A 57,671-nucleotide genomic window follows, 5' to 3' on the forward strand; every position below is an offset into this window, starting at 1 on the left:
ACTCAGGGTTATGACGAGTTGATACACCCTCATTACGGAATACACGGCCGATCTCATATACTTTTTCTAAACCACCCACAATAAGACGCTTTAAATGTAGCTCAATTGCGATACGCATATATAATTCCATATCTAACGCATTATGGTGTGTAGTGAAAGGACGCGCAGAAGCTCCACCTGCAATTGCATGCATCATAGGTGTTTCCACTTCAAGATAACCGTTGTCATCTAGGTATCTTCTCATCTCACGAATGATTTTACTACGAGTAACGAACGTTTCACGACTTTCCATACTTGTAATCAAGTCTAAGTAACGTTGACGGTAGCGTTGTTCAACATCTTTTAATCCATGGTATTTATCTGGTAATGGACGAAGAGATTTCGTTAATAGCGTAAAGCCTGTTGCTTTTACTGAAAGTTCTCCAACGTTTGTTTTGAACACTTTACCTTCAATACCTACTAAATCACCTAAATCTGCTGTTTTAAATAATTCGTACTCGTCATCTCCAACAGCATCTTTACGAACATAAATTTGAACTTGTCCATGTAAATCTTGAACGTGTGCAAATCCAGCTTTCCCTTTTCCGCGTTTTGTCATAATACGACCAGCGATAGAAACAGCGATTTCCTTCTCCTCTAATTCTTCCTTAGAGAACTCTCCATATAGACTCACTAAGTCAGTTGTTGAATTTGTGCGTTCAAATCTTTTACCGAACGGGTCAATTCCTTGTTCACGTAAATTATGTAGCTTTTCACGACGAACAATCAATTGGTCGTTTAATTCTTCGTGGTTCATGTTATCCATGATATTGATATCACTCCAGCTCTATTTAATTTTACAATATATACAGTATAGCATTTTCTACTCAACTAGAAAAACTGCCAGCAACTAACTGGCAGCTCTTCTTTCTTTCACGTAATTATAGGAAGTGTATAGAAGAATGTCAATCTCCTATGTCCATTATTAACCAACGTAAATTGTTTGTTGTTTCGCTTCCACTTCTTCTACAAATGTACCTAACACATTCGCAAGGTCTTCCCGTGTGTTACAAGCATTAATACCATTACGTACACTCGCATTACCACGAACACCTTTTAAATACCAAGCTGCATGCTTTCTCATCTCTCTTACAGCGACACTTTCATTCTTTAAGTCGATAAGACGATCTAGATGCAACATACATACATCAATTTTCTCGCGCACTGTTGGTTCCGGCATTAATTCACCCGTCTCCAAATACTTTACCGTACGATAAATCATCCACGGATCTCCAAGAGCAGCACGACCAATCATAACACCATCTACACCAATTTCATCAAGCATACGCTTTGCATCTTGCGGCGTTGCGACATCACCATTTCCGATAACCGGGATATTTACAGATTGTTTTACTTGTTTAATAATATCCCAATCCGCTTTTCCTTCATACATTTGCACTCGTGTACGTCCGTGAACCGCCACAGCTTGGCCACCAGCACGCTCAACAGCCCTAGCATTTTCTATTGCGAAAATATGTTCTTCATCCCAACCGATACGCATTTTAACTGTAACCGGCTTTTCAACAGCATCTACAACCGCTGCTACCATTTCATATATTTTATTCGGGTCTAAAAGCCACCTTGCCCCCGCATCACATTTAACGATTTTCGGCACTGGACAACCCATATTAATATCAATTATGTCTGCTGTCGTATATTTATCTACATATTTTGCAGCATCTACAAGAGTTTCTTTCTCTCCACCAAAAATTTGTAAACTTAATGGCTTTTCTCTCTCGTCGATATATAACATATCTAATGTTCTTTTATTATTAAGCAATATTGCCTTATCACTTACCATTTCAGCACAAACTAAGCCGGCACCAAATTCTTTTACTGTTAAACGGAATGCAGAGTTACACACTCCCGCCATCGGTGCTAGTACAACCGGATTTTTCATCTCGATATTTGCAATCTTTAACAATCAATCTACTCCTTCCTGTACAATCACTTTGGCATTAATTCCTCTATTGAAACATTTAATGCCTTGGCAACTTCTACTACAAAATCTTGAGAAGGCGATCTATTCCCTCTCTCAACCTCACCTAAAACAGATACAGATACCCCTAGTTCTTTAGCAAAACCTTCTTGTGTATAGCCTTTTAGCTTTCGAAAAGCACGAATGCGTCTTCCCCATTTTTCTGCTTCCATACCGTTACTCCCTCTCGCCTTTTCATTTCTTCTACTTGTGAACGTGAAATGTTTTGTTTTATGTCTTGATTAATCTCTAACAACGGAACGATAACAAAAGCTCTTTCAAACATCCGCGGATGCGGAACAATAAGATTCTCTGCTTCAATATTCTCTTGATTATAAAGTAAAATGTCAAGGTCGATAGTCCTCGGCCCCCACCTAATTTCCCTTTTTCTTCCTAGGTCATTTTCTACTTTTTGTGTTACTTTCAATAATTCTTGTGGTGATAAATTGGTAGAAATTTTTATAACTAAATTTAAAAAGCAACTTTGGTCAGTATAGCCAACTGGCTCAGTTTCATATACAGATGAAATATCATCAACCTGAATATAAGGATTTTTATTTAAAAACTGAATCGCTTCAGTTAGATACGTATAACGCTCTCCAATATTTGACCCTAATGCAATGTAAGCTATATTGTTCATGGACGTCCTCTCGTAATTTCTACTGCTACAGCACGATAATGACCCGGTATCGGTGGATCCGGCTTAATTACCTTAATTGTACAGCGCGAAATACTTTCATATTGTTTTAATATATCTGCAGCAATATTTTCAGCGATACTCTCCACAAGCTTATACTTTCTATCCTCAACAACTTTTCTACATAATTCGAAAAGCTCTCCATAATTGACCGAATGCTTTAAGTCATCACTTTCCCCTGCACACTTTAAATCCAACTCCACCGTTAAGTCAACTTTAAATCTCTGACCTAATTTATTCTCCTCTGGGAACACACCATGATAACCATAAAACTCCATATCATGGATATAAATTTTATCCAATTACCTTACCCCCTTACCAATCATTGCATCCATCATTTTAGCCATACGCGCCATTTCTTTCACATCATGGACACGAACAAACTCACAGCCCTTTTCAATACCAAGACAAACAGTAGCTCCCGTTCCCTCAAGGCGTTCCTCTACTGGCAAATCTAATACGTGCCCAATAAAGGACTTTCTCGAAGTACCTAAGAGAACCGGATAACCTAGCACATTTAACTGTTCTAAATTACGCATCGCCTCTAAGTTCTGCTCAGGTGTTTTAGCAAAACCGATACCTGGATCTAAAATAATATTCTCATCTCGCACACCAGCATTTTTAACAATTTTAATACTGTCATACAAATCAGCAATCATATCCGCCATTAAATTACGATAATTCATATTATCGCGGTTATGCATTAAAATGATGGGTACATCATAATGAGCTGCGACTTCAGCAATTTTTGGTTCCGCCTTCGCTCCCCAAATATCATTAATAATATGAGCACCAGCCTCAATTGCTTGCTTTGCAACTTCAGCTTTATATGTATCGATAGATATAGGCAATTTTACTTCTTTTGAAACTGCTTGAATCATCGGGACAACTCGCTTTATTTCTTCTTCTACTGATACTTTAGCAAAACCTGGGCGAGTAGATTCGCCACCAATATCAATAATATGAGCACCTTCACCTTGCATTTCTTTTGCGTGACGTACCGCAGCATCTACCTCGTTGTAACTCCCACCATCAGAAAACGAATCTGGTGTTACATTTAAAATTCCCATGATTAATGTTTTTTCATTTAAATTCAATGTATATTCGCCGCAGCGTAAATCATAATCCCACTTCAAACTACGCATCTCCTCTTCGTAATTCATTTCTGCTCCATAATTTCTCTCTTTGCATTCCATAAAGGTACATTAAACTTTTTGTAACCACTCCTACTTTACCCGGGAAATCCTGCGCTTCTATACGATAAAGCGGAACAATTTCTTGAATGGAGTTTGTTACGAAGACTTCATCCGCTGAAAGTAGCTCATCTTTTGTAAAGAAACCTTCCTTTACTTCTATATTTAATTGTTCAGCACTCTTTATAATAAACGCACGAGTGATACCATTTAAAATCCCTGTCTCTAACGAAGGCGTATATAAAACATCACCTTTCACAAAAAATAGATTCGAAACAATACCCTCTGCAACATAACCTGCTTCAGTAAGGAAAATACCTTCCTTACTCACAACATTTCCAATTTCACGCTTCCCTAAAATATTATTTAAATAGTGATGAGACTTCAGGCGAAATGTTCCTTCCGGTGTATTTCGCACTTGTTTTAGAATAACACCTTCTTTTTCCGCTACATCCCCCGGCGCTGTTAAAGGTTTTATAAAAACAATAACCGAAGGCTCTTCATACATTTCCGTTTGTAATCCTATTTCATCTATACCCGCTGATACATTAAAACGTATATATGCATGCTCCAATTCATTCTTAGCGAGTAATTTTTTTAAAATAAGCATCACATCATTTTTTGTCATTGTCCATTTAATTTGCAATGTATCCAGCGCTTCTATTAAACGATCATAATGATCATCCAATAAGAAAGGATGACCATTATAAATACGAAACGTTTCAAAAACTCCAAGACCATATAAATAACCATGATCATAAGGAGAAATTTTCGCTTCACTTGCTTCTACATACTGACCATTTACGTAAATTAACATAATGTTGCACTTGGCCTGTATTTACAAATGAAATTCTGTAACAACTCTTTCCCATGAGAAGTCATAATAGATTCCGGATGGAATTGCACACCCTCTATCGGCAATGTCTTATGACGAAGTGCCATAATTTCTCCTTCCTCTGTCCAAGATGTTATCTCTAAGCAATCGGGTAACGTTTCTTTCTTAACAATAAGGGAATGATAGCGCGTCGCAGTAAACGGATTAGGAATATCCGAAAAAATCGTCTTTCCATCATGATGCATAAGCGACGTTTTCCCATGCATTAATCGTTCTGCACGGACAACCTCTCCACCAAACACTTGTGCAATGGATTGATGCCCAAGACAAACTCCAAAAATCGGAATCTTTCCAGCAAAGTATTTAATAACTTCCATACTAATCCCCGCTTCATTAGGACTACATGGACCTGGAGAAATCATTAGAAAATCTGGTTTCATATTCTCAATATCTGAAATGGTCACTTCATCGTTACGTTTAACAACGAGCTCTTGTCCAAGTTCTCCAAGAAACTGCACTAAATTAAATGTAAAAGAATCATAATTATCAATCATTAATATCATTTCTCTCACCTAACCGTTTCTTCGCTACGTTCTTTTGCACGCCATAAAGCAATCGCCTTTTTTAACGACTCTTTATATTCATTTTCTGGATTTGAATCAATTACAATTCCCGCCCCTGCTTGTACATGAGCTTTTCCATCTTTAGCAAGAAGTGTTCTAATTACAATATTCAATTCTGTATCTCCAGAATAACCAATCCAACCGATTGAACCTGTATAAATCCCTCTTCGAACAGGTTCTAATTCCTCAATAATTTCCATCGTACGTATTTTCGGGGCACCAGTAATTGTTCCCCCAGGGAATACAGCCTTCACTAAATCAAAAGCATCTTTATCTTCTTCCACCTCACCACGCACATTAGAAACAATATGCATAACATGTGAGTATTTCTCAATTACCATAAATTCATCTACTTCTACAGTGCCATATTTACAAACACGTCCTAAATCATTTCTTTCTAAATCCACAAGCATTACATGCTCTGCTCTTTCTTTTTCGTTCTCAATTAATTCTCTTGCTAATTCTTCATCCTCTTGCTCATCCGCGCCTCTAGATCTCGTTCCAGCAATTGGTCTTGTACTTACTTCAGTTCCTTGTTTCTTAATTAACAACTCTGGCGATCCACTAACAATTTGAAAATCCCCAAGCTCCAGGTAACCCATATATGGAGATGGATTAATTTCACGAAGACTTGTATAAATTTCTAGTGGGTGTGTCTGTAACGTTCTTTCTTGTCTCGTCGACAAGTTTACTTGGAACACATCACCCGCCCCAATATATTCTTGAATACATTCAACTGCCTTCATAAAGCTGGCTTCAGTAAAAGCAACCGCTTCACTTTTCTTTTCAGGACTTTCAAAGGGCACTGTCACTTCAGGCGCTTCCGTCATCCAAAGACCCTTCCACTCATTTAGCCGTTCTTTTGCCTCTTCATATTTATCTACATAATGCGTAATAATCCATAACACTTGTTCTTTTTGATCATAGACAAATACGTCATCAAATAATAAAAAGAAGATGTCAGGTATATTAATATCATCTTCCGCGAGAGAAGGCAGCTTTTCAATATAACGGATACAGTCATAACTGAAATAGCCAATTGCACCACCTTGAAAAGGCGGATACTCTGGGTTATAGTCCGTCTTCCATTGTTCCATATATTCTTGCATTAAATCTAACGGATTCCCTCGTTTTATTGTTTCCTTACCACTTTCACTTATATGTAACGTTTCATCCTTCCCTTGGATTACCGCTACTGGGTTCAGCCCTACAATGTTATAACGACCGCCACGGCCACTTTCTAACAAAATATGTTGCGATTTACCCTGAGAAAGAAATTTATATTGCTTAAAGAAATCTAACTGATATGGAATAGAAAGCGCTAAAGATTTTCTTCGTTGCATATCAACACCCCGTCTTCTTTTATCCCACCCTCTTAGATAAACCAGCTCAAACTACATAAGTTATTTATATAGAGATTGATTATACTCGAAGGCTAGTGAAAATAATTTAATTATACTACCTCTTATTTTACATGAAGTTTTCTAGTCATTCACTCTTTTCCTATTTCCAATCCCAAAAGAAAAAGCACCCTTTTTCAAGGATGCTTTTTCAATCGCATTTAATTATGATTCAAATTGATAAAGTGGTGTACTTAAATAACGTTCACCATTACTCGGGATAATAACAAGTACCTTTTTCCCTTTACCTAACTTTTTCGCAACTTCTGTTGCTGCATAAATAACCGCGCCTGAAGAGATACCAACTAAAATACCTTCCTCTTTAGCCACTCTTCTCGCATATTCAAATGCTTGCTCTGTTTTCACTTGAATAATTTCATCATATACTTCTACATCCAACGTCTCCGGAACAAATCCCGCCCCAATTCCTTGGATTTTATGTGGACCTGGTTTCCCACCAGATAATACTGGTGAATCTGCAGGTTCTACCGCATAAATTTTAATATCCTTATACGCTTCCTTCAGTACTTCACCAGCACCAGTGATCGTTCCACCTGTACCAATACCTGCAATAAACGCATCTAATTGGTCGCCCATTTGTTCAATAATTTCTGGACCCGTTGTTAAACGGTGAATTTCTGGATTCGATTGGTTTTTGAACTGTTGTGGTATAAAGTAGCCATGCTCTTTTGCTAATTCAGTCGCTTTACGAATTGCTCCACCCATTCCTTCAGGCCCTGGAGTCAATACTAATTCCGCACCGTAAGCACGTAATAAATTACGACGCTCAATACTCATTGTTTCTGGCATTACTAAGATTGCATTATATCCTTTAGCAGCCGCTACCATCGCTAAACCAATTCCTGTGTTACCACTTGTCGGCTCAATGATTGTATCGCCTTCTTTTAATAATCCCTTTTTTTCAGCATCTTCAATCATAGCTAATGCAATACGATCTTTAACGCTACTCCCCGGATTCATAAATTCTAATTTTAAGTATATATCTGCGCTGTCTGATTCTACGATGCGGTTCAACTTAACGATCGGCGTTTTCCCGATTAATTCTGAAACTGATTGTGCCACTCGCATTCCTGTCACTCCTAACACCGAGTATTTTTATTGGTTTTATCTATATTTAGATTTTGTCAGAAAATTCCCTGTTTGTCAATTCATTTGGAGGATTGCTCCTCTTAATTCCCTTATTACAAATTCTCGATTAAATTTGTAATATCTTCTTTAGAGAACTTGTATCGTTCATTACAGAAATGACAGTGAACTTCCGTCTCTTCCTCTTCTTCACGAACTTGCTCTAACTCTGTTTTACCTAAACTAATTAATACACTCTCAATACGCTCGCGTGAGCATGTGCAATTAAATTGAACATCCATTGTTTCTAATACTTTTACTTTATCTTCTCCAAGAACTGCATATAGTAGCTCTTCCGGAGAAAGGCCTTGTTCAATCAACGTTGATACAGGCGGAATCTTTTGTAAACGGTCTTCAATAAATGAAATCGTTTCATCTTGCGCACCCGGCATAATTTGAAGGATAAATCCACCTGCCGCTAATATGCTATCATCTCCATTTACAAGAACACCAACACCTACAGAAGAAGGCGTTTGTTCAGAAACTGCAAAATAATACGTAAAGTCTTCTCCTAATTCTCCTGAAACGATTGGAGATTGACCAATAAACGGCTCACGCATTCCAATATCTTTAATTACAGTTACAAACCCCTCTGTACCTACCGCTTGATATACACGTAACTTCCCTTGTTCTGTTCCTTCAAAATCAACATGCGGATTCGTTACATAACCACGTACATCTCCATTTGCATGAGCATCTACCAAGATAGGGCCAATTGGACCGTTACCTTCTACCTTAATTGTTAACTTTTGCTCACCTTTTAACATTGCACCCATCATTGTACCCGCAGTTAAAGAACGCCCTAGTGCCGCTGAAGCTGTTCTCCATGTATCATGACGTCTTTGCGCCTCACTTACTGTATTTGTTGTACGCACACTATACGCACGCACTTCTCCATCAAACGCTAACGCTTTTACTAAATAATCTTTCATACGTATTTATTCACCTTTCTCATGCTGTAAATTTGCATTACGTTCATATAACATATACAAACCTTTTAACGTTAAAAACGGATCTACAATATCAATTACATTCGATTCTTCGGAAATTAATTTTGCCAATCCACCTGTTGCAATAACTTTAGGTTCTTGTCTAGCTTCTTCTTTCATACGCTTAACAATACCTTCCACTTGTCCAACATAACCATAAAGAATACCAGATTGCATCGCACTTACTGTATTTTTCCCAACAACACTGCTTGGTTTTGTAATTTCGATACGAGGAAGTTTTGCTGCTCTGCTATATAAAGCCTCTGCTGAAATCATAATTCCTGGTGTAATAACTCCACCCATATAATGCTTTTCTTCGTTAATATAACAATATGTAGTAGCCGTACCAAAATCAACGATAATAAGCGGACTTCCATATAAGTGGATTCCTGCTACTGCATTTACAATTCGGTCTGCGCCTACTTCACGCGGATTTTCATATTTAATATTTAGTCCTGTTTTTATCCCAGGCCCTACTACAAGCGGTTTAATTTTAAAATATTTTTCACACATGCGCTCTAAAGCAAACATAATTGGTGGTACAACTGAAGACACAATAATACCTTTCACATCTTCAAACGAAAGACCCTCATGCTCAAGCAATTGCTTTACAAGCATTCCATATTCATCTTCTGTCTTATGACGATCTGTTTCCATGCGCCAATGCTGACGAAGTTCCCCCTCTTCAAACACACCTAGTACAGCATTTGTGTTCCCTACATCCAATACAAAAATCATATTCTCACCACTTATCTTATTTAATCTATATTTGTGCAGTATGTATAAAACTTATAAAAACATCATATCACACATACTTATATAATCAGCTTTCCTATCCTCATCATTTTACAAAAAGATTGCTCTCTATTTCAATTTTTAATACTAGTTTTACTTAAATTACTTTATCCACTAAGTTCTCAATAGTAATTAACAAAGGTTTTAACAAACAAAAAAGGAGTGACGATAGTCACTCCTTCTTTTCTTACTTATCTTCTTTATCTTCATCGTCTTTCTTCATGTTGATGTTTACTTTCACATCATCTGAAGATGTTGGACGTTCTGGTAATCTGCCGTAATCACATAAATGATTGATTTGCTCTGCATCTAACGTTTCTACTTCAAGTAACGTTTGCGCGATAATATCTAGTTTATCACGGTTTTCAGTAAGAATTTGTTTTGCACGAGCATAACATTCTTTCATAATTGATTGCATTTCCATATCGATTTCATGTGCAATCGCATCACTATAGTTTTGTTCTGAGTGGAAGTCTCTTCCTAAGAACACTTGACCACCTTGCGAGCTACCAAATTGCATCGGTCCAAGTTTGTCACTCATACCAAATTCCGTAACCATGCGTCTTGCAATACCAGTCGCACGTTGGAAGTCATTATGAGCACCTGTACTCACTTCACCAAATACAATCTCCTCAGCTACTCGGCCACCAAGTAAACCAGTGATTTTATCAAGTAACTCTGGCTTTGTCATGAAGTAACGATCTTCTTTCGGAAGCATTACCGCATATCCACCAGCCTGACCACGAGGGACAATTGTTACTTTATGAACGACATCAGCTTCATCGAGAACAACACCAATTACAGTATGACCTGCTTCATGGAAAGCAACGATATTACGTTCTTTTTCAGAGATAACACGACTTTTCTTAGCTGGACCTGCAATAACACGATCCGTCGCTTCATCGATATCACTCATATCAATTTTCTTCTTATCTTGACGTGCAGCTACTAAAGCAGCTTCGTTTAATAAGTTTTCAAGATCCGCACCAGAGAATCCTGGTGTACGAGTCGCAATCGCTCTTAAATTAATATGCTCATCAAGTGGTTTATTACGCGCATGTACTTTCAATACAGCTTCACGGCCATTTACATCTGGACGATCTACTGTAATTTGACGGTCAAAACGACCTGGACGTAATAACGCTGGGTCAAGAATGTCTGGACGGTTTGTCGCAGCAACGATAATAATACCTTCGTTTGCACCGAATCCATCCATTTCAACAAGTAATTGGTTCAATGTTTGCTCACGCTCATCATGACCACCACCAAGACCTGCGCCACGTTGACGACCTACTGCATCAATTTCATCAATGAAAATGATACAAGGAGCATTTTTCTTTGCATTTTCAAATAAATCACGTACACGTGATGCACCGACACCGACAAACATCTCTACGAAGTCAGAACCACTGATAGAGAAGAATGGAACGCCAGCCTCACCTGCAACAGCACGCGCTAATAAAGTTTTACCTGTACCTGGAGGTCCAACTAATAAGACACCCTTTGGAATACGAGCACCAACTTCAGAGAACTTACGAGGGTCTTTCAAGAATTCAACTACCTCAACAAGTTCTTGTTTCTCTTCATCCGCTCCAGCAACATCTCTGAAACGAACTTTTTTCTTTTCATCATTATATAACTTCGCCTTACTTTTCCCGAAGTTCATAACACGGCTACCGCCGCCTTGAGCTTGGTTTAATAAGAAGAAGAATAAAATGAAGATGATGACAAATGGAATGATTGAAGTAAAGAATGTTACCCAAGCACTTGTTTCTTCTGCTGGTTGATACTTAACTTCGGCACCTTTCGCTTTATCATTAATTTTCTTTTGTAATTCCTCAGTATTTGGTGCATAAGTAACAAATTGTTCTCCTTGGCTAGAGTTATTAAATTGTCCTTTTACCTCAAATACACCATTTTTCGGTTGAAGTTGCACATTACGCACTTCACCGCTTTCTAGTTTAGTAATGAATTTGTCGTAGCTAACTGATGTCGTTTTTTGTGTCGAACCATTAAAATAGCTCACGATTCCAATTACTACTAAGAATATCAGTAAATAAAAGATGGTATTACGGAAGATACGATTCATTCCTAACCTCCTCTCACGGCATAAACACTATAGTAAATCGTAACATAGAAAAACTTTCCTATACAATTGTGAAGCCTATATTTAATTAATTTGAGTAAACGCTTGGTTTTAATACGCCTACATAAGGAAGATTACGGTACTGCTCTTTATAATCTAATCCATATCCTACTACAAATTCATGTGGAACAGTAAATCCAACATAATCCGCTTTCAGATCAACCTTACGGCCTGTTGGCTTATCTAATAATGTAACAATTTTTACAGACTTCGCTTTACGATATTTGAATAAGTCTACTAAGTAGCTTAGTGTAAGACCACTATCAATAATATCTTCGACGATTAAAATATCGCGACCTTCTACAGAAGTGTCAAGATCTTTTAAAATTTTCACTTCGCCTGTTGAAACTGTAGAGTGACCGTAACTAGATACAGCCATAAAATCCATTTCAAGATATGTATCTGTTCTCTTTAATAAATCTGCCATGAATGGCATTGCGCCTTTTAATACACCAATTGCAAGAGGTACTGTGTTTTTATAATCCTCTGCAACAATTGCACCTAGTTCGCGCACCTTTTCTTGTATTTGCTCTTCAGAAATTAATACTTTTTCGATATCTTGATTCATCATTTCATTATCCTCCCGGAAGACTCCTTGCTTTTGTAGTGAATAATCATATATTTATCCTTCTTTGCCATCTCTTTCGAAATTGCAAATGCAGATCGCTTCAACAAGGGTACCCAAATAATGGTCCCACTTGCATCACAAACGACCGGCCATTCTTCTCTTTTTTCTTTCGGTACTTTTGCTTCGATAAAAATAGCTTTTATCTTTTTCGTGCCATTCATACCTTGTATTGACATGCGATCTCCATTTTCCCTAGAACGAATACGAAGTGGATATGATATATCATTATACTTAGCAACAAATACTGTTTCATTCATGTTACTTGGTATATCTTCGCTCACCTCTGTTACAAATTCATCCCCGTTCAATAGCGTAATGGTCCCGGGTACTGATAAATCTTGTAAAAAAGGAGAAACAATTTCTTGTTTAAATCTAAAGCTACACTCCTCGTATGTACGAACAATTTTCAAATCACCTGGAAAATCAAGTGAACCTGAAGGTTGTGTCCGCTTAAAAAACTCAATCACCTTGTCAATATGTATGGAAGAAAGAGAAGATGGAATCTTATATTCATAAAGATAGTTTAATATTAGTTGAATCCCTCTTCTTTGTAAAGGCATAGACATGGATTCAAAGGCAGGAATTGATAAGCTAATTTGTTTATCACTTTTTTTTGTAATTACTTTATTCATTTTCTCAAAAGCTAATTCCTGCAAATAAGCCTCATCCTCTTGCATCTGCACGCTAAATTTTTGGAATTTCTCATGCACTTGTGGATTTTCTTCTTTCAAATGAGGAAGAACATATTTACGTAATCGATTTCTTGTATATACTTCCTTTTTATTACTCGGATCTATACGTGGCATTAAATTTAGCTTATTACAGTAATCAACAATTTCTTCCTTTGTTACGCCAAGTAACGGCCTAATTAAATATCCATTATGAAAAGGACGCTTCACTGCAATTCCTGCATATCCTTTCGGAGTACTCCCTCTTACGAGACGCATTAAAATTGTCTCGACTTGATCATCTCCATGATGTCCAAGAGCAACATATCTTGCATCATATTTCTTCATTATTCTTTCCAAAAATGCATATCTGCATTCTCTAGCAGCAACCTGTGCATTCATTCCGTATTGCTGTTGATATTGTGATACATTAATCCTTATCGTTTCACAAATAATTCCCAGTTCTTCACAAAGGCCCTGCACAAATTGTAAATCCTCATAAGATTCATCACCTCTAAACATATGATCCACATGAGCAACTACAATTTTCAACTGTTTTTCCGCTCTTTTTTCTAATAAATAATATAAAAGCGCTAACGAGTCAGGACCACCAGAAACTCCCACAACAATTGTTGAATCATTCTTTAATACATCATGCTGCTTTACAAAGTCATCTACTTTTTCAACAAATGTATCTTTCAACTTCGCAATCACCTTTCATTAAACAAGAACAGCAACCTTAGTCGCCTTGTCTACAATGGTACAACTTTTACAAACATTGTGCAAAAAAAGATATACAAAAATTACATTTTTATCTTACATCCTCCGTGTATATTCACAAAATTAATAACATTACCTTTTTCCACAAAAAAACCTAGGTATACTGAAGTGAACCCGAATAGTGGTACATGAAAAAAACACCTCCTGAATTCGCATACTAAGTATGCAAATTCATTGGAGGTGTTTTTCGTTTGAAGACAAGAGTTCATTACCCAGAAGAAACAAAGTGGAAAGTGATTGAAATGAAGAAAGACGGCTACTCAAATCGTACAATTATGGAGAAACTCGGAATTAAAAATGTTTCCCAAATTAAGACATGGATGAAATGGTATCGTACAGATCAAACGTATCGTTTTCAACAACCTGTAGGAAAACAATATTCTTATGGAAAAGGACCAAAAGAGCTCAGTGAATTAGAACAGATACGTTTAGAAAATAAACATCTAAAAACAAAATTACTTGTATGGGGAAAGTATCTGGAAATCGAAAGGGGCTGAAACCAGAAACTGTAGTTGCTTTATGGGAAAATGTAAAAACAAAAATAACGGTAAAAGAATTGTGTAACGTATTAGAATTACCCCGTTCCACATTTTATCGTTGGTTACAACGAACGGAAGATTTGAAAGATGGTATAGAAGAGAAAGTAAAGGACGTTTGTCTTAGGCATAAATTCCGGTATGGATATCGAAGAGTGACCGCTACTCTTCGAAAAATGGGACTGTGTGTCAATCATAAAAAAGTATTACGAATCATGAGACAAAATCACATTCTTTCAAAAGTACGTCGAAAGAAAAAGAAATATATCAATGGTACGGAGCCAATGGTATCCCCTCATCGATTGGAGCGCCAATTCGATGCATCCAGACCAAATGAAAAGTGGTTTACGGATGTGACGTATCTCTTATTTGGAGAGCGTACCTTGTATTTATCAACGATTATGGATGCCTTTAATCGTGAAATTATTAGTTGTGTCATCAGCGAATCACAAACACTGACATTAGCGATGAAGACATTAAAACAAGCAATGAGAGGGCGAAAAGTAAAAGATGTCCTTCTTCACTCAGATCAAGGAAGTATTTATACAGCAAAAGAATTTCAAGCGTATGCCAAAGAAAACGGCATGATCACCAGCATGTCCCGGAGAGGAAATTGCCATGATAATGCCGTCATGGAAAGCTTCTTTGGTCATTTAAAAAGTGAAGCCTTCTATTCACAAGAGATAACAAAAGTATCCAACACAACTGTGCAAAAGATTGTGCTAGAATACATTCATTACTACAATTGTGTGCGAATTCAAGAAAAATTAAACCACCTATCCCCTAAAGAATTTAGGGAACAAGTGGTTTAGGTGTTTTGATTGGTGTCCCCTTTTCGGGGGTCACTTCAGTTTTAGATACCAGGGCTTTTATATATTCAATCTGTTATCTTTCCTTTGCAATTCATTCCAAAACTGAATGTATCTATGCAGCGCCTCAACGCTTTTTAAGCCTAAATACGCTTTAATTTCAATGGATTTCATACCGTTTTGTAAAGAATTCAAAATGAATCGATTCCGCAACATAGTAGGGGTTACACGAATTTCAGCGCGTTTCACTTCTTTTTGTAGCATTCGTTGGACAGCGATTCTAGTCAATGCAGCGGGTTGATCTTTGTCATAGTCCCAGCGGAACGTTTGCGGAGCGAAATCGAACGCAACAAAGAAAGGATCTCCCGTTTGCTGGCGTGGTCGTATGAGTCTTGGAATCAGTTTGTAATAGGATAGGGCAAGCTTTACATCATCTTTGGATAGCGTAATAGAGCGTTTATAAGCATGTAATCCTCCTGGCGTGATGGTATTTGTTCCGAAGTGAACATCATGCATAGAGAGCGTGATAATGTCTTGTATGGATAGCCCATAATGTAACATGAAATGAATCAATAAAAGATTACGTTTCATAATGAACTTTCTTCCTGACGCCTGGTATTCCGTCAATCCGTTATAGCTGCGCATGACGCCTAATAACTTTTCTATCTCTTCATCGGATGCAAAGTGTTTAGAAGTAAGCTCAGGAGGCGCAACGTCGCTTTTTAAACGATCTGCGGCACCATGAAACTGTAAAAAATTAATTAAAATGCCTCGTACACGCTTCATATTAGAAATTGAAGCCTCACGTTCCTTTCTAAGCCATTTTAAGTAGCGCTCCAATGTATTTATATCAAAAGAGCGAAAAACATCTTCTGGGGGCAATTGAAGTCGTTTTTGAATCCATGAAACAAATAAGATCAGATCATAGCGGTATTGCTTCAAGGTGGACGGTTTACGACCACGTTTTAATAAATCAGCAAGAAAAAAATCAACAGCGGAATTCCATGTCATGGCTATATACTCCTTTATCCTAAAAATTGTGTACCGCAATTGTATCAAAAAACCACAAAAACAAGCAATAGGGGATTCTAGGTCCTGTTTTTTTGTTACAGCAGCTGTTCCTTAATTTTGTAGCAAAGTCTTAACGATTCGTTCAGGGCCAATACGAAGAAGATCGAGCCTGGCTAGAAATGACAGGAGTTCCTGTGATTATTTTGACACCAGGGGAGAGGAGATGACCGAGGGTTAAGGCTGGTTTTTTGGGGGTTAGGGATGTGTGGGGCGGCGGAGCCGAGCCACCGAGCGCCGCGCAGCAAGCGAGAGGAGTGAGCTAAAGGCGAACGAAGGAGGAGAGAACGCCGAGCTTGTTGTGTGAAGTGAACGATGCCCGCCGCACCGATTATGTAGTTTTTAAAACTTTTCCCTTGCCCTGCTATCTGATTCATTCGAATCAAGATACCAGAACAAGGAAAGCTTCAGGATTTCATCTGGTTTAGCGAAGATATAGGGAATCCCGAAACCTCCCTATATATCAACGATTTTTGACAATCGTAAGTGATGAACCAGACGATGAACGCAAGCATCACAGTTTCATACCTAATTCATCAGTAATTCATAAGGTTAATTTGTGCATATAAATCTCATATTTGTTTGAATACGTTTGAAATACGGATTTTAGTATGTTTCTAGTTTAGATGAATGATTTGCACATATTGCGTGAGTATTGTTCGTTTTTTGAGATATAAGATTTTTTAAGATGGTTGTAAATATTTTAAAAACTAAAAGGTAAATTAGAAATATAGGATACTCTTATTTATTAAATCTTGTTTTAAAAGAATTAAAAACATTAAATACATTAGGATTTATTTTGGAGCTTTTATCCTTACTCTCCCAAGGTCTTAGAGATTTTTTCTTATTCAATTCCTTATTTAATTGCTGATGAAAGTTAGCTGGCATTCTATGATAAATCTCACATGTTTTTTTGCTGAAAGCGGTGCTAACACCTCAAAGCTAAATAATGAGATTAATAGATTCTAAAAATAACAATCATGATTGCATGACAAAAAGCCTTGTCACTGTCATTTTTTTGAACAAGGCTACAGTATTCTTATTTTGTTGTTAGGCACAGGCTTTAAGAGTTTGGATCTAGACATTTCCGGAATACATCAAATGAAATCTTACTCTTATAAGGCTTTCCAAATGTCGTAGTAGCGAAATATTCGTTTGCTTCACGAGTACGGCGTTTTCTAAGTTCTTTTACACTATTCGTATACATTTTTATGAAATGTGCAGGGGTACTTACATCTGCTTGGTTATATTCAAACCATTGTACACAATCTTTGAAAATCTTTTTTGTATCTCGATCTATATCTGCTGGCATACGTAAAGCGATTGTATAAGCATCTTTTTCAGTTATATTTGTGTCTTGGGTTAGAATGTACACATAAAGTTTCTGTTGTGCTTCACTCATGTGGTCATTCATTTCTTCTAATCTTGCCACCAGTTTATCTCGTAAGCTAGCTTCTAATTTTTTATCTTTGTCAGAATTCGTTTTTTGTTCTTCAGCTTCTACTTCAACAGGTTCGACAGGAGTGAATAAATCGAATCCATGGCATGTAGAAACGGGAGTACCCTCTTTTTTATCTGTATCCTTATGTTTTTTCTTACCAATTTTCTTGGACAGAAACTCTGTAAATGTAGAAAAAATATTGATTGTTAATGCCCATTTTTGCTTAAAATATTCAATAATTTTCAAGTAATTATTATGTAGGCTTAAAATGTAGATAGATGGCGCAATTTTATTGTGACGTCTGGTTTTAATTTGATGACATACTTCCAGATCTTCTAGCCAATTCAGAATAAAGTTGATTAGTGGTACAGAAATACCCGATTTTTGGCTAATTTTCTCTTGTCTAACTTGAGAAAATCCCTCTTGAACAAGGTAGGAAAGCACGGTTTCAAGTGCTTCATATCGGCGTGGCGTTTTCTCGAAGTATTCTTTTGTAGTTTTACCTTCACATTCGAATAGAATACTATCAATATCTTTGATTACACTTTTGACTGCTTGATTGATAGCTCCCGTCTTACATTTAGGAATACGATATAATCGAGGGGATAGTTCTCGTTTTGCTGTACTTAGTAAAAAATTAGTTAATAACATAAAAAGACCTCCTATTTTTCCCCAGTACACACTCTCAGAAAAATATTGGGAAAATAGCAGTTCTTATTCACATAATTATCGCTTTGTGTTATAATTTCTATATAAAAGCGAATATTTTATATGTAATATAAAGAACCTCTACTTTCTGGGATATTTCAATTGGCGCTAGCTTGCCGGCCTGTTACCAATTGAATATAGACTGAGTGGGGTTTTTTTATTTGTTTTTTAAGTAAAATCTATTCTTCTTCTATTTTACAAGTCACAAGCATTAATATCAACACTAAAAATGTGAACTCTGTATAATGAGTGTGAAGTAATTAGTTTTATTTTAAATAATCAGAAAATTCAGTTAAAATTATTTCATAAATTCCTGAATCTCCTTATGATAAAATTAATAAACATAGTTAAATTAAAATAGAGGATTAAAAGGGTGAATTTCTATGTTTGATATACATAAAAGAATGAACTTGTATCTAGAGTCTTCTAAGTTAGAACATAAATTGGTTGCAAAAGAATTAGGCATACCAGAAACTACATTCTCAAATTGGTATACAAAAGGGCAAAATATTTCAATATACTCACTAATGAAAATTTCAGTAAAATTGTCTCCTTTAGATCGGAATATTCAAGAAGATGATCTTATTCAACATTTAAAGAAACACAGTAGACAAAACATAAATGTGAAAACAGCATTTCTAATTGCACATTTAAATGGTTTTGACAAATTATTAAATTACATAATTGATTTATGTGAAAAGCATTGTGAATTAGAAATGCAGAGATGTTTTAAGATTTTTCGTTTGTTTAAATATCGCTTAAATGAATCTAAGGGATTGGAAGAAATCTTTTTAGAAATTGAAAGTTCAAGACCGTTAAACAATAAAAAACATTTCCAAGTTGGTATGTTTTGTGACATCTTAAGTATGTTAATTTTATGTGATTCAGGAAAAGTTGATTTAATGGAAACGTATAAGCAGAGGATAGAAAAAAATTTAAAATTATTGAAAAATAAAGAATTAAAGAAGTTATATAATTTTTGGATAGAAAGTATATGGGGTTATGGAGTATTAAGAGGTAATGATATTGTTGGTTTTCAAAAGATTTATAAAGGTTTAATGGAGTTTGATGATTTGAGTTTTTTTCCAGTAATGCAAGCTGTGATAGATAGTAGAATGGGAGAGAGTAACTTATTCTCGAATGAAAAGGATGCATTTTATTATTTAGAAAAGGCCTGTAATGTTTTATCATCTCTAGGAGAAAAACATAAATATAAAATTGCATTAAATACTTTAAATTTCTTGAGAATAATAAAGTGGAAAGACATTGATAAAATCGATATGAACACCTTAGATATAGCAGAAAAAAGCTTGTATTTCATCAAGGATAATGAGGAGGCCCAAGCTAATAAATTACTAGATTATCTTGAACAAAAAAACAAGTGTTTAAGTCCTATTCAGCGTGTCTATAGGGGGATGGCTAATAATGATTTAAATGAAATTTCAAAGGCTATTGATGCAATGAAGGCAAAAAATGACTTTTTTTATGCAGGATTTGCGCAACAAATCTTTAATGAATATAAAGAGAAAAGTATTCAAAGTATTGGAAAGGGATTTTAAAAATGAAAAAAGTTATCTTTATTCTGATAATGTCGTTTTTAGTTCTAATTAGTAGCGTAAACTTAGGATTAACAAATGAATATAATAAAATAAAAAATGTACATTTTGAGTCGCAAGGATTGCAAAAAAACAATATCCTTATGATGAGGACTGATCCCGGGGGTGGAATGTAGAGTAATAACAAAATGAAAATATGTAAAATCACAAAAGACGTCGTAAATACGATGTCTTTTGTGATTTTATAAAGGATTTTATTAGTACGTAAGCAGGAATTTATGAAATTCAAAATTATAAAAGGTGGCGCTGTTTAATGATCTTAGACAAAGAGTTACTACTAAAAATTCTTGAAAATATTGATTTAGAAACATTAGGAGACTGGATAGATTTATGTGGAGATATCTCTAAAAAATAAGTTTGTATGTCACTTTTTCAGTTGTTTTCCTTTTTCTTTTTCATCAACCTCTATTAACAGAAAATTGGCGTATCTAAGTAATTCTTTTTCTATATATGGTTTATATTCTTCTGGGACACTCATGTATTTATCATAAAGCAATTGTGATAAGCGATGGACAGGGTCTTCTTCTCCTTCTACTCTTTGAAGAAGTTCATCATCGCTTATCATATGATTTAATAAATATGCTTCACTAACATTAAAATAATTAGCAATTTCATGGATTTTATTGATTCGTGGTATTTTTTCTCCTGTTTCCCAGCTGGAAATAGTTCTGTAAGTCGTATTGAGATCTGCCGCTAACTCATACCTATCTAAACCTCTTATGGTTCTGAGTTTTTTTATATTTTTTCCCAGTATATTTTTTTTCATATCAATAATCACTCCTATACTTACTATAATAAATGCAAAAAAACTTAATGTAGGAAGTTTTGATGTAAAAATTACATTTTAAGTGTTGACAGACACCTTTAAGGTGTTTATTATGTATTTAAGGAGGTGAGAGAATGAATAATTGCGAACAAAAAATTTCGATTATTAAAAATATTAGAAATGAACAAGGTATGCTTCTTAAAAAAGTTGCAGCAGATTTAAATTTAAATAAAAGTGTACTACAGGCTATTGAATCTGGAAGAAAAAGTACAATTGCTGAACGTGCACATAGTATTGCCGCTTTTTATAATCGACCAGTTGAAGAATTGTTTATACCTACTTATTATCGAGCGCGAATTGTATAAATCAAAAACCATAAGAAATTGTTTAACTGTTCTTTGAAAACTTAATGACTCTAAAGGAGCTGTAAGAAATGATATTGAAACGATCGTATCAAGCACTACTACTCATCACGAGTGTACTCTTATTGGTGATGAGTTTCTTCATTCCTCTCAACAAAGCAAGTGCCGAGATAATCAATCATGAAAAGTACAACATGGATTGGGCATATTCTCCACAGTATGGGAAAGAGGTGCGGACAGAACTACTCAAGAATGCAAGTGGTCAAATAGCTTATTGCCTGGTATACGGCCTGAAATCGCCTAATGGTCAAGACCTTCCTGAGAGCGGACGAACAAACGATATTGTGTACCGTGTCTTGTTAAATGGATACCCACAAAAGAGTCCAGAAGAATTAGGGGTTTCCACTTGGGAACAGGCGCATTATTCGACACAGCTGGCCTTATGGAATTCATTAGGGCAAATCAATACGGCAGAATTACAATTTAAAGATGCAGCTGTTGAAAAAGCAACGAAAGCAATCATTCATGCAGCGGATCAGAGTCAAGACACACAAGATGTATACATGAATGTAGTTCCAACAGATAAGAAAGAAGCACAGCTAAACGGCGAATATTTTGAAACTACAACATATACAGTACAAACAAACGCGAAAAAAGGTACTTTCAAGGTACAAATGAACAATGCGCCACAAGGTACACGTGTTGTTACAGAACAAGGTGAAGCCAAAGAAATGTTCCTGATAGGAGAAAAATTCCGTATTCAAGTACCGAAATCCTCTAAGAGTAACGAACTATCCTTAAAAGTTGTTTCAAATCTAACGAATTACAATGCGATTGCATATAAGGGAACTGAAACCATCCAGGATGCAACGGTTTTGTTAGAACGTAGTACAGAGCAAGTAAGTACAGACTTACAAGTGTACTGGAAAGCAAATGGTTCACTCAAAGTAATGAAAGTGGATGAGAACAAAAAGCCACTTCCAGGTGCAGTGTTTACAGTCTTAAATAGCGGTCAAGAAGTTATGGGAACGATTACAGCTAATGAGAACGGTGTAGCCGAACTTGGTAACTTAGAGCTAGGTACGTACACGGTTAAAGAAGTAAAAGCACCTACAGGGTATGTTTTAGATGCAAATCCTAAAACATTTGAAGTAAAAACAGGTGAAGTTGCTGTTGTTGAAATGAAGAATGAACAAATCAAAGGAAATGTACAGCTTTTGAAAGTAGATCAAGATGGTAAGAAGAAATTGGAAGGCGCAGTATTTATCCTTGCGGATGCAAAAGGGAATGCAATACATGAGTACACAACAGATAAAGATGGCCTAATCAAAGTTGATAATTTGAAGTATGGGGAGTATCAATTTATCGAAAAATCTTCTCCAGTGGGCTACATCTTAGTTAAAGAACCAATTCCTTTCAGCATTAAGGAAAATGGAAAGAAAATCGAATTAATCGCAAAAAATACAAAAGCAAAAGGAACGATTGAAATTACAAAAGTAGATGTAGCAGATGGGAATAACAAATTGCCAAGTGCAGAGTTTACAATTTACGATGAACAAGGCACTTTAGTAGTCAAAGGCAAAACAAACGAGCAAGGAATTGCGAAATTTGAGAAGCTTCCAGCAGGGGCATATACGTATAAAGAAACTCTCGCCCTAGACAGCTACCTAATTAACGAAGAGACATTCTCTTTTAATATCAAAGAAGATGGTCAAATTATCAAACATACAGTACAAGATAAGAAAAAAGAAATTCCACCAACACCAGAAAAACCACAACCAGAAAAGCCAGAATATCCTCAACCACAACCGGAGAACACACCACAGGTGATTGAAAAGCCTGTAACAACACCAGAGAAACCACACATCATTGAAAAACAACCAGAACAACTAAAACAAATCAAAGAACAACCGAAGAAAGTAGAAAGTCATTTGCCAACAACAGGCGGTAAAGCGGAAAATCCATATTGGAAATGGATCGGGGCTACACTTGTAGTTCTAGGCGGTATCGCAGCTGTTCATGCAATTAGAAAACGTAAAGAACCAAAAGCAAAAATATAAAAACACTCTCAACTGATAAGGGAGGGCGGGATATAATGTGCGTGTTTGATGTACATTATCAGATTGATGGGATCAAATACAAAAAATCGTATTTGCTAGCATTACCTGAAGATGGGTTTCAGTTGCGAAACAATATACAACATGTTCTATTTCAAGATCACCAACAAGCAGTTACAATCCTTTCTACAGATTTAGAAGATCTATTTTTAGAAGAAGAGTAAAGAGAGAAAGAATGGAAACGTAAAAAGGCATAAAAATATAGAATATTTCTATTTAACGATATAAAAAGATAAATAAATAAAAGGAGGATTTCTCATGAAATCAATTAAGCACATGCGAAGCAAACGTGGTTTTTATATCGGTAGATTGAGTCAACAAATGGCAAATCAAGCGAATCATTCAAAAAATTCATCTGAATTGGCTGGAATTACAGGAAGAGGGATGGCATTTTCAAGTTTTTTAATGACATTAGCTGGTCATCAAAAAGGGATGAAACTGATTGATCCAAAATCCAATTTCCATAAACATTTTCACAAGTGATAACAAGTTTAGTTTAGGAAGGATGCTCTTTCATAAGAGCATCCTCCATCAAAAAAAAGAGGAACAGAAACCATGTATACCAATCGGCATGAATGCTGGGAATTATTTTGGAAAGAACAACTCACGGTAGAAGATGAGTTGGATGTAGAACAAATGAAACAAGAACTCTTTGAATATAAAACATTGCTAGATCAGATGAATCAACTCCAACACGCATCCGCACAACCTCACATTTTAGTCCAATTAGCGATAGAACAACGTATACAAAAACACCAACAAAAAGTAGTAGCGCTTGCTTAGTCCATATAAGAAATGAGGTGGAAAAGTGGCACGTAGTAAGTTTGATAAAGAACTTGAAAACATGCTTGAAAAGAACTGGAAACCGCTTCTTGTTTTAGGGGGTGCGGGCTTTGTCTGGTACTCCAAAGAAAAAATATTGGCGGAAATCATGAAATATGTACCAACAGCAATTGATGTAACAGTTAGTATATGCCGCCTGATCTTGTTAGGAATCTTAATCTATACAATAATCCGCATCGTCCTACATTACTTGTATGTATATTTTGAGAAAAAGCGATATCAATACGTGATGTTTATCCCGCATATCGATGATGACGTGACAGCAGAAAAGTTGGGTCAAATGATTCGCCATGTGCATAATACAGGGCGAAAACCATTGGAACGTCTATGGAAAGGGCGAGAATGGTACCGAATGATCATGTTTCGTCCGGAAGGGACAAAAGAACGTGTGCGCTTCTATATTGGTGGTCCCAAAGATGAATTAAAGCGTGTTGTGCAAGCGATGAGAAGTGTGTATGAACATGCTGAAGTCTACGGAGTTTCTCGTAATGAAGTGCCTTTCCCATCTAAAAAAGCAGTAGGTGGACGAATGGTACTCAAACGAAAACGAGCAGCCACGTTATCACTCGCTCGTTACAAGAAAGACCTGTTACCGATGCTGGGAAACGCAATGGAAGAAAAAACATGGGTAGACATCGCCTTTTCACCAGACAATGGATATCACCTTACAAAAGGGATTCGTAAAGCGGAAAAAGCACTCAAAAAGAAACATGAATTAGACACATTCGAAAAAGAGGAAATCAGAGCATTGAATAAACGTTTCTCAAATAACGAAGTGGCATTTCAGGTATCTGTTTCCTTTGCAAGTGAACATTATCCTGGTGTACCAGTCATTAAAAATATTGGTCATATGGTAGCAAGTATCATGGCTGATGTAAATGAGTTACGGTACAGACGCCTCAAGCGTTGCATGCCCACCGTACCAAATCCGATATATGGAAAGATGGTATGGACCAGTTCAGAACTTTTGAACGTGTTTCACCTTCCAGATGTGACAGGAGATAAAGAAAAGAAGGCAGAACAACGCATTCTTTATTTAGATAAAGGGGAGGCAATGCTGCCAAACGATATGTTGGCGGAAGGAATCGCAATTGGTCACGTCATGCATCCCTATATTAAAGATCGATTAGTAAGAATTAAAGAGAAGTATTTAAGCAACCACGGCTATATCACAGGAAAAGTAGGGAAAGGGAAAAGTTCCTTAGTTATGGCTTTAATGCAGAGTCGTATTGATCGGTGGATTGAAAATCCAGATAAAGAAGGTGGGTTCTCATTATTTGATCCGGCACAAGATTTAGCACTTGTTACGATGAATCGTTTGTTAAAAGCAGAGCTTGACGGAAAAATAGTAGATTGGAGCAAGGTTCATTTTATACGCTTTCGGGATACCAAATATCCTCCAGCACTTAATTTACTCCATAGATTTCCAGATGAAGCAGGAGATGAGGTGCAGGCAGTCGTTGAATCTATTATGGAAATTATTAAAACTGTGATTCCAGGGCAAGCGCCGCAAACCGAAAGGTTGCTAGAAAACATAATAGGAACATTGTTATCCGATACCTCACGCATACACACGATTTTGAGTGTCCCACTGTTTATTACAGATGAAGCATTTCGCAGACATGTTTTGAATCATGTAAAAGGGCCACAGAAACAGTACTACATGAACTACTGGGAATTTGAGGTGGAGAACGCATTAGAAGACAGTAAACAGGCGATATTGAACCGTTTAGATATGTTTCGGAATACATCTTACCTCAAGAGAATGTTTGGTCAAACAGACTGTTTTTTAAATATTCGAAAATGGATGGATCAAGGTCATATCGTTATTTTTGATGTTCTAGGAATGGGCAAGAAAGATTTAGCTGTGACAGGTGCATATATTGCCAATCAATATCATCGTATTGCACAGAAACGGCCAATTGGATCTAAACTACATCTTATGCTTATCGACGAAGCACACGATTTTAAAATACCGATTCTTAGCAAAGTTGTAGCAAAAGACCGTAAGCATGGATTAGGACTTTGGATCTTAACGCAACGAGTAGAGGGGCAATTAGACCCGGATTTAAACGAAGCATTACGAGAAGCGGGTGGTAATTTCTTTGTATGTGGTCAAGGGATGAGATCAGCAAGAATTTTGGAAGGTGTTATGCAAAATAAGTTCAGAGCGGATTATTTGCAAGGTCTACCCAACTTAGTAGCGGCGATTCAAACACAAGAGAAGCTGGAAGGAGATACAGAAGAACGAAACGTTTGGTGTACCGTTCGAATCCCTCCACTAAATCGGTATTTACCTAACGGTAATGTAGCTGATTATCTAAAAAAAGAAGAAACACAAGCCGCAAATGATTGGACCAAATCAAAAATTACAGAATTGGAACAGCATAGTGGCAAATCGGCAGAGGAAATTGATAAAGAAATTGATGAGTTTTTATATACAAAAGCTAAATATCTTACGCCAAAAAATGAAACTACAAAAGCACCAGATCGACAAGAGAAACAGGCACCTGTCAACCTAGAAAAGGAATCAAAAGTGAAACTTGTAGTGGTGGGTTCAAATGAAGAACGTCCAGCACGTAAGAAAAGAAAAAGTATGTTCGACGACTGGTAAAAGGGGTAATTGTTATGAAGGTAGTGGCTTTATTAGAAGAAGACGAACAAGTTTTAGTAAATATATATACGCACCTTTTTGTCGATGTGGAGTACGTCACGATGCGTCATTACGATGGATATAACAAACGCTCTGTATATAATCGTCTCCGTAAGTTAGAGTTGGCGAGTTACATTAAAAGTGAATACTTGCCAGTACCAACTATAAGAGGACAAAAGCGATCAAATGTTAGACCTAAGAAGGTGTATACATTAACCAAAAAAGGAGTAGATACCGTACGTGACTTGCGAGGAGATGTGAGGTGGAAAGCCAAATGGTCTGTACGTGCACCGCATTTTGTCTATCACAGTATCATGTTGGCTCATGTAGAGTGTGCGATGACCCATGCGTCTAAGAAGCAAGATTCGAGGATATTAAGAGAGTGGATTAGTGAGGTGCTTGGCACATTTAAATATACGAACAGTAGAAAAAAATCAAAAAAGGAGGGGGCTGGCATTATTCGACCTGATGGAGTAGCGATCATTGGGAATAAAAGAAACGTTTCGGCAAATGGCATTCTCTTCTTAGAAATGGAGCGCTCTTTTAGTACAAAAGAGGTGCTCATAGAGAAAATAACTCGTTATAACGAATTTATGAGACAACAAAAGATGGATGAATACGAAAAACACGCAGGGATTTCTTACCCTGTCGGGCAGTGTTCCCTTACTTTTATCGCTGGAAGTAAAAACAGAGAAAATGAGATAATGCGCTATTTAAAAGGTGTTGAAAGTCCAGAAATTCCAGTGTTTATTACATTATACGAAGACATACTACAAAATCCATTTGGCGAGATCTTCCGCGATATTGAAGAAATGGATGAAAAAGTGGGGTTATAAGATCGTGTTTAAATTTATTATTTCGTTTGTTGCAAGCATCATCACATTAGTTGTTTTCTCAGATTGGATTTTTGCAAGAGTACCAGGATCACGTGCGGCCTGGGAAGCAATCCAAAGTAAAGTAATGGAAACTTACTATACCCAAGGATGGGAAGGGGTACTGATTTTGGGAGTCGTTGCAGTTGGTGTATATAAAATGGTGGATCGATAGAGGTGAAAATTAAGATGGATATGCATCCAATTACGCTTGTAAAGTGTTTAGGACTAGGGATATGTTTATATTCGCTTTTAGGGGTACTTATTTGTGCCAAGCGAAAACAGTGGGAAGGCTGCATGAAATTCTTAGGGTGTGGCTTTTGTCTTGAGTGAAGGAATTGTAGAGGTTGCAAAGTATATTGGTGGTCCCATCGCATTTGGTGGTGGATCTTAACGAATAAAGGGGTGAGGGATTGTGCCGATTATTGGTTTGAATCCTGATTACATGCAAGGAAATTATCTAGTGGAGAGCATTGTAATAAGTATTTTACTACTCGTTGCAATTGTCCGTTTGGTTCAGCTGAAAAAATGGGGGATGTGTACGTTAAGTTTTGGTGTATGGCTATTCCTACTCATTGTAATGTTTTTTGGGAAAGAACTAGCGAATATAGGACCAATTATAGGTGGTCCAATCAATCCAGGGTTTTAACAGCTAAGAAAAAGTTTATAGGATTTGGTCATGTTCCAAAAAATCGTAAAAAGAAAGGATGGAACGACATGTTTATCTATAAGGAAATATACGAACGAGGGAATTTGGAAGAGGCAGATTGCCGGTTTATCGATCAGGTTTGCAGTCAGCTCGATTGCGGGGAAAGTTATGATATTTGTTTATCTATGACAGATACGTATCTACAGAAAATTTTGGTGATGGGAAATGGAAAGATACTTGAAATAGAGATTGGCCTACATCTAGACGAATTGGAATGGAAATGTGATTGTAAAGAACTCACAAAAGAAAAAGCAATTTCAGAAGTGGAATATGAATTAAGTTGTTACAACAATTTTCAACAAGCACGAATGGAGAAAGGTTCGGGGTTTAAAAAAGAGGTGGAGAGCTTTCTTGAACTGTTAAAAGAAAGGGAGAGTGCATGATGGAAAGCGTCCTGGAAGTGAATTGTGAGGAAGGGAGGAACTGTTTATGTGGAAGAAGATAAGGAACTGGTTTCAAAAAACCAAAAATGGAAAAGAAGGTGAACCACGTAAGGCATTACGTGTTCCCTCTTATAGAGGTAGATTGATAGGGAAATGGCTTTTTTGGGGGTTATTAGCCTGGATGTTTTTCGTTTCCTGTACCACAGTCTTCAAAACGATGAAGGCAGACGCAAAAGTAACGCCGCAAACAGAAACAAAACAAGTGGTGCCTGAGCAAAACCTTGCGACACGCCCAGAAGCGATTGAATTTGCACGTTTATTTACAAAAGAGTACTTTACCTGGAAGAGGGGAGAGGAAGATCTTAGAAAGCGTGCAGAGCGTTTGAAAATATATCTATCCAAAGATGTAGACTCACAAGCTGGTGTAGAAACGAATGCTTTACAATGGGATTCAGAATTTCTTGCCGCAACACTTTTAAAAGTGGATGACAAGAAGCAAAAAGAAGCCAACGTGATCTTTAAAGTGAAATATAAATTACACCGCATGAAACCGGATAACAGTGGGGAAGAGGTCAAAGAAGTGATGCAACAAGTTTCCATCCCAGTTCAAACAGATGGGAAAGCATTTGTCGTAAATCGGTTACCACAGGTTGTGAAAATCAATGAGAAAGCAACGGTAAAAGAAACAGAAGATGAACGAGAAGAAGTGAAAGATGTGAAGGCAAAAACAGAGATTCGTGAGTTTTTACCAACATTTTTCAAATCGTATACAACCGCAACGCAAAAAGAACTGGCATATGTACTTGAGAATCCAGAAATTAAAGGTTTAGAAGGCAGCATGAAGTTAGATAAGATCATTTCTTCCAAAGTATATCCAGGAAAAACAAAAGGAACATATGAGGTGCAAGCAGAGGTATTGCTAATTGATGCACATTCGGAAACAAAAATGAAGGCTGCTTATACCTTGGTTGTGAAACAAACTGGAAAGCAATTTGTTGTGACAGACTTACAAAATTAAGGAAACGAGAGGGGAATGTATATGTTAGATATTATGAATTATTTCATGCTAGGAATGGGTTTAGAGGGAGTATTTGAAGAAGCGAAAACGCAAGGAACTTACGCACTATACATTGTGTTTATCGGAATTGGTGTTTACTTAGGATTTAAGCGTGCTTGGACATTATTCGCATCTTTAGTTGTAGGAGGCGGGGCATTGGTGTTCTTTATTAATAAACCGGATGCATTGAAAGCCATCGGAACATTCCTCGGTGGACTTGTCGGTCTGTAAGAAAAAGGAGGGAACCGCATGCAAGAACCAAAACAAAATGGAATTGTATCATATTGTTTCGGAAGCTATATGAGTTTCATGAGAAGACAATATGAGCTCATGGGGAAAAGACTTCCTCGCGCTGTGACGTGGCGCGCAATGGGATACTTTGTAGTGGTAGAAGCGGTGCTAGTAGCGCTCCGCTTCCTCCCCCCTTTTACATGGTGGCTCAGTGATATCATTGATCAATTTTATCTCGTATACTACATTGTTCTCCCTATTTTTCTTATCTGGGGTGTGGACCAATACAAAACAGATGACAAATCCCTTTTTTCTTATGTACGATCTTGTACGACATTTACATTTCGAAATCATCGAAGAAGTCGTTTAGCTTCTATCCCCAAATTAACCAAACATGTTGTGCGAGGAACAACGTTCATACAGTATCAACCGGAAGATGTTCAAAGTACGCAACAAATAGATCAAAAGAACACAGATATACATGCCTATTCAGTAACATTTTTAAATCAAGAGGAGGAATGTAAGAATGTTGAAAAGTATGAAACGCAATCCGCTGAAACACATTGAAAAGAATTTGGCATTTAGTATAGATGGTCGCTGTTCCTCGGTATATGAAGTAAACGGATTTGGATATGATCACAAAGATGAAAGTACAAAAAAAGCGTATTACCGCAATCAACTCGCTTTATTTACCCACCAAGAATACGATGTACAATTTCTTGTCATTCCCCGGACAACAGATTGTGATGAAATTATCGATCAGCACATTGCAACGTTAAAAGGACCGACAGCACCAACAGGACATTTCTTTTTTGAACAAGTGAAAAAGTACCTTCGGAACTCATCGCTCGCAAAAGAAAGCATGGAGTACCGCTTTTACGTACTGGTTCAGATGAACCAAGCAAAAAAGGAACGGAAAATGATCAATCCTGTCGTAGAATCTATGAAATTCTTCAAAAAAACATGGGAGGGCTTCACACAAACAGCGCACAACGTTTCAGGATTAGGGGCGACAGATATTTTAGAAGAGGAAATCGAATCGTATTTAGAAACAGAAGAACTTGTTTATCATCAAGTACGTAGCGCTTTTCAAAATACAAAACGTGCCAATCCAACCTCTATTCGTTTTCTCTTCCAACATAACTTTACACGCGGTATGACAGAACCGGTCCACGATAAACAATGGAAAGTGGGCTCCACACTTGAAATGGAAAACGAACAAGGAGAAACAGTACGGGTGAGGCGACCAGACTTACAGAAGATGATTCAGTTAACAGATTGTGTTATTGATGAAAGTCCAGGACGTTCTCTGGTGCTGGAACAACAGAATGAACAGGGAGAAATAGAAACAGCGCATGTAGCCTTTCTAGCTATGAAAAGTATGCCAGAAGCATCTGTTTTCCCAGGGGGAGAGTGGATTTATAGACTGCAATCTCAAACTTTGAAATTCCCTGTTGAAATGAGTATTCGTGCACATCACTTAGAAAATCAAATGGTCACGAAAAAATTAACAAATAGTGAAATGGAATTAGAAGATCAGCAAAAACAAGCGATGATGGGACGCGGTTCAAAGGATATGACGATTGAGAGAAAAAGGCAAGGCGTTCGTATTGTCAAAGATCGTTTTGAGACTTCAGGTGCTCCAGGATATGAATTAAGCGTCTTGTTTTGTGTGTACGCTCATGATGCGAAGACATTGCAAACGAGAATCGAAGCACTTAAAACGGAATATAGAAAAATGAAAATAGAACTGGTAAATTCATTTGGAGATCAACTCGCTTACTTTTATGAATTTCTACCAGGTTCCAAACGATACAACAAAGATTTTAAATTGTTTGTAGAACCAGGCATACTCGCACAAGGGATGTTTGGTGCTACAACACAAATCGGGGACAATCAAGGTTTCTACTTTGCAAAAACCAAAAAATTAAATCGCCCTGTCTTTATTCGGCCAGACTTGGCAGCCAAAGCACTTGAATACATCATTACAGAGTTTGAGAGTCTATCCGTCATGTTTGCGGGGCAAACCGGGAAAGGAAAGTCGTTCCTCATGAACTTGTTAGCCTTTTGGATTGTCCTTAGCGGAGGTAGAGCATTCATCGTAGATCCTAAGGGGGACAGGGGAAAATGGAGCAAGTTATTACCAGGATTTAATAAACCTGAGATGGGATTTTTAGAAATTTGGACACTTGGAAAGGAAAAAGAAGATGCAGGGTGTTTGGATCCATTCCGAATTAGTGCCACAACAGAAGATGCGAAGAGCTTGGCGCTCGAAGTTTTAACATCTTTATCAGAAGTCGGGTTAAATGATACAAGGTACGATTACTTATATAAAGCAATTGAAATTGTCGCAAAGGAAAAAGATGCTTGTTTAACATTAGTTCGTGTAGAGCTGGAAAAAATGAAATTACATGAAAATTTATTACCAACTGAGCGAGAACAATTAAATGCATTAACAAATCGATTGGCAACATTAGAAAGTATCCAGCTTGGGGATTTATTATTTGGGAAACCTGGTCAGAATTACCGTGTCATCAGCTTAGAAAGACCGTTGCAGGTGGTGCAGATTCAGCACTTACAGATTCCAAAAGGAGACCCGCATACAAATGAAAGTGTAACAGATAAGTTGTCACGTAGCATTTTAGTCACGCTTGGTGCATTCGCAAAATCGATGATGCATTCAGACCGTGAGGTATTTAAGATTTACATGTTAGATGAAGCATCCAGTATGTTAAAAAATCGTGAGGGTGGCCGTATCTCCGATAAAATTATTCGAGAAGGGCGTTATCATAACATGGGGTTGTATTCGGGAACACAAAACGCATCGGATTATAATTCGGAAAATAGAGAGATTGCGAACGTTGGAATGAAGTTCTGTTTTTCTCTGAAGCATGATGATGAGGCAAAGGAAATGCTGAAATATTATAACCTACCTATCACTGAAGAAAATGTGCGAATGCTTAGAGAGCTTAGAAGGGGCGAAGCATTGTTCCAGGACATTTACGGTAGAACAGCGATTGTAGATATTGATCCCGTATTCGAAGAATTGGCACATGCATTTGATTCCTCTACCAAAACCGATGAAGAACGTTCCATGCAAATGGCGTAAAGCGTAGTACAATACAGATAAAAGAATTCTAAATTATCTGTATATGGAGGATGGAAAAAATGAAAAAGACAAAATTCGTATCTGGAATGTGCGTGGCATGCATGTTAGTACTTGGTGGAATGTCTGGTTGTGGAACGAACGAAACAAAGAGTACAGTAAATCAACAAGAAAGCAAAAAGGAAAGAGAAATGAAAGAAGCGGATAAAGCCGCAATGGAGTATGTAAGAGCGTTTATTGATCTTGACTCAACGAAATTAGAATCGTTATTTTATAAACCATATAAATTCATGGAAGGTGGAAACTCACATCCAGGGGCAAATAAAGGTATAGAAGAAAGATATGATTTATATCGTTACGATTTAAAAGAAGGGAAAGATGAGTATTACTATCACGTAAAATATTATCACCCTGTTCAAGAGAGAAAACGAGTGATGGACTTGAAAATGGTAAAAGATAAGAAGGATGGTAAATGGAAAAATTATGAATGGGCATGGGAGGACAATTACAGTTTAGAGTCCATTGTTGGTAGTATGAAACCAACCCATGTTCATAAATGGGGGCAAAAGGAATGAAGAAATTACTTTCACTTTGCATGATGTTGGTATTTCTATTCATGCCGCTAGGGTCATCCGTTACCCTAGCGGAAGAAGAGAAAAAACAAGAGCAAACAGGGCAACGGATATCAGAAAACTTATTCAAAGGGTACACAGATGACGTGTATAAAGGAAAATATTACGAGGTGGATACAGAAGCACCTAAAAAAGATGAGAAAGGGGTCATAGAAAAAGTAGGTAGTTATTTCTTTGGAGAAGATAGTATAGGGCAAGACATTCAGCGTATGATTTATACGACTTGTCAATGGTTTGTGAATTTGGCTTTTAAGCTGAACATTATGCTAACGCAACTCACCATGTTTTTAGTAGATCAAGCGTTGAATTTAGATATTGTTTCAGGTGTAGCGGATAAATTAGCAGCATCCATGCAAAATATCTCTGGTATTGGTGAAGATGAAGAGGGGAATGTAAACTTTTTAAGCGGAGGGTTATTTCCATCTATCATTAGCTTGATGTGCGTATTATCAGGATGCTATGCAGCATATGTCTTTTTTATAAAGCGTCAGCCGACAGCGGGATTAAATGAACTGGTGAAAACAGTGTTAGTGATTGCATTTATTCTCGTCTTTATTGGAAATGCAGGTACTGTACTGAAAACTGCAAATACAATTAGTTCGGAAGTTAGTACAACGATTTTAGCGAAGGCAACAGGTACAGTCGCTGGAGAGCCAGGTCGCTCACAAAAACAGGCAATATCTTCAGTTAAGAAACAAATTTGGAGTATTTTAGTAGAAAGACCGTACTTATTTATGCAGTATGGGGAAGATTCAAAGGAGAAAATTGGTGCAGGACGTGTTGATGAATTATTAAAAACAGCACCAGGTAAAAATAGAAATAATATTGTAAAAGAGGAAGTAGAGAAAAAAGGTAATCAAATGATGAAATTAGATTCTGTAGGGGATCGAATCATCTTCACACTTATCTATTACATCGTGAACACATTTATAGGAATTCCTATTCTTGCATTCTGTTTACTAATTGTAGCTTTCCAATTATGGTTTCTTGTCATGAGTTTAATTGCACCAATTGTTTTAGCTGTAGCTTTATTACCAGGGCATCGTAAAGTCATTGAGAGCTGGGTAACACAATGGATTAGACCACTCGCATTAAAAGTCTTAATGTCTATTATGTTGGTTATTATTTTCACAGTATCAGAGTTATTGTATGTGTTACCAGAAGCAGGGCTTGCGGGATATGTATCAACAATGGTGTTCCAAATTATCGTGTTTATCTTATGTTATATCTTCCGTGACAGCATTACAGCATCCTTCAAGAAAACAAAAAACATTTATAGAACAGTGACAGATATCTCGCTGATGACAGAGAATTTTGCAAATCGCGGAAAAGAAATGGCAATGGATGTCGGTGGAGCAGTAAGTGAACGAGTTGGAGATCATTTTAACTCGGCAGCTGAACTAGTCGCAGCTGGTGAGCCAGAACCGATAGAAAAGGGAGAAACAAAAGAAGAGGAAGATAAGAAACCAAAACTCGCGAAAGTAGATGTTCCAGCCGATTTGTCAGCTTATGAGAAGAATGAAGAGAGCGAAGAAGACGAAGAAAATAGTAAAAGTAAACAACTCATTTCTTTACAAGATCATAGACAAGAAGAGCAAGAAGATCCAGAACAAAATGAACAGGATATGCCAGAGCAACAACTTGTACGATTGGATCCAGAAGAATTAGAAAAAGTATTGGAAACAGCTGAAGAAGCGGGAGTAATAGATACTGAAAATCAGGACCAAGATAGAGAATATGCGAGTTTAGGAGAATTTACAGATACAACACCACTAGAAGAGAATTTAGAGGAGTTACCACACTTAGATATTCCACAAGAACATATATCCGATGACATAGTACCCAATGATCCAGTAGCATTAGATAAAAATGTTATTCCAGAAATCATGCCAGAACAAATAGGCACTGAAGGAGTTATTTATCCGCAAGATACAGATATAGATGTCGAGTCAACTATACAAGGGAATATAACTGAAACATCTATCATTTCAGCACCAAGGGAAACAGCAACTATTCCAGATTTAATTCCAGCTGCAGTAAATCCAGATGGAGAAATTAGTTCAAAACAAGAAATCGGGATTCCGGTAACGCCATCAGAAATTGCAACTACAAATGTAGGTTCTATGGTGTCACAAGGTGTTATTGAAACGCCAATTGTATCTACACCAGCTGAAACCGTAACTATTCCAGGTTTAATCCCAGCAACCATAACCCCAGATGGAGAAATCCGCCCACAACAAGAAATCGGAGTTCCAGTACTGCCATCAGAAATTGCAACTTCAACTATTACAGCAAATACACACGTGGATGCTGTGCTACCACAAGATGTTATGGAAACACCTAGTGTATCGACACCAAATGAAACAGTAACTATTCCGGATGCTATAGCTGCTGGAAGTGAAGATTGGAACTTGCCAACACAGGAGCCGAAACAATTAAATCATCTAGACTCAATGGAAGACAAATAACATTCTAGAGGTGAGGGTATCCCTCACCTCTAGTTCCAATATGGGAAGGGGGAAGTAGGTGATGAAGGCACAAATTAAAGAGCACATCGATGAGATGGTGCAAGAAGAGCTTGTAAAGAATACGCAAAAAAAGAAAAAGAAACCTGGGAAACTTCGAATATTTTTCTTTATCTTACTTGCTAAGATTTTCGGTATTGTATTATTTTTTAGCTTCCTTGTATTTGTATTATTTGGGCAAGGCATGGGAAAGAAAGAGGAGACACCACCATCTACGGTCCAAAGTAATGGGATGACAGTGTGTCGTCCAGGAGGGAAGACGGTGACGCCGGAAGAAATACAACCGCATTTAGGTGGTGTGTTCACAGGGCAGGCACAGTCTTTTTTAAACGCAGGAACACAAAATCAAATCGATCCTGTTTTACTAGCAGCTATAGCGAAACTAGAGACGGGAAACGGTACTTCAAACGCTGTTAAAAATTATAACAATCCAGGTGGTTTGATGGACCCAAGTAGTTCTCAAATGAAGGGATTTCAGAAGTTTGCCACACTTGAAGAAGGGATTAGCGCCATGGCGCGCAACTTATATAAAAACTATATTGGCATGGGGATTACAACGATTGAAGCAATTGGCGCCAAATATGCACCACCAGGTGCCGCAAATGATCCACATGGTACGAATGGGTTGTGGCCCATATTGGTAACGAAATTTGTCGGTCAAATGGGAGGACTGTCGTTTAATTGTGAAGCGGGAAAGCCTGGGGGTGTCGTGGATACTGGTGCAGCAAGCTCGCAAGGGTTTATCCGGCCAATTGCACAAACAACGATTACAAGTCCATTTGGGCCACGTTGGGGTACGATTCATAAAGGAATTGATTATTCTTGCCAAGACGGTGTCACCGCAATAGCTTCGTCGAAAAGTGGGGTTGTAGAATTAGCGAAGTTTGGCGAAGGCGGTTCTGGATTCGGTGGCTATGTGCGCCCATAAGGGCATATAAGAATACGGGAACTGGGCAACCCGTAAGGAACTAGAGGTTAGTGTAACTCCTTATCATCAGCAAACTTATCCTAAGAGGAAACTCAAGGGGGAGTACAGCATGTTTGCAACGCGTTAAGTTGCTAAGTTACCCAAGCACAACTGAAACGCTAGATGAAAAGAATTGAATGAGGATGAATGCTGGATTGCGTGAACGATAACCAGAGGACGCCTAGCGAAGCGGTAGACGGAAGGTAACTATAAAACGTCTAGTAGTCATATGTTGTCTATCACCATAGCTAATAGACAACTTTAACCTTAGTGACTATCCACTTGTAATTAACATGAAATGGTGAAAGTCGCATCCGACATCAATTCAAGCCTATGTTCTTATATGTCTAAATGGGGATTGCCTAAGTCAGAATGCTTAAAAGAGCTATGACATGTAGATGTTTGAATATCTGATAAGGCAACGGAGAGTCCATAGTAGTCTGAGCAAGGGAAAGCCTTGTACATGGCGAAGGGACCAAGTCATTCAGTCTTATTATAAATCGGAAAGGAGCGGAATGCTTCATGCAAATTCCAGAGGTCGTAATAGACAATTTAATGAAGAAATCTCAAAGTAATCAACAATACACATTTCAAAGGCTATATAGGAATCTATATAATCAACAATTTTTCCTAGAAGCGTATGGGAAGTTAAGTAAAAATCCGGGAAACATGACAAAAGGATCAGATCAGAAAACAATAGACGGAATGAGTTTACAACGGATAGAACGATTAATTGAACAATTGAAAAATCAAAGCTATAAACCAAATCCATCTAAAAGAATCTACATTGAGAAGAAAAATAGTCATAAAAAAAGACCATTAGGTTTACCATCTGTCGATGACAAGTTAGTACAAGAGGTCGTAAGGAGGATATTAGAAGCGATTTATGAGCCTATTTTTAAAGAGACATCTCATGGTTTTAGACCAAACAAAAGTTGTCACACGGCGCTAATTCAATTAAAAAAGAATTTCACTGGTGCTAAATGGTTCATAGAAGGTGACATCAAAGGATTCTTTGATAACATTGACCATCACATTCTAATAAAATTACTTCGCAAACGAATCAAAGACGAAAAATTTATTCAGCTTATATGGAAATTTCTTAAAGCGGGTTACCTAGAAAACTGGCAGTATCATCGCACATATAGTGGAACACCACAAGGCGGGATTATCAGTCCTATTCTTTCTAATATCTATTTACACGAACTTGATGTATTCATGGAGCAATTTATAGACACGTTTAATCAAGGAAAAACTAGACAGCGATTAAAAGAATACAGAAGTTTCGAAAAGAGACTAAGTCAGTTGAAAAAATCAGAGAATGAATGGATAGAAATGACTGGTGAAGAAAGAGAAGCCCACCTACGAGAAAAAGCTGAAATATATAAAGAGCGAGAAAGTGTTCCAGCTCTAAATCCTATGGACAACACCTTTAAGAGAATGAAATATGTTCGCTACGCAGATGACTTTATCATCGGAATTATAGGAAGTAAAAACGATGCTGAAGAAATTAAAAGGAAAATCAAAGAGTTTCTGGACATAAATCTTCGGATAGAGTTATCAGAATCAAAGACATACATTACTAACGCCAATAAGAAAAAAGCCAGGTTCCTTGGGTATGACATCACAACGCAAAGCACCTACAAAAGAAAAACTAGTCGGGGGTTTTACCAAAGATTCCAAGGGAATATCCTGTTGTACGTTCCGTACGAAAAATGGGTACAAAAACTTGTAGAAAAGAAAATGGTCAAGATGGATGGTAAACAATGGATATCGCAATGTAGAACAGAGCTTATATCAATAGATGATTTGGAGATTATTAGCGTGTATGACAGTGAGCTGAGAGGGTTCTATGAATACTACAAAATAGCAAATAACGTGAGTGTATTAAACAAAATGGCTTATTTTGTGGAATACAGTATGTACAAAACATTTGCAAGTAAATATAGAAAATCCATGAAGAAAATCATCGCAAAGTACAGCAAAAACGGCGAATTCACCGTTGAATACCAAACGAAATCAGGTATGAAAGAAAAACGTTTAATTAAATCGTTCAAAAAAGTTACGAAATTATCCGATTCAAAAGAGATAGATACAATCCCTAATACGCTGAAATATTCAGGAAGAACCAGTTTGATTGAAAGATTACAAGCGGAGAAATGTGAATATTGTGGTGCTACCGGTGTGAAACTCGAGATTCACCACGTCCGAAAACTAAAAGATATCAAACGCAAGAAACAGCTCGAGAAATGGGAAGAAAGAATGATATCAAGAAACAGAGGGACAATAGCACTTTGTGGACCAGGTCAAGGAAATGACTGTCACAAAAGATTACACAAGGGAACTCTTCATTAAAAGAATGATAGTGAGCCGTATACAAGGAGACTTGTAAGTACGGTTCTGGAGGAGGGGTGACGGTAAACCTAGCTAAGCAATTAGCCAAGGCGACCGCTCCCTATCCAAACGGAAACGTAGTTGTTATCAATCATGGGAATGGATATTGGAGTTTATACGGTCATATGTCGTCCATTACTGTACAAGAAGGACAAAACATTGGAGTCGGGCAACAAGTAGGTGTTTGCGGAAGAACAGGGCAAGTAACAGGGCCACATCTTCACTTTGAGATCAAAACATCTTTGAGGTTTGGTCAAATCGACCCAGCACCTTATTTGCCGAAATAAGCGGAAAGAAAGGGAGAATTAGGGATGAAACAGGGAATCGTTGGTTTAATCATAGTTGTACTAGTGGGTATCAGTGTATGGTTATGGAATCAAAATCGTACCTTACAGTATAAAGTTGAGCAGACAGAAAAGAAATGGACGGAACAAGTAAAAGAGCTAAAAACAGAGAATCGAGCATTGGAAAAGCGCGTAACAGTTTTAACAGAAAATACGCAAGATAAAGGGCAAGAAGTAGCGAAACAGTTTGTAGAGCTGTTAATACAGAATGATAACAAGCAAAAAGAAAAGCCAGGGTTTGAAAAGATCAAAGAAATGATAACAGGAGAAGCACGAAACAAATTATTAAATGCACCAGAGGATGCACATAACCATATAGAAGATGATGGGTCTATGCACATTCAAACGAAAGCAAAGATAACGGATATGTATTACATTAAAACCGCTGATAATAAAGCCGATGTAACGGTTAAATATGATTATCTTGTAACGGTTGATGGAACAGAACAACAAGAAAAACACACCATGAAATTAAATTTACTATTAGAAGGTGAAAAATGGTTTGTAGAAAATTATGAGTTCCAAATCAATACAGGAATTGAAGGGCCATAGAGAAAGGAATGAGGGGAGTTGGTAAATAAAAATGTATTGCATCATATTGGATATGAAATATTGCAAGAAACGTTTGTATTGATTCGAAATGTATTTTCCTATTCAAATCAAGATGAATCCAGTGTGACATATGTACGAGAAATCGCGGATGCCTTGCATAATATCCCGCATTCGATTCAGAAACAACATGATAAATTCCTGGAATTTGAGTTTAAATTGCTAGAAGAAACATTAATGCAAATGGATTTTGGAAAGGTTGCCGCACAAAACATTCCCCATTTTAGAATGTATGCGGCACGTGTACAGCAATTGTTACAGGAGCGCTATAAAGAAGTGTAATCGAGTGGAAATGGGGCGATAAAAAATGATCGTATTGGGAATTGGGCTTTCAGTTTTGCTGATAGCCTTTTTATTTATCCAGGTATATCCGTTCCATGAACAGAAGTTAGAACAAAGAAAATATGATGAATATGGAATTTTGATCATTATTTGCACAGGGGTATGTCTTTATGTTTCGCATCATTTTTTACAAGAAAACATGTGGAAATGGGGATTAAAAATTGTTGGTGCAACATTTTTTACAGGATTTTCAATTGGCTGCGTTGGAAAACAGCTTATATATGATTTTCAACACAAAAAGTTTCCATTCCAGAAAAAATGACGTTTCAGCTTCGTTTGTAATCGCCTTCAAAGAAACTCTTAATATGTTTGGTATCGAATAAGATTATGTCTTTTATTTGGTGTTTTAAGTGGCTTAAATGAGTTTTTAGAGGGGAAGGGGTGTTGGAATGATTTTTTTTAAGGTTATTGCATATATTTTTCTAAGTATAGGAGTTTGTAAGCTTGTTTTGGCAGGAATAGCCGCAATTGTAAAGAAACAAATGATAATCGCAAATATAAACCTATTATTGGCCATGTATTATTTTTGTTCGGGAAGTCTTCTTTATTTGTGCACGTTATGGGAAACACAAGATATTTTTCTACAAGCCTTTTGGATTTTAATTGTAGGAATTGCAATCATCCGATTGAGAAAAAGCTGGTACGTATCACAAATGCGTACCCATCTTCAAAAACTACAAGAGCAAGTGATAAATAAGAATGATTTGTGAGGGAATCCAGGAGAAAAGGAGTGGAGAAATCTTGATACATCAATATGAATTAATTTTCTCAGTGATGTATAGCGGCAAGGTAACAGATTCACAATCTACGATTATTCCAGCACAATCTTTAGAGGAAGCAAGTGAAAAATTGCAATTGGAAGTAAAGTGGTGATTAGGAAAATGTAGTATAAAAGTGAATTCCGCAAGTTTATTTGTTTCAGAGGAAGTTCAATATACAGTCTTACAAAAGTGAAAATCAATATCGTATATAAAAAGGAGGAAATTAATATGTTATGTCCAGTATGTATCAAAAGAGAAGAAAGGGAATTTGAAATGATCCCCATGTATGACGAACATCCAAATTGGATTCTTTTTTGCAAGAAATGCGATCATCGACATGAAAATGAAGAAGTAAGCCCTCTTCCTTATTGAAAGTAATAAATCGAAAAGTCTTGTTTTTACAGCAAGACTTTTTTGTTATTTTGTGGGGCTGTTTTTACATGGAAATTCCTATTGTAAAAGGGTATTAAGTTGCGGTTTTGAGAGGCGTAAAATCTTTTGTTTTTTTGGGGAGAAATCGCTGAGAAATGCTGAAATGACAGTATTTTTTTATGATCCAGATATATGTACTTAAGTCTATGTGACAGATGGAGAGATTTTCAAAGTTATGGAGTATGAAAAATCTATTTTAGATACAAAACATAAGAAAATTGTGCTTCTGCTGATTGAAATGGCTAGATTATATGATGAAATGGATCATTCAAGTGGTTGGAAGTGTGTTCGGAAGGGAGTAGAATTTCTGTTATGATAGAAAAATCAATGAATCAGTGAGGTGAAAGTAATGATTTTTTTATTTCGATTTGATGTGACAGACAAGGGAATGGATTTTATTCTAAATGAAGAAATAGCAAAAGATATGTATCCTGATTTGGAAGAAATGCTCCGTGATTTAGTGAAATCTTTATGCTCAATACTTGAATACTATAAAGTCTATAACAAAAAGAAAACCATCTTTTCAGGTGTCATTCACGAAAATGGGGAAGCGGAGGTTACACTCAGTAAATGTTTAGGAGAATACATTGATCTATATACTAAGAAACAAATTATCTTTGATCATGGAAAACTTATTACTGAACTTTGTACCACAATCATGGATCGGAGATCAGCAGAAGCACAATTAAAAGGTTTGATGAGTGGTGAGTAGTTCAATGAAAGTACGTGTTAGAAAAGCTTTATACATACGTAGAAAAATAAAGCACTCATGGCTAATTTGTTGTATACTAAAGAAGCTCAAGCAAGAACTATATTATGCGGTTTTAGGCATAAAAAAACGTCTTTTATCAGCACATAAAAGACGTTTTTTATTTGGATATTATTAACATAGCATGCCTTATGAGTAGTAAGACATGCTACTTTTAGAAAATGTGCTGATTGTGAAATGTATATTATCCCTAAATAGCTTGTTGCACAAACCGAATCCGCAAGTATATCATATCATAAATCAATGGTGAAAAAGCGATGTGTTTCACCATTCTTTGTATATATTTCTAATTAGATGTATACTAAATATGATTTCTTTTGTGAAAATTTTCAGGTGTTTTTCAAGTCAGGTCATGGCCGTTATCTAATCTATTGTATGTATCTGCAGTGAGGCTCTTATGTTAATCATAAGAGCCTGTTTGCATGTTCAATTTGTTTTTATGTACAATAAGAAAAAAGAGATCTTATCAGACAGGGAGAGGAAGCTCATGTCCAATTAAAATTGGTCAATTTACGTATTGATTTTGCCTTTAAACAATTATTCGGGACATCCGGAAGCGAAGATATCTTGTTAACATTTCTAAATGCAATGTTAGCTGATTCATTGGAATCTCCTATTCGATCCCTGCAATTCGAAGATCCACATTTACATTGAGAACATGAAGAGGATAAATTATCAATTCTAGACGTATCGGCCACATTAGACACAGGAACCAAAATTAATATTGAGATCCAGTTGAATAATAATCATGACCTTTTAAAGCGATCCCTTTATTATTGGAGCAAGCTCTATGCATCTCAATTAAAAAAGGGAATGCCCTACAGCTCATTGCATAAAACCATTACAATCAACTTATTGAACTTTGTCATGTTTAAAGACTATGAAGCATTTCATACGACGGGGAAATTGTGGAATATGCAACAGCAGCAACTCTTAAGCGATGATATCGAAATTCATGTCGTGGAAATTCCAAAATTGCAACAGCAGTGGCGAGAGGAAAAAGTAAATCCATGGGAAGATTCCTTTGTTCGGTGGTTATTACTATTACCAGCCAATGAAGATGAGCATTTAACACATACTCTGGAGGCGATTGCGATGAATCAGGACCCAATTTTACAGAAAGCAATGGATAAATGGGAACATATGAGTCAAGATGCTTCGTTCCGTCAACCTTACGAAGCACGCGAAAAGATTTTGATGGATGAAGCGGCAGGCATTGCACATGCGTTAAATAAAGGATGAGAACAAGGGCTTCAAGAAGGAAAACGTCAAATGATTCTCGGTATGCATAGATTACAAGTCCCAATGGAAACCATTGCACAAGCCAGTGAACTCACGATTGAAGAAGTAAAGAAAATCATAGAGCAGGCATAAAAGAGGCGGTCTTTGGACCGCCTCTTTTTACGAAAAAACACAACAAAGACAGTTATGCCAGACTGTCTTTGTTGTGTTTGTGATTTTGCAAGTTTTTGTAACGTATATATCATATCAAAATAGCTTCTACCATACAAAAGAAAAGCCTATATGTATAGAGTGTGTTGTGAACACGCTTCAAAAAAGAGATACAGCCACGATCATAATCCGTGACTGTATCTCTTCTCTGCGTAAACTCACTATATCTAGCAACTAATCCTTACAGATTGCTCTTCATTTCACAGTATACCTTAACTTGTGGTGAAAATACATACGTTTTACACTAACCCCTTGAATGCCCCCTGGCTCACGATGATGTCCGCCACCATTCCCATGTTGACTCATATAACCTGTATTCCCATCTGCAGTTCTAAAAAGTATGTAATTCATTGTGATTTCCTCCCTTTTTAAATTATATCTTCATACTAGCACAGCGTATCAGAGTAAAACATCATTAAATAATTAAAAATTCCGTCATTTCAAACGTTTTACAATCGCAAAAATAACAGGAACACTAACAGAATTACCCGCTTGTCGGTCGATACAGCTGTATATCTGAATTTACTTTACTTGCTCGTTCAAAGCCGAATCTGAAAACCCTTGAAGTCGCCAAGTTTCTTTTGGTGTAAGATGTCTAATTCTAAAATCCTCTGTTAGTACTGCCTGATTGCAAGCTGTATCCAATGATTGATAATACATGTTAAAAGACTTCACCTGAATAGTTTAATCCTAAAACTTCCTGAGCAGAATATAAAATAAGGAAGGTGATTGGGATTGGTGAAGACCATTTTAATTAGAGATGACACATTGGCACATATAAAAAATGATTTAGTTGAAATCAGTCAGTCTAATGTAAATTCCAAAGGTTTAACTCATGTTCAAATTACTTTAAACAAAAATGAAATTATACATCTCGTGAATAAACTACAAAGTATGTTTGGAAAAATAGATATTTGCATTCACTGTGATAAAGTGATAGATGCATTTGAAATACCTTATCGATATAAAAGTCGCAAACAAGCACATCTCGGTTGCCATATTTATAATAATAGAGAGCGTGTATAAATTAACTCCCCATCTTTTAAAGTAATGGGGAGTTAATTTATTGTTTTAATTGATTTGTCAAAATTGAGCATCCATCATTAAATAATATGTAGCATCATTTATATACCTATAATGACTTGTATATTGTTTAGTAGCAATGTCCAAGTGTCCATTATTTTGATTCAACTTTTTAATTAAAAATGTTAGATAATATCTAGTGAAATTATATCGTTCATTGTCCAGGGTAAAAGGTATAATTTCTATATCATTTATTATGCCACCTTTAATGCAATCCTCAACTAAAGGAGAGCGTACTCGATAACAATAGAGGTTTGCAAAATCAGATGCATTTGTATCATAGAAAAATATGTATCTTGTTCTTCATAATTTTGAACGTTACCCATAGATTTCCTCCATTTTTTATATTCGATTTTGCTCATCCCCCGAAAAAGGGAAACAATATGAACATATAAAAGAGCGGACAATTAGCCTTGAGAATCTAAGGTATTACTTAGATGCGATTGATGTATATCCTAATTATGCAAATTTTAAACAGCGTGTATTGAAACCTTCCCAAAAAGAATTAAATCAAAAAACTGATATATCTTTTGAATTTGAAGAAATTAAGTTAGGTAGGAAGGTACAAAAAATTAAATTTATCATACGTAGTCAAAAAAGAAAGGATACGGATTTAGCTCATTTTGAAAAAAATTAGATGAATTTCAGCTGCCAAATACATTTGAACAGAAAATTAAACGTTTTGAAGAGCAATGTAAAGGGAAAGTATATCCTACAGTATTAGAAAAATGGAAAAAACATGAGGAATTGGTTTTAGAAATTATTGATGATATCCGCTTCCGTGTAGATATAGATTCGCAAATGGGTTATGTAGAATATATGCTTAATTCTCGATTAAAAGAACTATCCGAAGCCCCAATGCTTAAACAAGATATTCAAGGAAGTTTTTCTTTGGAAATAGATAATATTATAGATGCAGTAATAGCCAAATACTCAAAATCTACAAGGGCTGTAGCCACATTCTTAGTAAAAGATACTGCTATTAATGAATTGGTAAAAATTTGTACATTAGAGGAAGCGGAAGAGTGTTGGAAGAAAAACGAAGAAATTGTTATGAATAGTATTTATAGATACATAAAAAAACAATAGAAGAAAAAGAAGTCCCAGATAATCTTTTGGAGCTTATTTGTTATTAATAAATCAACGACTGTTATGCTTAAAAGTCGCCCCATAGTTTCCGTTATTTTCCATCTTTAAATACACGCAATGCATCTTTACGGAATTTGTCTTTTTCAGCATCTGACTTTTTGAAGTCATATTGATATAAAGCGGATTCCCAATCCCCATACATCGGATTCGGAAACACAATAAACTTTTCTCCAAGTGCTTCGTGCATCTCTTCGACCGCTTGATTTCTATCTATCGCAATATTTTTTCTTCGCTCTTCCTTTCCTTTTTTATCTTTTCTTTGCAATAAGACATGCTCCTGATCAGCTTGCGGGATATTCAGTTTCTGTAAGTTTTGTAAAGTCGCATCTAATTAACTCTGTTTGCGATTTGAGATGTAGTAGATCGCCACACTTTTTTCATTGGCATGTTGTAAAAAGGAAACGTAGCCAGGAAGAGAATCTGCTTTCGCTTGTTGAATCCATTCGTCCCATTTATAATGGATATCCTTTTCCTGTTTTCACGGTCATGGCTTGATACGGACTATTATCCACCACTGTTTCATCTAAATCTAAAACGATGGCAGGTTTTTTCTCGGTACCTTTGGCAAGTGCCATGTCTAATTTCATCTTTCCGATAGTATATCCTTGATGATAGAGTGTTTTAACTTCTCCAGCCGTTTGATACCAAGCATCGGCCATAACTGTTGTTCGGTTAATGAAGATGTTTGTTTCGGCTGTGTTTGTGGTGACTGATATCCCATAAGAGAAAAAGAAAACAGTGTTAGAGCTATACTTGTTTTCAAAATGAGTTTCATTATGTATTACGCTCCTGAATGTATGTTTTGTATGGGCTTACCATACAGGAGTTATATTCAAAATACAATCCTCTTTTATTAGAAACAACTTTGATTTTATCCTTTTTAAAGGGGAAAAAGGGAGTTTTTAATTTTTACGATATAAAAATTATCTACAATCATTTTAAGAGTGATTATAAGGGCACTATTCCATATTCACTCATTAAGGTGTTTTTATTATATATAAATTCAAAGTGTTTGTAGACGAATCTGAATGAGTTGTTCAAGATGGAAGTGGCTATATTTGGTTTGCGAAACCATCATTCCGTCATTGATTGGTTTTGCAGACATAACTAAAACGGTTCTGTTGCAAAGTTTCTTAAGAAATAAAAAGGTGAAATTGATTATATCTGAATCTTATGCAATTGTGAGTAATTGTTGTAATTCATTGTACGTTGAAAAACCGAAGTCTGAGCCAAGACTTCGGTTTCTTTTATATAAAGCATGAACGGTTTCAATGCCTTTCAAGGTACGTGAAGCATGTCGAAGGTTTTGAAATCCTGCGGATTTAACAAAACGTCTTTTAACATGCCTATGGTCCTGTTCTATAAGATTATTCAGATGTTTGATAGTGCAATGAGTTGTATGTTTATAAAAACCTTGTTCTTTTAATTTGTTAAATGCACATAGTAACGCTGGGGCTTTACCAATCTTTCCATAAAGGCATATGCCGCCTGATGATCTCGTGTTTTTCGAAGCTGAATATCTAATGTGTATCCATCTTTATCAATCGCACGATATAAATAAACCCATTTTCCTTTTCCTTTTATATAAGTCTCGTCTAATTTCCACGATGATCGTACCTGCTTGTTTTTCTTCTTCCAGATTTGATAAATCAAATTCCCATATTCATGGACCCAACGCATGATAGTTGTTGGATGAACCGATATTCCACGCTCTCTCAAAAGTTCAGATACATCGCGATAACTTAAAGAAAAACGGCTACTAAAATAATATCTTTTTTGAATTGCTTTCCTTTAAAATATCTCATGTTTCATTCTCCTCAGCACATTTTCCCTACAGTTTAGCTGCATTTAAAAAACTTTGCAACAGAACCATATAACATATAGCGATTAGATGTTGAATAGGTGTCGCATGGATAGAACATGTTTATAATATGTTTTCTGCCACTTCGATGCCAAGTAACGAGCGTACATGTTCTATATGATTGGCGATTGTAACTGAGGAGGAACCAGCAAATAGCAAGCCAATGGCAACGCCATCATTTGTCGTGATTAAAGAGCCAGAATCTCCTCCGGAAGAAAGGTTTGTTGTGACAATTTGATCTCGAAACCGTGCAACCCTACCACTTCCGTAATTTACATCGACGGTTGCGTTTACTGCAGTAATGACGCCATGTGTATGATTTGTTGTCCGTCCCGTTTTCATGACACGTGTACCGACGGTAACATTTTGTTGTCGTCGCCAGCCTTGCATAGAACCAATCCAATGAATCGAACGATCGATTTGATGAAATGGTGCTTCTGCAATCGCAGCATCAACGAGATTGCTTTGATTTTCAAGTGGTACTTGCGAAGAAAAGGTAATTGGGACAAACCTTGATAAAGTTGCAATCCGATCCGTTGGATCGCTTCCCCCATCAATTGGACCAGGTTGTAAAATAGGATCGCCTATGTTCGCATTATTACTATTCGCTAATACATGATTGTTACTTAGTATATAATATCGACTTGGGATACCATATCCATGTGCGGGCGGATTGGTAGAACCATTTGGTAATATATCATATACGCAAGTCGCAATCGTACCTGCCGTCACATTTCGATGAGCAACGCTATATCCTCCTTTGGCTGGACGAATTCGAGTGGAAAGTGCCTGTGTATCAACTTGTAATGTTTGTTGATTCCCAGCAAGTAGATACCCTGTTTGAATGACGTCAGTTTTGATGCCGTTTATTTCTTTTGGAATGACTTGATTGGTTTCTAATGTTTCCACAGGTAGTTTTTGGTCTACAAATACAAGCAAAGAGGGTGTGCCTGTCATAACCCCGTTTACCTGTTGAATACCAGCTCCAATACCTGTTACATTCCGAAACTGTAAGAAATCCTCCTCTACACTTTGCTGTACCTTTTGAATGTCTTGTTGTTCCTGAATCGTCAACACTTTTATATTTGAATGTGTTCCCATAACACTCGCCCCCTTACCCCGTGTAATGATTTGTAATGGTCCCCACTTCTATAATGTTCGTGGGGTATGCTTCTAATTGTGTAGGTATTTGTTCCACTGCTTTTAATTGAGAACGTGGTACTTTTTTTGAAACAAATACTTGAATCACTTCTTTTCCTTGTACACATCCCATTCCTACTCCTACAACATAAGGTAAACGTAATAAATCTGTTTCATATTTGCGCACAACTTGTTCTAATTCCATCGGACCGCTCCTTCTTCCTTTAGATGATACATTCGGTTTGTCTTCGATGGGTTTAAAAAATGGTGTATGACACCACTATAAGTATTTAACTGTGCTTCTGCATTTTCCTTCTTGAAGCATACAGAAGAAAGAAAAAAGAGGACCTTTTATAGAAATGTCCTCTAAAACATAGGTCTTTTGTGAACAAACGAACATACAGCAGATATACTTATCACGTTACTTCATGATTTACATGTTGATTTCCAAGGGAGAACGTTTCTTATCTGATTCTGCAGATTGTCCAGAAAGTGTTGTACATTCTTGAAACGCAAATTGTTTACAGCCTTTACATTTAGATATCTCCAATTCTTGTAGTGCAAAATGCAATGCTACTCCTGTACGTGTGAAAAAGTGTGGTTCGCCAATTCTTTCGTATAATCCTGTTTGATGGCATATTTCTTTCGGTTGATGCTGGATACCGGAAATCAAAAGGGTTCCTTGTTTTTCTAGCATTTTCTTTCGAATGTGTTCTACTGCTGACTCTGCCGAAGTATCCATAAAAGAAACGTTTCCCATACGTAGGAGAAGAATGTGTGCGTTAGACTGTAGGGATGACTCTATAGATGTTTCGAATTCTTTTATGGTGCCGAAGAATAAAGGACCTTCTACAGTAAAGATACTGATTTGCGGACAATTTTTCCCATTTGCGACGATGTCTGACTTGACATAGGAATCTACTGGATCTGGCAATACTTTTCGAACACGTAAAGATTTGCTCATTTTTCCAATAAACAGAAGAAACGCAAGGAGTAACCCCACACTGACTCCGGTTGTAAGATCTGCGAAAACGGTTAATAGGAACGTCAAAATCAATACCAGGGTATCTCCTGTTTTTGTTTTTAGGATATGAATAAACTCATGCTTTTCACTCATATTCCAAGCAACGACCATTAAAATCGGTGCCATACTAGCTAGTGGAATATGAAAGGCAAGCGGAGATAGAAATAATAAAACCAGTAATACTACCATTCCATGTACCATGCCTGATACTGGCGAAGTCGCTCCATTTTTAATATTTGTTGCGGTCCGAGCGATAGCACCGGTCGCAGGAATGCCGCCAAATAATGGTACCACCATATTAGCAATTCCTTGTCCCACCAGTTCTTTATTACTATTATGTTTGCTGTTTGCCATGTTATCTGCCACCATGGCAGACAACAATGATTCAATCCCACCTAATGCCGCAATGATACAGGCTGCTGGAAGTAACATAAGGACAGTATCCCATGTAAATTCAGGCATTTGGAAGTCCGGTATTTGATGCGGGATATCGCCGTATGTAGTCCCAATCGTTTCAATTTGATTCGGAAATAGCAGGGTTGCGATCAAACTGGAAACGACCAAACCCAATAATGCGCCTGGAATGCGAGGTAACCATTTTGTAGCTGCAACCACAATTCCTAAGCAAAGAAAAGCGGTAAGAATACTGTACGGATTCAATTCGGCGATATTTGTCCCAATTTCTTTCATATTATAAAAAAAGGTTTCTTGCTTTTCCAGGTGATGAAGCCCTAAAAAATTTGCAATTTGTCCGGAGAAGATGATGACCGCAATACCAGTCGTAAAACCAATCATGACAGGTCGCGGAATAAAGGTGATAAACCTTCCTAGTTTGCATACGCCCATGATAATAAGTAAAATTCCTGCCATAAAACCAGCAATTAATAAGTTTTCATAGCCATATTGCATCACAATCCCAAGTAAGATGGGTACAAATGCGCCTGTTGGTCCTGCAATCTGATATTTTGATCCACCAAATATGGATACGAGAATTCCTGCGATAATTGTCGTATAAATACCATATTCAGGTCGTACACCGCAAGCAATGGCAAATGCCATTGCAAGCGGAATCGCTACAATCCCTACAACCAATCCTGCCAGCATATCTTTTTGTAAGTTCGCAAGGTTATATCCTGCATATCTGCCTGAAAATCTCATCGTTTTTCCTCCTTTTCCTGCATGTATTTAAGGACTTGTTGTATGTGCGTAGGAATATCCCTCTACAACGACTTCTAAATTTCCTGTTTTGGGATGAATGACAAGTCCATGCACAGGTACATAAGATGGTAATAAGGGGTGTTGGCGTATGATTTCTACACTATGTTGGACACTTTCTTGTACATTGCGGAAACCGGTTAACCATGTAGATAGATCGATTCCTGCATGTTGTAAGGTACGAATGCAAGTGGAATCAATGCCTTGTTGTTTTACCTTTTCTAATAGCGGCTTTGCTTGCAAACCCGCCATGCCACAATCTTCATGACCAATTACACAAATTTCCTCCACTTGTAATTCATAAATGCCCAGTATGATACTCCGCATCATACTACCAAAAGGATGTGAAATCACAGCGCCTGCGTTCTTTATGACTTTGGCATCCCCATTTTGTAAGCCCAATGCTTGTGGTAATAATGTTAACAGTCTGGTATCCATACAGGTTACAATCAATAACTTTTTATTTGGAAATTTGGTCGTAGAAAAAGGTTCGTACTCTTGTTTTTGTACAAACGTTTCATTATGCGTCAATATATTTTCTAGCAATGTCAATTGATAACGCCTCCCTTATTAAGTACGATCACATGAACAGGCTGAAATAAAAAAAGCTTGCCAATTTTTAAGATTGGTAAGCTTTTGATGCGAATTCGGACGTGATCTTATGTTTAGTCTAGAGAGGATAAAATTTGGTGTCAATAACCTAAAACATGAGAAATATATTCTTATATTCTGTAGATTTCTTATAAAATATGAAATTCTTTTTTCTGATTCTTACCTGTATCTCATGTTAAGAACATATATAGGAAAAATAAGTATCATAAAATCACCATACATCTACGTTGTTTCGATTTTTCACTGTTCTACACAGGGAGACATTTTTTTCTGATTCGTAATATGCGTAGGTTGAGAAATACAGATAGTACCTTGTATGTTATATGAAATCCATTTACAATGTAACTAAAGTATCGTTAATGATTCATTTAAGTTTCGTTAACATGAGAATTACCTATATATAATTGATTCATGGTGAAATAGAAAAGAATGAAAGCTGAATCTATCATCATGATAGATGTTTTATGTAAAACTTGGAATTGTTACGAGGGAGACAAATTGAGAACAATGGATGTTTATTAGGAACAATCCATTTCATATATGAAGGAGGAAATAGAATGAACAAAACTGTAAAATATGCAATTCGATTTCTAGCTGTACCCTTTGTAATAGGTGCAGTTCTGTTTAATACAGCGGCAACGCAAAATGTAAAAGCAGCTAGTGAACCATCACTACAAATACAAAAAAATGAAGTGGGAACATTAGAAATTACATTGACAGCTATGGAATGGAAATATGATCATAGTGAGCCTGGGGGATTTAAGTATTATCCTGGAAATAATTTAGCAGATGTAGAATTTACAATCTATAATAAAAAAGACAATACAGAGTATGCAAAGAAACGAACAGATAAAAATGGAAAAGTTTCGTTTCAACTTCCTTTGAATCTTTATTTTTCCTGTAAACAAACATCCGCATATCCAGAAACAAATGGGGGAAGATATGTCCCTGAGACAAGAACGTTTTCTGGATCTTTTAAAACAAACGGAGAAATCTATCAGCATACGGTGTACAATATGTTCACATTATATTAAAAACAAAACCCTTTGAAAAACGATTTCAGTTTTTCAAAGGGTTTTAAGGTACTAACGATTATGTAAATATTTTAGTATGAATCCATTTATGAGCTCCAAATTTGCTGTACCCATTCAGGATGATCAATAAATGGGTTCCGATTCTGTTGGTACTTTGTATAAATAAGCTCATTACGCCTTCGTTCAAAATGATCCACGGGATCCTGTTTATGCCATTGTAATAAGACCGATATTCGTCCCATATAAGGAGAGGTATTGTTGTTTACTCTATCATTTAATTCCAGATCAATTTCTCCATTGTCCCCTTCATACCGAACAGCCATATAAAATAACATTCTAGCAATATCTCCTTTTACATTATCAAGAGGTTCCCAAGAATCACTATCATATTTACAATCTGTTGCTTCTAAATGAGGAGTGCCCCCATTATCAAAATCTAAATTACCACGTGAACTGTTTACAGATACATCGGTTGCTCTTATATGATGAAGATCCGTTCCAGGTCCTGGAGATGTCCCGAAATTACCATGTGATTTTGCCCACACGTGCTCTCGATTCCAGTCATCTACATGAGATCCATTCGTATTTTTCCCCTGTGAGCGCCCTGTATAGAACAGAATAACATTATTTCTATTATTTTGGTCTTCATCTGTATCACGTAGTGCTTCCCATAGCGCATTGTAGGATAGCTTTTTATGATTATCAATAATATTATGAAGTTCTTTCTTTAGCATTACACCGGTTTTTCCAAATGCATTCCGATAATAACTTTCTGTAATTTCCTTTTTATCATAAGTATAAAAAGAATATTCAAATAATTTAAGGCGTTCATGTGTTGTCCCTAGGTTTTCTGCAAATGACTTAGAGGGGACAAACAATATACAGGACAAGAAAATCAAAATAGCTATTTTTCGAATAATCATAGACAAACCTCTCATTTATATCTGTATTTTTTCAAACATTATCAATAGACTGTTTCTATTGATAATGGACTATCTTTTCTTGAAGTTGTTCTAAATAATCCTTTTGAAACATACACATTCGGATTGCGTTGTGGTACTGGCCATCTACAAAAAATTCACCCTGTAATTCCCCTTCTATAGAAAAACCCACCTTTTTATAAATATGAATCGCTTTTTCATTGGTTGTGTTTACAACTAAATACAGCTTGTGCAAATTGAGTACAGAAAAAGCATAATGCATAGCTAAACAGGTGGTCTCCCTTGCATAGCCATTGCCTTGATAGTGGGGATCAATCATAATTTGAAATTCTGCTCGTCTATGAATGTAATCAATCTCTACTAATTCAACCAATCCAATCATGACTGTATTTTTCTCCACAATAAAACGGCGTTCACTTTGATCATGAATATGTTTATCATACAAATCTTGTAATTCAACAAATGCTTCATACGGTTCTTCAAACCAATAAGACATAATATTCGCATTGTTCGTGAGGGTATGTACAAATTTTAAGTCTTCCCGTTCCAATGGTCGTAGCTTAAAACCATTTTTCATTTACAATACTCCTTCCTACTTTTCTCGATTTCAGGATTTTTTTGACCTACTTTTTATACAACAGATTTTCATAAGTGTAGCACATCCTCTCTAATAAAAGATAGACTAGGCAATGTTCAGATGATAACGAATTGTAGCGAATCCACATTGATTTCGTCTGAAGGACGCCGAATCAAACGTTTGTTTAAAAGTAAAGATAAGTAAAGAAGCCCGATATAGTTGCTATATAAATATCCCACTATCAAGGGAATCCCCTTGACGAGTATGGGGTACTCGCTACATTTTGCAATCTCATCCACGCGGATGTCGATGGACGGATAGAGAGTATGAAAAAAGATTGAGCGAATGCGCTCAATCTTCCAAATAACAGCTGACCACAGCCTATAAAATATAATAGTAAACATCCCTCTAGTTGACCTAAGAGGGACCGCTATTTTGCATCTTCAAATACACGCAATGCATCTTTGCGGAGTTGGTCTTTTTCAGCATCTGATTTTTTGAAGTCATATTGATATAAAGCGGATTCCCAATCCCCATACATCGGATTCGGGAATACAATAAACTTTTCTCCAAATGCTTCGTGCATCTCTTCGACAGCTTGATTTCTATCTTGTACAGATTTCTCATCAAATCCCGTAAAATCAGATAAATTATCTCCAAAGAATAGAACAATATCATGTTCTGTCGTCACTTTTTTTCTTCGCTCTTCTTTTCCTTTTTCCCCTTGTCCTTGCAATAAAACATGCTCCTTATCAGCTTGCGGAATATTCAATTTCTGTAAGTTTTGTAACGTAGCATCTCACTGATCTTGTTTGCGATTGGAAATGTAGTAAATCGCTACACCCTTTTCATTTGCATATTGTAAAAAGGAATCAGCGCCAGGGAGGGCATCTGCCTTTGCTTGTTGAATCCATTTCTCCCATTTATAAGGGAACCTTTTCTTCTCTTTTACTATCATGGCTTGATATGAACTATTATCCACGACTGTTTCATCTAAATCTAAAACGATGGCAGTTTTTTTCTCGGTACCTTTGGCAAGTGCCATGTCTAATTTCATCTTTCCTATATTATACCCTTGATGATAGAGCGCTTTGACTTCTCCAGCCGTTTGATACCAAGCGTTTGCCATAACTTGTTGTTCCATTAGTGAAGATGTTTGTTTTGATTGTGTTTCTAGCGACTAGCACCCCACGAGAGAAAGAGAGAACAGCGTTAGAGCTATACTTGTTTTCAAAATTGGTTTCATTATGTATCACACTCCTGGATGTAGGTTTTGTATAGTATAGGCTTACCATACAGAAGTTATCTTCAAAATACAATCCTCTTTTATTAGAAACAACTTTAATTTTATCCTTTTTAAAGGGGGAAAAGTGAGTTTTAAATTTTTATGATATAAAAATTATTTATAATCATTTTAAGAGTGAGTATAAGGGCACTGTTCCTATTAATTCATTAAGGCATTTTCATATTATATATAAATTCAAAGCGTTTGTAGATGAACCTGAATGGGTTGTTCAAGATAGAATCGGCTATATATGGTTTATTAAACCATTATTATGTCATCTATTGGTTTTACAGACACAACTAAAACTGTGATCCGCACAAATGTATAGTAAAAAATCTGTTATTACGTGTATGATAAAACGAAGATACAAGGAACAGAGAATTCAAATAAGGAGATAAATTAAGATAGAAGTTGCATTCATTGTATGATATAAAATTCATCAAACATTTTTATTCGTTTAAATTTATTTACCCATCGAATTTTTTATAAACGAGAAGCACCACAACTCCGTTTGCAGTATTTCGGAGAAAGTCATATAAAAATTTAAAAAAGAACAAACAAACCATGAAAAGTCGGTTTGTTCTTGTCTTTCACTTGATTTATGCGATATTACTATCTATCCAAGGATAGCAATAAATGCACTTCCTTCATATTCGCCACGACCTGGTCTGCCATGTCCGTCTCGATCACACTCTAATTCTACATAATAATCTCCTCTTTGAAATCTTTCATCAAATATTTTTGTTGCCTTCCTATCAACTGTATCCCGTTCAATTACCACGGCTCTATTAGGGCTTCTACCGTTGTTTTCCATTTTATATAATTTTTACACTAAATTACTGAACCTTGACTCATTCATGATTTTAAATTGCACATGATTTCTTCTTTCGTCCAAATTAAAAATAGGTGACTGACTAGAACTTTGGCCACGCTGTAATTTTACCATGTAATCAAAGCGGTCCGGACGTTACCAGTTTTGTGACATTTCCTCTTGAGTTGCCACCTCAGTTTGTACAGTAGTGGAAGCTTGTGCATCAATCGTAGGCACAAGTAATCCTCCCGTTACGAATACCGTTGAAATTATACCCATCAGGCGTTTCAAACTCATCACTCCTATAAATAGAATATGTACGAATACATTGTATAGTGGATTTCTCTTGATAATAAGCGCTTCATTTATTTCTCAATAGGAACTCTTTTGACTAATAAGTTGCTGAACCTAAATGTTTTATGCTGCAAATGAAGCGATCTAACTTTTTTCTTCTTAATTTGTAATCCCTCAGTCTAGTTCGAAAACATGAAAAAGAACAAATGTTAATAAGAGAGGAC

General features: G+C 36.6%; 52 protein-coding genes and 10 pseudogenes (1 of these 62 only partly in view). 31 read left to right on the forward strand and 31 right to left on the reverse strand.

The window, feature by feature from the left end; all coding sequences use genetic code 11:
• The 15 genes from lysS to tilS all read right to left on the reverse strand — a co-directional run.
• Positions 1–805, reverse strand: the 5' portion of a protein-coding gene (gene lysS, locus F3I02_RS23135; RefSeq protein WP_000369668.1) for a lysine--tRNA ligase. It extends 695 nt beyond the left edge of the window; the window shows 805 of its 1,500 coding nt (coding positions 1–805); its start codon is at positions 803–805; the stop codon falls past the left edge of the window.
• A 159-nt stretch (positions 806–964) separates the two neighbouring features.
• Complete coding sequence (gene dusB / locus F3I02_RS23140; protein ID WP_000912251.1) at positions 965–1,963, reverse strand: tRNA dihydrouridine synthase DusB; 999 nt, start codon at positions 1,961–1,963, stop codon at positions 965–967.
• Between the two features lie 23 nt (positions 1,964–1,986).
• On the reverse strand, positions 1,987–2,190 hold the full coding sequence (locus F3I02_RS23145; RefSeq protein WP_000387031.1) for a helix-turn-helix domain-containing protein: 204 nt from the start codon (positions 2,188–2,190) through the stop codon (positions 1,987–1,989).
• Complete coding sequence (folK, locus tag F3I02_RS23150) at positions 2,142–2,657, reverse strand: 2-amino-4-hydroxy-6-hydroxymethyldihydropteridine diphosphokinase (protein ID WP_001059450.1); 516 nt, start codon at positions 2,655–2,657, stop codon at positions 2,142–2,144. The genes F3I02_RS23145 and folK overlap by 49 nt, the downstream gene beginning before the upstream one ends.
• Positions 2,654–3,016 carry a dihydroneopterin aldolase gene (gene folB / locus F3I02_RS23155; RefSeq protein WP_196478479.1) on the reverse strand — a complete coding sequence of 121 codons (363 nt, stop codon included), beginning with the start codon at positions 3,014–3,016 and terminating at the stop codon, positions 2,654–2,656. The genes folK and folB overlap by 4 nt, the downstream gene beginning before the upstream one ends.
• Entirely contained in the window at positions 3,017–3,877 is an 861-nt protein-coding gene (folP, locus tag F3I02_RS23160; protein ID WP_002164271.1) for a dihydropteroate synthase, read from the reverse strand.
• A complete protein-coding gene (pabC, locus tag F3I02_RS23165) occupies positions 3,852–4,724 on the reverse strand; it encodes an aminodeoxychorismate lyase (protein WP_196478480.1) in 873 nt (290 codons plus the stop codon). Before pabC ends, folP begins: the two co-directional genes overlap by 26 nt.
• Positions 4,718–5,305 carry an aminodeoxychorismate/anthranilate synthase component II gene (gene pabA / locus F3I02_RS23170; protein WP_000602295.1) on the reverse strand — a complete coding sequence of 196 codons (588 nt, stop codon included), beginning with the start codon at positions 5,303–5,305 and terminating at the stop codon, positions 4,718–4,720. Before pabA ends, pabC begins: the two co-directional genes overlap by 7 nt.
• 5 nt (positions 5,306–5,310) lie before the next feature.
• Positions 5,311–6,708 carry an aminodeoxychorismate synthase component I gene (gene pabB, locus F3I02_RS23175; protein WP_001189714.1) on the reverse strand — a complete coding sequence of 466 codons (1,398 nt, stop codon included), beginning with the start codon at positions 6,706–6,708 and terminating at the stop codon, positions 5,311–5,313.
• Between the two features lie 222 nt (positions 6,709–6,930).
• Positions 6,931–7,854 (reverse strand): cysteine synthase A, encoded by a 924-nt coding sequence (cysK, locus tag F3I02_RS23180; protein ID WP_001261712.1) that lies wholly within the window; start codon positions 7,852–7,854, stop codon positions 6,931–6,933.
• 113 nt (positions 7,855–7,967) lie between these two features.
• Entirely contained in the window at positions 7,968–8,843 is an 876-nt protein-coding gene (hslO, locus tag F3I02_RS23185) for a redox-regulated molecular chaperone HslO (RefSeq protein ID WP_000656372.1), read from the reverse strand.
• 6 nt (positions 8,844–8,849) lie between these two features.
• Positions 8,850–9,638: a type III pantothenate kinase gene (locus tag F3I02_RS23190; protein WP_000578368.1), complete on the reverse strand. Its 789-nt coding sequence runs from the start codon at positions 9,636–9,638 to the stop codon at positions 8,850–8,852.
• A gap of 244 nt (positions 9,639–9,882) precedes the next feature.
• A complete protein-coding gene (gene ftsH / locus F3I02_RS23195) occupies positions 9,883–11,784 on the reverse strand; it encodes an ATP-dependent zinc metalloprotease FtsH (RefSeq protein ID WP_001079674.1) in 1,902 nt (633 codons plus the stop codon).
• Positions 11,785–11,869: 85 nt separating this feature from the next.
• The gene (gene hpt, locus F3I02_RS23200) at positions 11,870–12,412 is read right to left on the reverse strand and encodes a hypoxanthine phosphoribosyltransferase (protein ID WP_000981844.1); all 543 of its coding nucleotides are present in this window, start codon (positions 12,410–12,412) and stop codon (positions 11,870–11,872) included.
• Complete coding sequence (gene tilS, locus F3I02_RS23205; protein ID WP_000655468.1) at positions 12,409–13,839, reverse strand: tRNA lysidine(34) synthetase TilS; 1,431 nt, start codon at positions 13,837–13,839, stop codon at positions 12,409–12,411. Before tilS ends, hpt begins: the two co-directional genes overlap by 4 nt.
• A gap of 269 nt (positions 13,840–14,108) precedes the next feature.
• On the opposite strand from tilS, the gene F3I02_RS23210 reads away from it, so the two are divergent.
• Positions 14,109–15,265, forward strand: a protein-coding gene (locus F3I02_RS23210) for an IS3 family transposase (RefSeq protein ID WP_196477871.1) whose coding sequence is annotated in 2 segments (ribosomal slippage) — positions 14,109–14,361 and positions 14,361–15,265 — 1,158 coding nt in all. Because the reading frame shifts where the segments join, the coding sequence is not laid out codon by codon here.
• Positions 15,266–15,322: 57 nt separating this feature from the next.
• On the opposite strand, the gene F3I02_RS23215 is transcribed toward F3I02_RS23210, so the two are convergent.
• A complete protein-coding gene (locus F3I02_RS23215) occupies positions 15,323–16,273 on the reverse strand; it encodes a tyrosine-type recombinase/integrase (RefSeq protein WP_196477468.1) in 951 nt (316 codons plus the stop codon).
• Between the two features lie 1,120 nt (positions 16,274–17,393).
• Entirely contained in the window at positions 17,394–18,422 is a 1,029-nt protein-coding gene (locus F3I02_RS23220) for a Replicase RepFR55 (RefSeq protein ID WP_196477469.1), read from the reverse strand.
• 440 nt (positions 18,423–18,862) lie between these two features.
• On the opposite strand from F3I02_RS23220, the gene F3I02_RS23225 reads away from it, so the two are divergent.
• Positions 18,863–20,038 (forward strand): AimR family lysis-lysogeny pheromone receptor, encoded by a 1,176-nt coding sequence (locus F3I02_RS23225; RefSeq protein ID WP_196477470.1) that lies wholly within the window; start codon positions 18,863–18,865, stop codon positions 20,036–20,038.
• A gap of 421 nt (positions 20,039–20,459) precedes the next feature.
• On the opposite strand, the gene F3I02_RS23230 is transcribed toward F3I02_RS23225, so the two are convergent.
• The gene (locus F3I02_RS23230; protein WP_179871737.1) at positions 20,460–20,867 is read right to left on the reverse strand and encodes a helix-turn-helix domain-containing protein; all 408 of its coding nucleotides are present in this window, start codon (positions 20,865–20,867) and stop codon (positions 20,460–20,462) included.
• A 128-nt stretch (positions 20,868–20,995) separates the two neighbouring features.
• Here F3I02_RS23230 and F3I02_RS23235 point away from each other — a divergent pair, with 128 nt between their 5' ends.
• The 26 genes and pseudogenes from F3I02_RS23235 (at position 20,996) to F3I02_RS23360 (ending at position 44,343) form a co-directional block, all read left to right on the forward strand.
• A complete protein-coding gene (locus F3I02_RS23235) occupies positions 20,996–21,226 on the forward strand; it encodes a helix-turn-helix domain-containing protein (protein WP_196477471.1) in 231 nt (76 codons plus the stop codon).
• 68 nt (positions 21,227–21,294) lie between these two features.
• Positions 21,295–23,283, forward strand: a complete 1,989-nt coding sequence (locus F3I02_RS23240) for an MSCRAMM family protein (protein ID WP_196477472.1) — start codon at positions 21,295–21,297, stop codon at positions 23,281–23,283.
• 35 nt (positions 23,284–23,318) lie between these two features.
• Positions 23,319–23,504: a hypothetical protein gene (locus F3I02_RS23245; protein WP_078185327.1), complete on the forward strand. Its 186-nt coding sequence runs from the start codon at positions 23,319–23,321 to the stop codon at positions 23,502–23,504.
• A gap of 94 nt (positions 23,505–23,598) precedes the next feature.
• Complete coding sequence (locus F3I02_RS23250) at positions 23,599–23,823, forward strand: hypothetical protein (protein WP_196477473.1); 225 nt, start codon at positions 23,599–23,601, stop codon at positions 23,821–23,823.
• A gap of 72 nt (positions 23,824–23,895) precedes the next feature.
• Positions 23,896–24,123, forward strand: a complete 228-nt coding sequence (locus tag F3I02_RS23255) for a hypothetical protein (RefSeq protein WP_078185329.1) — start codon at positions 23,896–23,898, stop codon at positions 24,121–24,123.
• A 25-nt stretch (positions 24,124–24,148) separates the two neighbouring features.
• The gene (locus F3I02_RS23260; protein WP_196477474.1) at positions 24,149–26,797 is read left to right on the forward strand and encodes an ATP-binding protein; all 2,649 of its coding nucleotides are present in this window, start codon (positions 24,149–24,151) and stop codon (positions 26,795–26,797) included.
• A 14-nt stretch (positions 26,798–26,811) separates the two neighbouring features.
• On the forward strand, positions 26,812–27,672 hold the full coding sequence (locus F3I02_RS23265) for a replication-relaxation family protein (protein ID WP_196477475.1): 861 nt from the start codon (positions 26,812–26,814) through the stop codon (positions 27,670–27,672).
• Between the two features lie 4 nt (positions 27,673–27,676).
• Complete coding sequence (locus tag F3I02_RS23270; RefSeq protein ID WP_078185381.1) at positions 27,677–27,883, forward strand: hypothetical protein; 207 nt, start codon at positions 27,677–27,679, stop codon at positions 27,881–27,883.
• Between the two features lie 240 nt (positions 27,884–28,123).
• Positions 28,124–28,357, forward strand: a complete 234-nt coding sequence (locus F3I02_RS23275) for a hypothetical protein (RefSeq protein WP_196477476.1) — start codon at positions 28,124–28,126, stop codon at positions 28,355–28,357.
• 68 nt (positions 28,358–28,425) lie between these two features.
• Positions 28,426–28,800: a hypothetical protein gene (locus F3I02_RS23280; protein ID WP_196477477.1), complete on the forward strand. Its 375-nt coding sequence runs from the start codon at positions 28,426–28,428 to the stop codon at positions 28,798–28,800.
• A 46-nt stretch (positions 28,801–28,846) separates the two neighbouring features.
• On the forward strand, positions 28,847–29,818 hold the full coding sequence (locus tag F3I02_RS23285; RefSeq protein ID WP_196477478.1) for a conjugal transfer protein: 972 nt from the start codon (positions 28,847–28,849) through the stop codon (positions 29,816–29,818).
• 15 nt (positions 29,819–29,833) lie between these two features.
• Positions 29,834–30,088, forward strand: a complete 255-nt coding sequence (locus F3I02_RS23290; protein ID WP_371410145.1) for a TcpD family membrane protein — start codon at positions 29,834–29,836, stop codon at positions 30,086–30,088.
• Positions 30,089–30,106: 18 nt separating this feature from the next.
• Entirely contained in the window at positions 30,107–30,655 is a 549-nt protein-coding gene (locus F3I02_RS23295) for a TcpE family conjugal transfer membrane protein (RefSeq protein ID WP_196477479.1), read from the forward strand.
• The gene (locus F3I02_RS23300) at positions 30,615–33,197 is read left to right on the forward strand and encodes an ATP-binding protein (RefSeq protein ID WP_196477480.1); all 2,583 of its coding nucleotides are present in this window, start codon (positions 30,615–30,617) and stop codon (positions 33,195–33,197) included. Before F3I02_RS23295 ends, F3I02_RS23300 begins: the two co-directional genes overlap by 41 nt.
• A gap of 59 nt (positions 33,198–33,256) precedes the next feature.
• Positions 33,257–33,769, forward strand: coding sequence for a hypothetical protein (locus tag F3I02_RS23305; protein WP_196477481.1), 513 nt, complete (start codon positions 33,257–33,259; stop codon positions 33,767–33,769).
• On the forward strand, positions 33,766–36,294 hold the full coding sequence (locus F3I02_RS23310) for a CD3337/EF1877 family mobilome membrane protein (protein ID WP_196477482.1): 2,529 nt from the start codon (positions 33,766–33,768) through the stop codon (positions 36,292–36,294). The genes F3I02_RS23305 and F3I02_RS23310 overlap by 4 nt, the downstream gene beginning before the upstream one ends.
• Before the next feature lie 61 nt (positions 36,295–36,355).
• Positions 36,356–37,267: pseudogene (locus F3I02_RS23315) on the forward strand (glucosaminidase domain-containing protein); the annotation flags it as partial.
• A gap of 573 nt (positions 37,268–37,840) precedes the next feature.
• Positions 37,841–39,673 (forward strand): reverse transcriptase/maturase family protein, encoded by a 1,833-nt coding sequence (locus F3I02_RS23320; RefSeq protein ID WP_196477483.1) that lies wholly within the window; start codon positions 37,841–37,843, stop codon positions 39,671–39,673.
• Positions 39,674–39,783: 110 nt separating this feature from the next.
• Positions 39,784–39,999: pseudogene (locus F3I02_RS23325) on the forward strand (M23 family metallopeptidase); the annotation flags it as partial.
• Positions 40,000–40,023: 24 nt separating this feature from the next.
• The gene (locus F3I02_RS23330; RefSeq protein ID WP_000808980.1) at positions 40,024–40,608 is read left to right on the forward strand and encodes a hypothetical protein; all 585 of its coding nucleotides are present in this window, start codon (positions 40,024–40,026) and stop codon (positions 40,606–40,608) included.
• 18 nt (positions 40,609–40,626) lie between these two features.
• Complete coding sequence (locus tag F3I02_RS23335) at positions 40,627–40,947, forward strand: hypothetical protein (protein ID WP_196477484.1); 321 nt, start codon at positions 40,627–40,629, stop codon at positions 40,945–40,947.
• 25 nt (positions 40,948–40,972) lie between these two features.
• The gene (locus F3I02_RS23340) at positions 40,973–41,269 is read left to right on the forward strand and encodes a hypothetical protein (protein WP_196477485.1); all 297 of its coding nucleotides are present in this window, start codon (positions 40,973–40,975) and stop codon (positions 41,267–41,269) included.
• 127 nt (positions 41,270–41,396) lie between these two features.
• Complete coding sequence (locus tag F3I02_RS23345) at positions 41,397–41,717, forward strand: hypothetical protein (protein WP_196477486.1); 321 nt, start codon at positions 41,397–41,399, stop codon at positions 41,715–41,717.
• Between the two features lie 31 nt (positions 41,718–41,748).
• Positions 41,749–41,961 (forward strand): annotated as a pseudogene (locus F3I02_RS23350) (hypothetical protein).
• 588 nt (positions 41,962–42,549) lie between these two features.
• On the forward strand, positions 42,550–42,912 hold the full coding sequence (locus F3I02_RS23355; RefSeq protein WP_196477487.1) for a hypothetical protein: 363 nt from the start codon (positions 42,550–42,552) through the stop codon (positions 42,910–42,912).
• Between the two features lie 522 nt (positions 42,913–43,434).
• Positions 43,435–44,343 (forward strand): annotated as a pseudogene (locus F3I02_RS23360) (Rpn family recombination-promoting nuclease/putative transposase).
• Positions 44,344–44,616: 273 nt separating this feature from the next.
• On the opposite strand, the gene F3I02_RS23365 reads toward F3I02_RS23360, so the two are convergent.
• Both F3I02_RS23365 and F3I02_RS34130 read right to left on the reverse strand, forming a co-directional pair.
• A complete protein-coding gene (locus F3I02_RS23365) occupies positions 44,617–44,772 on the reverse strand; it encodes a hypothetical protein (RefSeq protein ID WP_196477488.1) in 156 nt (51 codons plus the stop codon).
• Between the two features lie 84 nt (positions 44,773–44,856).
• Positions 44,857–45,072: pseudogene (locus F3I02_RS34130) on the reverse strand (DNA cytosine methyltransferase); the annotation flags it as partial.
• An 87-nt stretch (positions 45,073–45,159) separates the two neighbouring features.
• Between F3I02_RS34130 and F3I02_RS23370 the strand changes: the two are divergent.
• Positions 45,160–45,447 carry a hypothetical protein gene (locus F3I02_RS23370; protein ID WP_308018165.1) on the forward strand — a complete coding sequence of 96 codons (288 nt, stop codon included), beginning with the start codon at positions 45,160–45,162 and terminating at the stop codon, positions 45,445–45,447.
• Positions 45,448–45,880: 433 nt separating this feature from the next.
• Positions 45,881–46,615 (forward strand): annotated as a pseudogene (locus tag F3I02_RS23375) (replication initiation protein); the annotation flags it as partial.
• Between the two features lie 69 nt (positions 46,616–46,684).
• Here F3I02_RS23375 and F3I02_RS35025 read toward each other — a convergent pair.
• The 6 genes and pseudogenes from F3I02_RS35025 to F3I02_RS23405 form a co-directional block, all read right to left on the reverse strand.
• Positions 46,685–47,435 (reverse strand): annotated as a pseudogene (locus tag F3I02_RS35025) (5'-nucleotidase, lipoprotein e(P4) family).
• 389 nt (positions 47,436–47,824) lie between these two features.
• A pseudogene (locus tag F3I02_RS23385) lies at positions 47,825–48,458 on the reverse strand (IS6 family transposase).
• 119 nt (positions 48,459–48,577) lie between these two features.
• Positions 48,578–49,615, reverse strand: a complete 1,038-nt coding sequence (locus F3I02_RS23390; RefSeq protein ID WP_196477889.1) for a chymotrypsin family serine protease — start codon at positions 49,613–49,615, stop codon at positions 48,578–48,580.
• Positions 49,616–49,628: 13 nt separating this feature from the next.
• Positions 49,629–49,859: a hypothetical protein gene (locus F3I02_RS23395; RefSeq protein WP_196477572.1), complete on the reverse strand. Its 231-nt coding sequence runs from the start codon at positions 49,857–49,859 to the stop codon at positions 49,629–49,631.
• 228 nt (positions 49,860–50,087) lie between these two features.
• Positions 50,088–51,836, reverse strand: coding sequence for a SulP family inorganic anion transporter (locus F3I02_RS23400; protein WP_196477573.1), 1,749 nt, complete (start codon positions 51,834–51,836; stop codon positions 50,088–50,090).
• Between the two features lie 27 nt (positions 51,837–51,863).
• The gene (locus F3I02_RS23405; protein WP_196477574.1) at positions 51,864–52,445 is read right to left on the reverse strand and encodes a beta-class carbonic anhydrase; all 582 of its coding nucleotides are present in this window, start codon (positions 52,443–52,445) and stop codon (positions 51,864–51,866) included.
• Between the two features lie 617 nt (positions 52,446–53,062).
• On the opposite strand from F3I02_RS23405, the gene F3I02_RS23410 reads away from it, so the two are divergent.
• Entirely contained in the window at positions 53,063–53,539 is a 477-nt protein-coding gene (locus F3I02_RS23410) for a SpaA isopeptide-forming pilin-related protein (protein ID WP_196477575.1), read from the forward strand.
• Between the two features lie 86 nt (positions 53,540–53,625).
• On the opposite strand, the pseudogene F3I02_RS23415 reads toward F3I02_RS23410, so the two are convergent.
• The 5 genes and pseudogenes from F3I02_RS23415 to F3I02_RS34475 form a co-directional block, all read right to left on the reverse strand.
• A pseudogene (locus F3I02_RS23415) lies at positions 53,626–54,306 on the reverse strand (endonuclease I family protein); the annotation flags it as partial.
• A gap of 211 nt (positions 54,307–54,517) precedes the next feature.
• Complete coding sequence (gene speG / locus F3I02_RS23420; RefSeq protein WP_196477577.1) at positions 54,518–55,057, reverse strand: spermidine N1-acetyltransferase; 540 nt, start codon at positions 55,055–55,057, stop codon at positions 54,518–54,520.
• 430 nt (positions 55,058–55,487) lie between these two features.
• Positions 55,488–56,204, reverse strand: a pseudogene (locus tag F3I02_RS23425) (5'-nucleotidase, lipoprotein e(P4) family); the annotation flags it as partial.
• Between the two features lie 754 nt (positions 56,205–56,958).
• Positions 56,959–57,123, reverse strand: a complete 165-nt coding sequence (locus tag F3I02_RS23430; RefSeq protein WP_196477578.1) for a hypothetical protein — start codon at positions 57,121–57,123, stop codon at positions 56,959–56,961.
• A gap of 186 nt (positions 57,124–57,309) precedes the next feature.
• Positions 57,310–57,444, reverse strand: a complete 135-nt coding sequence (locus F3I02_RS34475; protein WP_269061757.1) for a hypothetical protein — start codon at positions 57,442–57,444, stop codon at positions 57,310–57,312.
• Between the last annotated feature and the right edge of the window lie 227 nt (positions 57,445–57,671).

The organism is Bacillus sp. SRB3LM, assembly GCF_015712745.1.
Lineage (GTDB): Bacteria > Bacillota > Bacilli > Bacillales > Bacillaceae_G > Bacillus_A > Bacillus_A thuringiensis_K.

Excerpts from the sequence above, each read along its gene's own strand:
- F3I02_RS23145 (WP_000387031.1), bottom strand. The coding sequence starts at position 2,190 with ATGGAAGCAGAAAAATGGGGAAGACGCATTCGTGCTTTTCGAAAGCTA.
- folK (WP_001059450.1), bottom strand. The coding sequence starts at position 2,657 with ATGAACAATATAGCTTACATTGCATTAGGGTCAAATATTGGAGAGCGT.
- folP (WP_002164271.1), bottom strand. The coding sequence starts at position 3,877 with ATGAATTACGAAGAGGAGATGCGTAGTTTGAAGTGGGATTATGATTTA.
- pabC (WP_196478480.1), bottom strand. The coding sequence starts at position 4,724 with ATGTTAATTTACGTAAATGGTCAGTATGTAGAAGCAAGTGAAGCGAAA.
- pabA (WP_000602295.1), bottom strand. The coding sequence starts at position 5,305 with ATGATATTAATGATTGATAATTATGATTCTTTTACATTTAATTTAGTG.
- pabB (WP_001189714.1), bottom strand. The coding sequence starts at position 6,708 with ATGCAACGAAGAAAATCTTTAGCGCTTTCTATTCCATATCAGTTAGAT.
- cysK (WP_001261712.1), bottom strand. The coding sequence starts at position 7,854 with ATGCGAGTGGCACAATCAGTTTCAGAATTAATCGGGAAAACGCCGATC.
- hslO (WP_000656372.1), bottom strand. The coding sequence starts at position 8,843 with ATGAAAGATTATTTAGTAAAAGCGTTAGCGTTTGATGGAGAAGTGCGT.
- F3I02_RS23190 (WP_000578368.1), bottom strand. The coding sequence starts at position 9,638 with ATGATTTTTGTATTGGATGTAGGGAACACAAATGCTGTACTAGGTGTG.
- ftsH (WP_001079674.1), bottom strand. The coding sequence starts at position 11,784 with ATGAATCGTATCTTCCGTAATACCATCTTTTATTTACTGATATTCTTA.
- hpt (WP_000981844.1), bottom strand. The coding sequence starts at position 12,412 with ATGATGAATCAAGATATCGAAAAAGTATTAATTTCTGAAGAGCAAATA.
- F3I02_RS23215 (WP_196477468.1), bottom strand. The coding sequence starts at position 16,273 with ATGACATGGAATTCCGCTGTTGATTTTTTTCTTGCTGATTTATTAAAA.
- F3I02_RS23220 (WP_196477469.1), bottom strand. The coding sequence starts at position 18,422 with ATGTTATTAACTAATTTTTTACTAAGTACAGCAAAACGAGAACTATCC.
- F3I02_RS23225 (WP_196477470.1), top strand. The coding sequence starts at position 18,863 with ATGTTTGATATACATAAAAGAATGAACTTGTATCTAGAGTCTTCTAAG.
- F3I02_RS23235 (WP_196477471.1), top strand. The coding sequence starts at position 20,996 with ATGAATAATTGCGAACAAAAAATTTCGATTATTAAAAATATTAGAAAT.
- F3I02_RS23240 (WP_196477472.1), top strand. The coding sequence starts at position 21,295 with ATGATATTGAAACGATCGTATCAAGCACTACTACTCATCACGAGTGTA.
- F3I02_RS23245 (WP_078185327.1), top strand. The coding sequence starts at position 23,319 with ATGTGCGTGTTTGATGTACATTATCAGATTGATGGGATCAAATACAAA.
- F3I02_RS23250 (WP_196477473.1), top strand. The coding sequence starts at position 23,599 with ATGAAATCAATTAAGCACATGCGAAGCAAACGTGGTTTTTATATCGGT.
- F3I02_RS23255 (WP_078185329.1), top strand. The coding sequence starts at position 23,896 with ATGTATACCAATCGGCATGAATGCTGGGAATTATTTTGGAAAGAACAA.
- F3I02_RS23265 (WP_196477475.1), top strand. The coding sequence starts at position 26,812 with ATGAAGGTAGTGGCTTTATTAGAAGAAGACGAACAAGTTTTAGTAAAT.
- F3I02_RS23280 (WP_196477477.1), top strand. The coding sequence starts at position 28,426 with ATGTTTATCTATAAGGAAATATACGAACGAGGGAATTTGGAAGAGGCA.
- F3I02_RS23285 (WP_196477478.1), top strand. The coding sequence starts at position 28,847 with ATGTGGAAGAAGATAAGGAACTGGTTTCAAAAAACCAAAAATGGAAAA.
- F3I02_RS23290 (WP_371410145.1), top strand. The coding sequence starts at position 29,834 with ATGTATATGTTAGATATTATGAATTATTTCATGCTAGGAATGGGTTTA.
- F3I02_RS23295 (WP_196477479.1), top strand. The coding sequence starts at position 30,107 with ATGCAAGAACCAAAACAAAATGGAATTGTATCATATTGTTTCGGAAGC.
- F3I02_RS23300 (WP_196477480.1), top strand. The coding sequence starts at position 30,615 with ATGTTGAAAAGTATGAAACGCAATCCGCTGAAACACATTGAAAAGAAT.
- F3I02_RS23305 (WP_196477481.1), top strand. The coding sequence starts at position 33,257 with ATGAAAAAGACAAAATTCGTATCTGGAATGTGCGTGGCATGCATGTTA.
- F3I02_RS23310 (WP_196477482.1), top strand. The coding sequence starts at position 33,766 with ATGAAGAAATTACTTTCACTTTGCATGATGTTGGTATTTCTATTCATG.
- F3I02_RS23320 (WP_196477483.1), top strand. The coding sequence starts at position 37,841 with ATGCAAATTCCAGAGGTCGTAATAGACAATTTAATGAAGAAATCTCAA.
- F3I02_RS23330 (WP_000808980.1), top strand. The coding sequence starts at position 40,024 with ATGAAACAGGGAATCGTTGGTTTAATCATAGTTGTACTAGTGGGTATC.
- F3I02_RS23340 (WP_196477485.1), top strand. The coding sequence starts at position 40,973 with ATGATCGTATTGGGAATTGGGCTTTCAGTTTTGCTGATAGCCTTTTTA.
- F3I02_RS23345 (WP_196477486.1), top strand. The coding sequence starts at position 41,397 with ATGATTTTTTTTAAGGTTATTGCATATATTTTTCTAAGTATAGGAGTT.
- F3I02_RS23355 (WP_196477487.1), top strand. The coding sequence starts at position 42,550 with ATGATTTTTTTATTTCGATTTGATGTGACAGACAAGGGAATGGATTTT.
- F3I02_RS23365 (WP_196477488.1), bottom strand. The coding sequence starts at position 44,772 with ATGAATTACATACTTTTTAGAACTGCAGATGGGAATACAGGTTATATG.
- F3I02_RS23390 (WP_196477889.1), bottom strand. The coding sequence starts at position 49,615 with ATGGGAACACATTCAAATATAAAAGTGTTGACGATTCAGGAACAACAA.
- F3I02_RS23395 (WP_196477572.1), bottom strand. The coding sequence starts at position 49,859 with ATGGAATTAGAACAAGTTGTGCGCAAATATGAAACAGATTTATTACGT.
- F3I02_RS23400 (WP_196477573.1), bottom strand. The coding sequence starts at position 51,836 with ATGAGATTTTCAGGCAGATATGCAGGATATAACCTTGCGAACTTACAA.
- F3I02_RS23410 (WP_196477575.1), top strand. The coding sequence starts at position 53,063 with ATGAACAAAACTGTAAAATATGCAATTCGATTTCTAGCTGTACCCTTT.
- speG (WP_196477577.1), bottom strand. The coding sequence starts at position 55,057 with ATGAAAAATGGTTTTAAGCTACGACCATTGGAACGGGAAGACTTAAAA.